Origin of the sequence: Yokenella regensburgei (assembly GCF_003634235.1) — a bacterium.
GTDB classification, from domain to species: domain Bacteria; phylum Pseudomonadota; class Gammaproteobacteria; order Enterobacterales; family Enterobacteriaceae; genus Yokenella; species Yokenella regensburgei.
In genome coordinates, this window is the sequence record NZ_RBIZ01000005.1 from 401,442 (window position 1) to 458,785 (window position 57,344).

The 57,344-nt window shown below is 54.3% G+C and carries 55 protein-coding genes, 3 tRNA genes, 1 pseudogene and 1 other annotated feature (2 of these 60 cut by a window edge); of the genes and pseudogenes, 40 read left to right on the top strand and 19 right to left on the bottom strand.

What is annotated here, in order from left to right; genetic code table 11:
• Positions 1-550 carry the 3' portion of a DNA-binding transcriptional activator BglJ gene (bglJ, locus tag C7387_RS16955; RefSeq protein ID WP_050812332.1) on the top strand. It extends 134 nt beyond the left edge of the window, so only the last 550 of its 684 coding nucleotides appear in the window; the start codon falls outside the window, past its left edge; the stop codon is at positions 548-550.
• Between the two features lie 36 nt (positions 551-586).
• Here the strand turns inward: bglJ and C7387_RS16960 are convergent, their stop codons facing one another.
• Positions 587-1,045, bottom strand: coding sequence for a YbaK/EbsC family protein (locus C7387_RS16960; RefSeq protein ID WP_038252325.1), 459 nt, complete (start codon positions 1,043-1,045; stop codon positions 587-589).
• 224 nt (positions 1,046-1,269) lie between these two features.
• Here C7387_RS16960 and C7387_RS16965 point away from each other — a divergent pair, with 224 nt between their 5' ends.
• Positions 1,270-2,613: a PTS cellobiose transporter subunit IIC gene (locus tag C7387_RS16965; RefSeq protein WP_006817022.1), complete on the top strand. Its 1,344-nt coding sequence runs from the start codon at positions 1,270-1,272 to the stop codon at positions 2,611-2,613.
• A 49-nt stretch (positions 2,614-2,662) separates the two neighbouring features.
• On the opposite strand, the gene fhuF is transcribed toward C7387_RS16965, so the two are convergent.
• Together fhuF and C7387_RS16975 are read right to left on the bottom strand one after the other, a co-directional pair.
• Positions 2,663-3,451 carry a siderophore-iron reductase FhuF gene (gene fhuF / locus C7387_RS16970; protein WP_006817023.1) on the bottom strand — a complete coding sequence of 263 codons (789 nt, stop codon included), beginning with the start codon at positions 3,449-3,451 and terminating at the stop codon, positions 2,663-2,665.
• A gap of 109 nt (positions 3,452-3,560) precedes the next feature.
• A complete protein-coding gene (locus C7387_RS16975) occupies positions 3,561-4,625 on the bottom strand; it encodes a GGDEF domain-containing protein (RefSeq protein ID WP_120817148.1) in 1,065 nt (354 codons plus the stop codon).
• Between the two features lie 212 nt (positions 4,626-4,837).
• Here C7387_RS16975 and C7387_RS16980 point away from each other — a divergent pair, with 212 nt between their 5' ends.
• On the top strand, positions 4,838-5,116 hold the full coding sequence (locus C7387_RS16980) for a DUF1435 domain-containing protein (RefSeq protein ID WP_211326894.1): 279 nt from the start codon (positions 4,838-4,840) through the stop codon (positions 5,114-5,116).
• A gap of 43 nt (positions 5,117-5,159) precedes the next feature.
• On the opposite strand, the gene C7387_RS16985 is transcribed toward C7387_RS16980, so the two are convergent.
• The 4 genes from C7387_RS16985 to rsmC all read right to left on the bottom strand — a co-directional run bounded on the left by C7387_RS16985 (position 5,160) and on the right by rsmC (position 6,668).
• Positions 5,160-5,245, bottom strand: a tRNA-Leu gene (locus C7387_RS16985).
• A gap of 31 nt (positions 5,246-5,276) precedes the next feature.
• Positions 5,277-5,362 (bottom strand) — tRNA-Leu (locus C7387_RS16990).
• A 28-nt stretch (positions 5,363-5,390) separates the two neighbouring features.
• A tRNA-Leu gene (locus C7387_RS16995) sits at positions 5,391-5,477 on the bottom strand.
• 162 nt (positions 5,478-5,639) lie between these two features.
• Complete coding sequence (gene rsmC / locus C7387_RS17000; RefSeq protein ID WP_120817149.1) at positions 5,640-6,668, bottom strand: 16S rRNA (guanine(1207)-N(2))-methyltransferase RsmC; 1,029 nt, start codon at positions 6,666-6,668, stop codon at positions 5,640-5,642.
• A 103-nt stretch (positions 6,669-6,771) separates the two neighbouring features.
• Between rsmC and C7387_RS17005 the strand changes: the two genes are divergently transcribed.
• The 8 genes and pseudogenes from C7387_RS17005 (at position 6,772) to C7387_RS17040 (ending at position 12,868) form a co-directional block, all read left to right on the top strand.
• Positions 6,772-7,185, top strand: coding sequence for a DNA polymerase III subunit psi (locus tag C7387_RS17005; protein WP_038252308.1), 414 nt, complete (start codon positions 6,772-6,774; stop codon positions 7,183-7,185).
• Positions 7,154-7,600, top strand: coding sequence for a ribosomal protein S18-alanine N-acetyltransferase (gene rimI / locus C7387_RS17010; protein WP_038252307.1), 447 nt, complete (start codon positions 7,154-7,156; stop codon positions 7,598-7,600). The genes C7387_RS17005 and rimI overlap by 32 nt, the downstream gene beginning before the upstream one ends.
• A 19-nt stretch (positions 7,601-7,619) precedes the next feature.
• Positions 7,620-8,297, top strand: a complete 678-nt coding sequence (gene yjjG, locus C7387_RS17015) for a pyrimidine 5'-nucleotidase (protein ID WP_120817150.1) — start codon at positions 7,620-7,622, stop codon at positions 8,295-8,297.
• Between the two features lie 90 nt (positions 8,298-8,387).
• Positions 8,388-9,977, top strand: a complete 1,590-nt coding sequence (gene prfC / locus C7387_RS17020; RefSeq protein WP_120817151.1) for a peptide chain release factor 3 — start codon at positions 8,388-8,390, stop codon at positions 9,975-9,977.
• Positions 9,978-10,249: 272 nt separating this feature from the next.
• Positions 10,250-10,624: pseudogene (locus tag C7387_RS17025) on the top strand (BON domain-containing protein); the annotation flags it as partial.
• Between the two features lie 131 nt (positions 10,625-10,755).
• The gene (locus C7387_RS17030; RefSeq protein WP_071777480.1) at positions 10,756-10,917 is read left to right on the top strand and encodes a DUF1328 domain-containing protein; all 162 of its coding nucleotides are present in this window, start codon (positions 10,756-10,758) and stop codon (positions 10,915-10,917) included.
• Between the two features lie 113 nt (positions 10,918-11,030).
• Positions 11,031-12,095, top strand: coding sequence for a patatin-like phospholipase family protein (locus C7387_RS17035; RefSeq protein WP_038252300.1), 1,065 nt, complete (start codon positions 11,031-11,033; stop codon positions 12,093-12,095).
• Positions 12,092-12,868 (top strand): TatD family hydrolase, encoded by a 777-nt coding sequence (locus tag C7387_RS17040; protein WP_120817152.1) that lies wholly within the window; start codon positions 12,092-12,094, stop codon positions 12,866-12,868. Before C7387_RS17035 ends, C7387_RS17040 begins: the two co-directional genes overlap by 4 nt.
• A 5-nt stretch (positions 12,869-12,873) precedes the next feature.
• On the opposite strand, the gene C7387_RS17045 is transcribed toward C7387_RS17040, so the two are convergent.
• Together C7387_RS17045 and C7387_RS17050 are read right to left on the bottom strand one after the other, a co-directional pair.
• A complete protein-coding gene (locus C7387_RS17045) occupies positions 12,874-13,737 on the bottom strand; it encodes a YjjW family glycine radical enzyme activase (protein WP_120817153.1) in 864 nt (287 codons plus the stop codon).
• Positions 13,709-15,259 (bottom strand): YjjI family glycine radical enzyme, encoded by a 1,551-nt coding sequence (locus C7387_RS17050; RefSeq protein WP_120817154.1) that lies wholly within the window; start codon positions 15,257-15,259, stop codon positions 13,709-13,711. The genes C7387_RS17045 and C7387_RS17050 overlap by 29 nt, the downstream gene beginning before the upstream one ends.
• 262 nt (positions 15,260-15,521) lie before the next feature.
• On the opposite strand from C7387_RS17050, the gene deoC reads away from it, so the two are divergent.
• The 4 genes from deoC to deoD are packed head-to-tail and all read left to right on the top strand — an operon-like array spanning position 15,522 to position 19,735.
• Positions 15,522-16,301 carry a deoxyribose-phosphate aldolase gene (deoC, locus tag C7387_RS17055; RefSeq protein WP_209319579.1) on the top strand — a complete coding sequence of 260 codons (780 nt, stop codon included), beginning with the start codon at positions 15,522-15,524 and terminating at the stop codon, positions 16,299-16,301.
• 56 nt (positions 16,302-16,357) lie between these two features.
• Positions 16,358-17,680 carry a thymidine phosphorylase gene (gene deoA / locus C7387_RS17060; protein WP_081874612.1) on the top strand — a complete coding sequence of 441 codons (1,323 nt, stop codon included), beginning with the start codon at positions 16,358-16,360 and terminating at the stop codon, positions 17,678-17,680.
• A gap of 52 nt (positions 17,681-17,732) precedes the next feature.
• A complete protein-coding gene (gene deoB / locus C7387_RS17065; RefSeq protein ID WP_120817155.1) occupies positions 17,733-18,956 on the top strand; it encodes a phosphopentomutase in 1,224 nt (407 codons plus the stop codon).
• Between the two features lie 56 nt (positions 18,957-19,012).
• Entirely contained in the window at positions 19,013-19,735 is a 723-nt protein-coding gene (gene deoD, locus C7387_RS17070; protein WP_006817041.1) for a purine-nucleoside phosphorylase, read from the top strand.
• A gap of 58 nt (positions 19,736-19,793) precedes the next feature.
• On the opposite strand, the gene lplA is transcribed toward deoD, so the two are convergent.
• On the bottom strand, positions 19,794-20,810 hold the full coding sequence (gene lplA / locus C7387_RS17075) for a lipoate--protein ligase (RefSeq protein ID WP_006817042.1): 1,017 nt from the start codon (positions 20,808-20,810) through the stop codon (positions 19,794-19,796).
• Between the two features lie 35 nt (positions 20,811-20,845).
• Entirely contained in the window at positions 20,846-21,493 is a 648-nt protein-coding gene (locus C7387_RS17080) for a YtjB family periplasmic protein (RefSeq protein WP_006817043.1), read from the bottom strand.
• A 104-nt stretch (positions 21,494-21,597) separates the two neighbouring features.
• On the opposite strand from C7387_RS17080, the gene serB reads away from it, so the two are divergent.
• The 3 genes from serB to nadR are packed head-to-tail and all read left to right on the top strand — an operon-like array spanning position 21,598 to position 25,229.
• On the top strand, positions 21,598-22,569 hold the full coding sequence (serB, locus tag C7387_RS17085) for a phosphoserine phosphatase (RefSeq protein ID WP_038252284.1): 972 nt from the start codon (positions 21,598-21,600) through the stop codon (positions 22,567-22,569).
• 9 nt (positions 22,570-22,578) lie between these two features.
• Positions 22,579-23,961: a DNA repair protein RadA gene (radA, locus tag C7387_RS17090; RefSeq protein WP_038252276.1), complete on the top strand. Its 1,383-nt coding sequence runs from the start codon at positions 22,579-22,581 to the stop codon at positions 23,959-23,961.
• Positions 23,962-23,996: 35 nt separating this feature from the next.
• Positions 23,997-25,229 carry a multifunctional transcriptional regulator/nicotinamide-nucleotide adenylyltransferase/ribosylnicotinamide kinase NadR gene (nadR, locus tag C7387_RS17095; protein ID WP_120817156.1) on the top strand — a complete coding sequence of 411 codons (1,233 nt, stop codon included), beginning with the start codon at positions 23,997-23,999 and terminating at the stop codon, positions 25,227-25,229.
• 102 nt (positions 25,230-25,331) lie between these two features.
• Here nadR and ettA read toward each other — a convergent pair whose 3' ends face one another.
• A complete protein-coding gene (gene ettA / locus C7387_RS17100; protein WP_038252272.1) occupies positions 25,332-26,999 on the bottom strand; it encodes an energy-dependent translational throttle protein EttA in 1,668 nt (555 codons plus the stop codon).
• A 192-nt stretch (positions 27,000-27,191) separates the two neighbouring features.
• On the opposite strand from ettA, the gene sltY reads away from it, so the two are divergent.
• Positions 27,192-29,129 (top strand): murein transglycosylase, encoded by a 1,938-nt coding sequence (gene sltY / locus C7387_RS17105; protein WP_006817048.1) that lies wholly within the window; start codon positions 27,192-27,194, stop codon positions 29,127-29,129.
• A gap of 87 nt (positions 29,130-29,216) precedes the next feature.
• Complete coding sequence (trpR, locus tag C7387_RS17110; protein WP_038252262.1) at positions 29,217-29,546, top strand: trp operon repressor; 330 nt, start codon at positions 29,217-29,219, stop codon at positions 29,544-29,546.
• Here the strand turns inward: trpR and yjjX are convergent.
• Entirely contained in the window at positions 29,537-30,052 is a 516-nt protein-coding gene (gene yjjX, locus C7387_RS17115) for an inosine/xanthosine triphosphatase (RefSeq protein WP_006817050.1), read from the bottom strand. The genes trpR and yjjX overlap by 10 nt on opposite strands.
• Positions 30,053-30,105: 53 nt before the next feature.
• Here yjjX and gpmB point away from each other — a divergent pair, with 53 nt between their 5' ends.
• Positions 30,106-30,753: a 2,3-diphosphoglycerate-dependent phosphoglycerate mutase GpmB gene (gene gpmB, locus C7387_RS17120; RefSeq protein WP_006817051.1), complete on the top strand. Its 648-nt coding sequence runs from the start codon at positions 30,106-30,108 to the stop codon at positions 30,751-30,753.
• Here the strand turns inward: gpmB and robA are convergent.
• Positions 30,750-31,619 carry an MDR efflux pump AcrAB transcriptional activator RobA gene (robA, locus tag C7387_RS17125; protein WP_006817052.1) on the bottom strand — a complete coding sequence of 290 codons (870 nt, stop codon included), beginning with the start codon at positions 31,617-31,619 and terminating at the stop codon, positions 30,750-30,752. The genes gpmB and robA overlap by 4 nt on opposite strands.
• A gap of 209 nt (positions 31,620-31,828) precedes the next feature.
• Between robA and creA the strand changes: the two genes are divergently transcribed.
• The 4 genes from creA to creD are packed head-to-tail and all read left to right on the top strand — an operon-like array spanning position 31,829 to position 35,841.
• Positions 31,829-32,302: a protein CreA gene (gene creA, locus C7387_RS17130; RefSeq protein WP_006817053.1), complete on the top strand. Its 474-nt coding sequence runs from the start codon at positions 31,829-31,831 to the stop codon at positions 32,300-32,302.
• Positions 32,303-32,314: 12 nt separating this feature from the next.
• Entirely contained in the window at positions 32,315-33,004 is a 690-nt protein-coding gene (creB, locus tag C7387_RS17135) for a two-component system response regulator CreB (protein WP_038252258.1), read from the top strand.
• The gene (creC, locus tag C7387_RS17140) at positions 33,004-34,428 is read left to right on the top strand and encodes a two-component system sensor histidine kinase CreC (RefSeq protein WP_120817157.1); all 1,425 of its coding nucleotides are present in this window, start codon (positions 33,004-33,006) and stop codon (positions 34,426-34,428) included. Before creB ends, creC begins: the two co-directional genes overlap by 1 nt.
• A 57-nt stretch (positions 34,429-34,485) precedes the next feature.
• Positions 34,486-35,841 (top strand): cell envelope integrity protein CreD, encoded by a 1,356-nt coding sequence (gene creD, locus C7387_RS17145; protein ID WP_120817158.1) that lies wholly within the window; start codon positions 34,486-34,488, stop codon positions 35,839-35,841.
• A 40-nt stretch (positions 35,842-35,881) separates the two neighbouring features.
• Here creD and arcA read toward each other — a convergent pair whose 3' ends face one another.
• Positions 35,882-36,598: a two-component system response regulator ArcA gene (gene arcA / locus C7387_RS17150; protein WP_006817057.1), complete on the bottom strand. Its 717-nt coding sequence runs from the start codon at positions 36,596-36,598 to the stop codon at positions 35,882-35,884.
• Between the two features lie 95 nt (positions 36,599-36,693).
• On the opposite strand from arcA, the gene yjjY reads away from it, so the two are divergent.
• The 7 genes from yjjY (at position 36,694) to C7387_RS17185 (ending at position 43,467) form a co-directional block, all read left to right on the top strand.
• Entirely contained in the window at positions 36,694-36,834 is a 141-nt protein-coding gene (gene yjjY / locus C7387_RS17155) for a YjjY family protein (RefSeq protein ID WP_042998021.1), read from the top strand.
• Positions 36,835-37,235: 401 nt separating this feature from the next.
• Positions 37,236-37,922: a tRNA/rRNA methyltransferase gene (locus C7387_RS17160; RefSeq protein WP_120817159.1), complete on the top strand. Its 687-nt coding sequence runs from the start codon at positions 37,236-37,238 to the stop codon at positions 37,920-37,922.
• 209 nt (positions 37,923-38,131) lie between these two features.
• Positions 38,132-38,200, top strand: coding sequence for a thr operon leader peptide (thrL, locus tag C7387_RS17165; protein WP_071777487.1), 69 nt, complete (start codon positions 38,132-38,134; stop codon positions 38,198-38,200).
• Positions 38,139-38,256 (top strand) — a sequence feature (Thr leader region). (Overlaps the previous gene by 62 nt.)
• A 24-nt stretch (positions 38,257-38,280) precedes the next feature.
• Positions 38,281-40,743, top strand: a complete 2,463-nt coding sequence (gene thrA / locus C7387_RS17170) for a bifunctional aspartate kinase/homoserine dehydrogenase I (RefSeq protein WP_006817059.1) — start codon at positions 38,281-38,283, stop codon at positions 40,741-40,743.
• Position 40,744: 1 nt separating this feature from the next.
• Complete coding sequence (thrB, locus tag C7387_RS17175) at positions 40,745-41,674, top strand: homoserine kinase (RefSeq protein WP_006817060.1); 930 nt, start codon at positions 40,745-40,747, stop codon at positions 41,672-41,674.
• A 3-nt stretch (positions 41,675-41,677) separates the two neighbouring features.
• Positions 41,678-42,964 (top strand): threonine synthase, encoded by a 1,287-nt coding sequence (gene thrC / locus C7387_RS17180; RefSeq protein ID WP_038252245.1) that lies wholly within the window; start codon positions 41,678-41,680, stop codon positions 42,962-42,964.
• A 179-nt stretch (positions 42,965-43,143) separates the two neighbouring features.
• Entirely contained in the window at positions 43,144-43,467 is a 324-nt protein-coding gene (locus C7387_RS17185) for a DUF2502 domain-containing protein (RefSeq protein ID WP_006817062.1), read from the top strand.
• A 40-nt stretch (positions 43,468-43,507) separates the two neighbouring features.
• On the opposite strand, the gene yaaA is transcribed toward C7387_RS17185, so the two are convergent.
• The gene (gene yaaA, locus C7387_RS17190) at positions 43,508-44,284 is read right to left on the bottom strand and encodes a peroxide stress protein YaaA (protein ID WP_006817063.1); all 777 of its coding nucleotides are present in this window, start codon (positions 44,282-44,284) and stop codon (positions 43,508-43,510) included.
• Positions 44,285-44,350: 66 nt separating this feature from the next.
• Positions 44,351-45,781: an alanine/glycine:cation symporter family protein gene (locus tag C7387_RS17195; RefSeq protein WP_038252235.1), complete on the bottom strand. Its 1,431-nt coding sequence runs from the start codon at positions 45,779-45,781 to the stop codon at positions 44,351-44,353.
• 192 nt (positions 45,782-45,973) lie between these two features.
• On the opposite strand from C7387_RS17195, the gene tal reads away from it, so the two are divergent.
• From tal to C7387_RS17210, 3 genes are all read left to right on the top strand, one after another.
• A complete protein-coding gene (gene tal / locus C7387_RS17200; RefSeq protein ID WP_038252234.1) occupies positions 45,974-46,927 on the top strand; it encodes a transaldolase in 954 nt (317 codons plus the stop codon).
• Between the two features lie 112 nt (positions 46,928-47,039).
• Positions 47,040-47,627 (top strand): molybdopterin adenylyltransferase, encoded by a 588-nt coding sequence (gene mog, locus C7387_RS17205; protein ID WP_006817067.1) that lies wholly within the window; start codon positions 47,040-47,042, stop codon positions 47,625-47,627.
• A 112-nt stretch (positions 47,628-47,739) separates the two neighbouring features.
• On the top strand, positions 47,740-49,056 hold the full coding sequence (locus C7387_RS17210) for an MFS transporter (protein WP_120817160.1): 1,317 nt from the start codon (positions 47,740-47,742) through the stop codon (positions 49,054-49,056).
• Here C7387_RS17210 and satP read toward each other — a convergent pair.
• A complete protein-coding gene (gene satP, locus C7387_RS17215; RefSeq protein WP_006817069.1) occupies positions 49,053-49,619 on the bottom strand; it encodes an acetate uptake transporter in 567 nt (188 codons plus the stop codon). The genes C7387_RS17210 and satP overlap by 4 nt on opposite strands.
• 291 nt (positions 49,620-49,910) lie before the next feature.
• Here satP and dnaK point away from each other — a divergent pair, with 291 nt between their 5' ends.
• Positions 49,911-51,827 carry a molecular chaperone DnaK gene (gene dnaK, locus C7387_RS17220; RefSeq protein ID WP_006817070.1) on the top strand — a complete coding sequence of 639 codons (1,917 nt, stop codon included), beginning with the start codon at positions 49,911-49,913 and terminating at the stop codon, positions 51,825-51,827.
• Between the two features lie 84 nt (positions 51,828-51,911).
• Positions 51,912-53,057 carry a molecular chaperone DnaJ gene (dnaJ, locus tag C7387_RS17225; RefSeq protein ID WP_006817071.1) on the top strand — a complete coding sequence of 382 codons (1,146 nt, stop codon included), beginning with the start codon at positions 51,912-51,914 and terminating at the stop codon, positions 53,055-53,057.
• A gap of 91 nt (positions 53,058-53,148) precedes the next feature.
• Here the strand turns inward: dnaJ and C7387_RS17230 are convergent, their stop codons facing one another.
• Positions 53,149-53,571, bottom strand: coding sequence for a winged helix-turn-helix domain-containing protein (locus C7387_RS17230; protein WP_006817072.1), 423 nt, complete (start codon positions 53,569-53,571; stop codon positions 53,149-53,151).
• A gap of 359 nt (positions 53,572-53,930) precedes the next feature.
• Between C7387_RS17230 and C7387_RS17235 the strand changes: the two genes are divergently transcribed.
• The 3 genes from C7387_RS17235 to nhaR form a co-directional block, all read left to right on the top strand.
• The gene (locus tag C7387_RS17235; protein ID WP_120817161.1) at positions 53,931-55,688 is read left to right on the top strand and encodes a glycoside hydrolase family 18 protein; all 1,758 of its coding nucleotides are present in this window, start codon (positions 53,931-53,933) and stop codon (positions 55,686-55,688) included.
• A 150-nt stretch (positions 55,689-55,838) separates the two neighbouring features.
• Positions 55,839-57,017, top strand: coding sequence for a Na+/H+ antiporter NhaA (gene nhaA, locus C7387_RS17240; protein ID WP_006817074.1), 1,179 nt, complete (start codon positions 55,839-55,841; stop codon positions 57,015-57,017).
• A 52-nt stretch (positions 57,018-57,069) separates the two neighbouring features.
• Positions 57,070-57,344: the beginning of a transcriptional activator NhaR gene (nhaR, locus tag C7387_RS17245; RefSeq protein WP_040902759.1), read on the top strand. The gene runs 625 nt beyond the window's last position; only the first 275 of its 900 coding nucleotides appear in the window; its start codon is at positions 57,070-57,072; the stop codon falls past the right edge of the window.

Here is a 57,344-nt window from a genome sequence, read left to right on the forward strand (position 1 = left end):
ACTGGAGGTTGCACTAGCACAGGCGCCTTTTGAGGCCGTGATCTATTCGCTGAGCGGGGAACGCGACCTGCGACAAGAGTGTCTGCTGTGCCTTAATAAGGTCTCTCATGCTTACCCCTCAATTAAAAGAGTGGTGCTAACTAATGACGTCAGAGAAGCTTCATTGATTCAGCATCTTTCACCTTCCCGGTTGCACGGTATTTTGAATAAAGCAGATTCCGTACCCAGTCTCAGTCAGCAACTGATGGCGCTGCTCAATGAGACAGACAACGGCGGGCAAAACCCACTCAGCCAGTGGATGATGAACTCCAACGGCACTCTGAGCCCGACCGAGTTAGCCATCCTGCGCTATATGACCTACGGCTACTCAATGACGGATATTGCGGGCCATCTGGAACGTAATATCAAGACTATCAGGGCGCATAAATTCAATGCGATGACTAAGCTTGGTGTCAGTTCTGATATAGGCTTACTGACTGCTGCGGATATTTTGATGCATCTGGGGGCTGGGGGTGAACGACCAGGCCCCGGCGGGATCAGCTCTTATTAGGAAAGGAAAATGCCAGGACCAGGCCCGGCATTTTTGCTACAGGCACACGTCAATCCACGCGGCGTGGGTTAACTCCGCCATTTTCTCAGGCGAGATACGAACCGCGCTGTGGATCGCGCCAGCAGCGGGCAGTACTTCTTCATACGCTTTAAGCGAGATATCGCAGTAAACCGTCAGCGGGTTCTCCAGGCCAAACGGGCATACGCCGCCGACCGGATGTCCCGTAATCGTGACCACTTCATCACTGCTGAGCATGCGGGCTTTTGCGCCGAATGTTGTCTTGAGTTTTTTGTTGTCCAGCCGGGCATCACCTTTAGCCACGACCAGAATCACCTGGTTTTTTACCTTGAGGGACAATGTCTTGGCAATTTGTCCCGGTGCTACACCATGAGCCTGTGCTGCCAGGGCAACGGTGGCGGTACTTTGGTTTAGCTCTATGATTTCTATTTCGGGAGCGTGTTCGGCGAAGAACTCCCGGACCGATTGCAGACTCATTGTTATCTCCAGATCAACATCCGGCACAATGTGTCATAAGCCGGTAGGGGCTGTAAATATCCCTTTTAATAATTCGATAACATGTCGATTTCTCGATCCTCTTCACATTCACTGCAACCGGTTACAGTAACCGGTTGCAGGCAGAGCAATGACGATGAATACTGCGTTGGTAACTTCCTCTGTATTCATAATAAAAGTGTGTATGGCCTGTCTGGAGGGCTGCTATGTCTACTAACCATGCCGCATTTAATTTGATCTTTCGCTTTGTTGAAAACTATGTCAGTCCCGTGGCCGGGCGTATTTCCTCGCAGCGCCACGTCATGGCGATCCGCGACGGCTTTATCTCCGCGATGCCGTTCATGATTGTCGGATCGTTCTTACTGGTGTTTGCCTATCCCCCGTTTTCTCCGGACACGACGTGGGGCTTCGCGCGCGCATGGCTGGATCTGGCGAAGGAGTATGAAGGACGGATCCTGACGCCGTTTGATATGACGATGGGCATTATGTCTATCTATATCTGTGCGGCGATTGCCTATAACCTTGGCAAGCACTATGAGAAGAACCATCAGCTCGATCCCTTTATGTGCGCGATGCTGTCGATTATGGCCTTCCTGCTGGTCGCGGCACCGAAAACCAGCGGCGCATTGCCGGTAGATAGCCTCGGTGGAACGGGGATCTTCACCGCCATTCTGGTGGCGCTCTACTGTGTGGAGATGATGCGCTTCCTGCGGGTCAGAAATATCGGTATTCGCCTGCCGGATCAGGTGCCGCCGATGATCAAAAACTCTTTCGACCTGCTGATCCCGGTGCTGGTGGTGGTATTAACGCTTTATCCGCTGAGCCTGCTTATCCAGAGCCAGTTTGGCATGCTTATTCCGCAGGCGATCATGGCTATCTTTAAACCGCTGGTGTCGGCGGCGGATTCGCTGCCCGCGATCCTGCTGGCGGTCCTGATTGGTCACCTGCTGTGGTTTGCGGGGATCCACGGGGCTGCTATTGTCTCGGGCATGCTGCAGATGTTCTGGCTGACAAATCTTGGGATGAACCAGACTGCGCTGGCGCAAGGGGCACCTTTACCCCATATCTTTATGGAGGCGTTCTGGACCTTTTTCATCGTCGTAGGCGGCTCCGGGGCGACCATGGGACTGGTGATTTGCTATCTGCGTAGTCGCTCGGTGCATTTACGCGCGATTGGCAAGTTAAGCGTGGTTCCCAGCATTTTCAACATCAACGAGCCGGTGATTTTCGGTACACCGATAGTCATGAATCCGGTGTTCTTTATTCCGTTCCTGCTGGCCCCGATGGTAAACGCCGTGCTTGCCTGGGGAGTGATGAAGCTGGATCTGATTGGTCGGGTGATTTCCGTTGTTCCGTGGACCGCTCCGGCGCCGATTGGTGCCGCCTGGGCATTGGGCTGGGATTTCCGGGCCGCTATCCTGGTGGTGGTACTGGCCTGCGTATCCGCCATTATCTATTACCCGTTCTTTAAAGTGTACGAGAAGCAGCTGCTTGCCCAGGAAGCCGCCGAAGCTGAACGCGCTGCAGAAGAGAGTGAACAGGTGGCATAAACAAAAAACCCGATGCCATGGCATCGGGTTTATTTTAGTCGGCTGCAGATTACTTCAACGTGCAGTCACCACAGTGTTTGACGTCTGGCAGACGGTAGCGCTGGCAGCAGGTGCGTCGTACCAGCAGGCCGTCACGCGAGACAACGGTACGCCATAGCGGGTTGTCCTGGCCGTTGGAGAGCTGTTGTTCAAAGAAGCAGCGCTGGCGCAGTGTCTCTACGAGAGTATCTCCCAACAGCGATTTCATCTCTCCGAGGTACCAGTTAATCAGGTAGCCGGTGTTGTTCCAGATAAGCTTGGCATTGATTTCTCCGGTAGCTTCCAGCGCGCATACCACCGGCATCAGTGCGTTGGTTATCAGGCTTTCCAGACGGTCAGCGGCAGGAAGGTGCGTGGCAAAGCGATCCTGACGGACCTCTATCCAGAAGCAGGACGCACGCCCGGTTTCATGGAACTCGACGTGAAAACGCTCTGGATTAACCTCAATCGCGATGTCTTCCGTCAATAATGCCAACAGCAGCGGTGGCACCAGCAGGCCAATATACCACTGCGCCCAGAGTGAAATGAGCGGCTTGCTCTCACGCACCTGGGTGGGATTATTGCGATAGATATGATCAGAGTAAATCGCTAAAAGTGAACGCAGTGCGTTGGGTTGAGTCCACTGCTCAAGCGTCATGGCCTGATGGGGAGGCGTTTCATTCAGCCGGAGAAAATCCAGCAGATGTGGGCGCAGGTTCTGGATCTTGTTCTGCACGGACGTAGCCAGCGCACTTTCCTTGTTCGGAAGCGGTGTGCGCCAGATGATGTCGTCAGCGATGATTGCAGAACGTAGTGCCATAGCGTATCTGGATACAAATCTAAATGATAATGATTGCTAATCCTAGCTATAGACAAAAACAATCGCAAGCCTTTTGTTGCGAGTTGGTGAGTCGGGGCACATACCCGACTCAGGTGGGAAGAGGGTGGTCGCTGGTGAGAATGTTGTTACGTCCAAGATGCTTGGCTTCATACAGTGCCTTATCGGCTTTTTCGAGCGCGCTTTCCAGGTCGTTTCCTTCGAGCGGCGCCACGCCGATACTGACCGTCACATTGGTGGCGACACTTTCATTAAACATGTGTGGGATCTTGAGATCGTAAACCTGCTGACGAATACGTTCCGCCGCCTGTAGCGCGCTCTGTGCGTTACTGTTAGTGAGCAGAACCATAAACTCTTCACCGCCGTAGCGGGTCACAATATCACGAGAGCGCACTGCATTGCGGATGGCTGCGGAGACCTGGATTAGCGCTTTATCACCCATCATATGACCATAGTGATCGTTATAGGCTTTGAAATGATCGATATCGAGCAGCAGAACCCAAATACCGGTGCTCTCCATGGTCAACAGCGCATCAAGCCGGTTATGCAGCCCACGGCGGTTATACAATCCGGTGAGCGGATCGAGCATACTCAGATCGTTAAGCGTTTCACGCTCTTCCATCAGTTGGTACATCAACCCCTGCGCAAAACCATCGTTTCGCTTCTGGATCAGGTGTTGAATCGCAATCCCTATCATGGGGAGCACGAAACAGTAAGCCATCCGCGGCCACTGTTCGCCTCGGCTAACGACAAGACAAGTAATAACAATAGGTAATGAATGTAGGGTAAACGCAATAATATTATTAGAAAAAGCAATCGCGCCAATAAACAGCAACGTTAACAATGCGATGATCACATAGCTGCTATTGTCCTGATGGAGTTCCAGCGTTTTTACGCCAACATGCCACGCCCATAAACAACCAAATGTGAGAGAAATGAATGAGATATTTATTTTCTTTTGCGGAAATCTCCAGTGCCATAAAAATAACGCCGCCCCGCAAAGGGTGATGAGCACCACGGGTAGCATGCTGGCTGAGACGTTGTACAGCGGGTTCACCAGAGCGAACAGCGCTGAAAATAGATTAAGGAACAGAAATAACTGCAATGAAAGCTGATATTTCTTTGTGCGAAGCGATCGCCAGGATTGTGCCGTCATAATGGTAATTCGTTATTAATCTTAGGATTACAGAATACAAGTCGCCAAAATGAAAAAAACATGTGTCAAAGACAGACACGGAAATATCAGAATCAGGAATGTTATTGTTTTGCGCGGCACAATCTATCACCTTCATGAATGCAAGTCATTACCACCTGAGTAAAGTTAAATCAGCGTTTCCCGGTATACTGACAAATGATAAAATTTATCATATGATATTGGTTATCATTATCAATGAAAGAGATGAGATCATGTTGCAGCGCGCGTTAGGAAGTGGTTGGGGAGTGCTGTTTCCGGCAGTGGCCATTATCGTGCTTGGGTTTGCTGGCCTGTCGGTTGATGCCTGGCGCGGCATGATTGTCGCGGGGTTATTACTGACGGCATTGATGATTTGGCATCGTCAACTGCGTCATTACGTGCTTCTGCCATCCTGCGTCGCGCTGATAAGCGGTATGGTGCTGATGATGATGAATTTGAAACTTATGGGATGAGAAGAGTACATCAGGAGTATTGCCAGGAAGTGAATAAGATAATTGGTGCGAGGGGGGGGACTCGAACCCCCACATCCTAAGGACACTAACACCTGAAGCTAGCGCGTCTACCAATTCCGCCACCTTCGCACAGTCATCTTATTTTTTGATATCGCCTCGTTGGTGCGAGGGGGGGGACTCGAACCCCCACATCCTAAGGACACTAACACCTGAAGCTAGCGCGTCTACCAATTCCGCCACCTTCGCACAGTGCGAGCGATATCTATGTGGATTATGGTGCGAGGGGGGGGACTTGAACCCCCACGTCCGTAAGGACACTAACACCTGAAGCTAGCGCGTCTACCAATTCCGCCACCTTCGCATACCATCGACTCTATGAAAGAATCGTTACCACGGAGGCGCATTCTAGTGGTTTTACGCTGTGCGTCAATAGTTAATTGCTGAGGTTGTTATCGATCGCTGCAAAAATGGGCGTGCAAAAGCGGGGGCCGATGCGTTTAACCGCACCGGCTTTATTTCTGGCTTATTTCTTGGCCTGGCGCGTCATGATCGTGCGATAAACCTTAAAGCGTCCGGTCTGGGCGATGACTTCGTGGAATCCAAAAGTCTCGTCGAGCACTTTCGGGTATGGCAGGAAGGCGTTGGCCACAATACGCAGTTCGCCGCCGCTGTTGAGATGACGCACTGCGCCACGGATCAGCGTCTGCGCTGCATCCAGGCTGGTTTGCAGACCGTCGTGGAACGGCGGGTTGGAAATAATCATGTCAAAACGACCGTTGATTTCCGAGAACACATTGCTGGCGAGAACTTCACCTTCAATGCCGTTGGCGGCAAGCGTGGCTTTACTGGCTTCCACCGCTGCGGCACCGACATCGCAAAGCGTCAGGCGTACTTTAGGCGAGTGGCTGGCAAGGGATACTGCCAACACGCCCGCGCCACAGCCCACGTCCAGTACTTTGCCTTTGGTGTGCGGCGTCAGGGTGGAGAGCAGCAGCTGGCTGCCAACGTCCAGACCGTCGCGGCTGAAGACGCCCGGCAGCGTTTTGATGGTCAGGGCGTCGTGGGTGTACTCGCCCCAGTACGCGTTCGCATCAAAGGTCGGCTGTTTTTCGAGGCGGCCATGATACAGCCCGCAGCGACGGGCACTGTCAATCTTGTTCAGCGGGCAGTACTCTGCCAGCATCTGTTCGGCGCTGCGTACGCCGCTGCGGTTTTCACCCACCACAAATACATCGGTGCCAACGGGCAGCAGCGACAGAATATTCATTAACTGGAACTGCGCTTCTGGCTTGTTCTTCGGCCAGTAATAGATGAACGTATCGCAGTCGGCGACGTCTGCGGCTTCTGCGACCAGGCTATAGCGAACGTTATCGCCCATCTGACGACTCAGATCCTGCCAGTGGTGGAACTGCTGGGTATGTGCACGGCTGGCGGCAGATTCAAAGCTCGCAGGGAGTGTGTCCTGCATATCGCCGGCAAACAGAATACGGCTTTGTTCGAAATCATCACTGTGACGCAGCAAGACTTCACTTGCCGGAGAATAGGCGGACATGGTTGGCTCCTTTATAAATGACGGCGGCGATTATAGTGGTTTGTTGGCGCAAGTTCGACGAATTTGCTATATTTCCGCGCCTGACAGACAGGAGAATTGCGTCATGACATCCCGACGAGACTGGCAATTACAGCAACTGGGCATTACCCAGTGGTCGTTGCGTCGCCCCGGAGCGCTGCAGGGGGAAGTCGCCATTTCCGTTCCGCCGCATGTGCGCCTGGTCATGGTTGCCGAGACGCTGCCTGCGCTGGATGCCCCGCTGGTAGGCGATATCCTGCGAGCGTTAATGCTCCGACCTGACGAAGTACTACAGCTGACGCCGGACCGAGCCGCGATGCTGCCGGCTGGCAGTAAAGCGAACAGCTGGCAGCTTGGCACTCCGACGTCTGTCCCGCTTGAGGGCGCGCAGGTCACCACACCTGCATACGATGAATTACAAGCCAGCGCCGCCGCGCGCGTGGCGTTATGGCAACAAATTTGCGCACATGAACATGATTTCTTCCCTCAGCCCGACTGATCTCCCCCGCGCCTGGCATATTGAGAAGCGGGCCCATGCTTTTCCGTGGAGTGAAAAGACCTTTGCCAGCAATCAGGGTGAGCGTTACTTCAACTGCAAACTTGAAGCAGAGGGTGAGATGGCGGCGTTTGCCATCACCCAGATTGTGCTGGACGAAGCGACCCTGTTTAACATTGCGGTCGACCCGGATTATCAGCGACGCGGTTTCGGACGTGCGTTGCTTGAGTACCTCATTGATGAGCTGGAAAAACGCGGCGTCGTGACGCTTTGGCTGGAGGTTCGTGCCTCTAATGCGCCTGCCATTGCACTGTATGAAAGCTTAGGTTTTAACGAAGCGACAATCCGCAAGAACTACTATCCCAGCGCAGAGGGACGCGAAGACGCCATTATTATGGCGCTGCCAATCAGTATGTAAGACAGAGAAGGTGATACGAATGAAGTGGGACTGGATTTTCTTTGATGCCGATGAAACGCTGTTCACGTTTGACTCTTTTACCGGCCTGCAGCGGATGTTTCTCGACTATAGCGTGACGTTTACCGCCGAAGATTTTCAGGACTATCAGGCTGTTAATAAACCGTTGTGGGTCGATTACCAGAACGGTGCCATCACCTCGCTGCAATTACAGCATCGCCGTTTTGACAGCTGGGCCGAGCGCCTTAGCGTGCCGCCGGGCGAGCTGAACGACGCCTTTATGAATGCCATGGCGGAAATCTGTGCGCCGCTGCCGGGGGCGGTTTCGCTGCTCGATGCGCTGCAGGGCCAGGTTAAAATGGGCATCATTACCAACGGGTTTACTTCGCTGCAGCAAATTCGTCTGGAGCGTACCGGGCTTCGCGATCATTTTGACCAGCTCATCATTTCAGAAGAGGTGGGCGTGGCAAAACCGGACTCCCGCATTTTTGACTATGCGCTGGAGAAAGCCGGGAACCCGGATCGTTCGCGCGTACTGATGGTTGGCGATACCGCCGAGTCTGATATTCTTGGTGGTATCAACGCCGGGCTCGCGACCTGCTGGCTGAACATGCATCAACGCGTGCTGCCGGAACATATTAAGCCGACGTGGACCGTCAACTCATTAAATGAACTGGAGCAGCTCCTGTGTAAACATTGATTGTCTGTCTTCCGCACTTGAGTAAAATAGCCGCATTTTCGATTCTCGTGCACGGCCCGTGGCCGTGCGCTTACACAGAAGATTTTAATTATGACGTTGTCTCCTTATCTGCAAGAGGTGGCCAAACGCCGCACTTTTGCCATTATTTCGCACCCGGATGCCGGTAAAACGACGATTACCGAAAAGGTACTGCTGTTCGGACAGGCGATTCAGACTGCCGGTACGGTAAAAGGCCGTGGCTCCAGCCAGCATGCCAAATCAGACTGGATGGAGATGGAAAAGCAGCGTGGTATCTCCATTACCACTTCCGTGATGCAGTTCCCGTATCACGATTGCCTGGTTAACCTGCTGGATACCCCGGGGCACGAAGACTTCTCCGAAGATACCTACCGTACTCTGACGGCGGTTGACTGCTGTCTGATGGTTATCGACGCCGCGAAAGGCGTTGAGGATCGAACCCGTAAGCTGATGGAAGTAACCCGTCTACGTGATACGCCGATCCTGACTTTCATGAACAAACTTGACCGTGACATCCGCGATCCGATGGAAGTGCTGGATGAGGTTGAACGCGAGCTGAAGATTGGCTGTGCGCCGATCACCTGGCCAATTGGCTGCGGCAAGCTGTTCAAGGGCGTTTATCATCTCTACAAAGATGAAACCTATCTGTATCAGACCGGTAAAGGCCACACCATTCAGGAAGTGCGCATCGTTAAAGGTCTGAACAACCCGGATCTGGATGCGGCGGTGGGTGAAGACCTGGCTCAGCAGCTGCGTGACGAGCTTGAGCTGGTGCAGGGTGCTTCTAACGAATTCGATAAAGAGCTATTCCTGGCGGGCGAAATCACGCCGGTCTTCTTCGGTACTGCATTGGGCAACTTCGGTGTTGACCATATGCTGGACGGTCTCGTTGAATGGGCGCCGGCGCCAATGCCGCGTCAAACCGATACTCGTCTGGTAGAAGCGCAGGATGAGAAATTCACCGGTTTCGTGTTTAAAATTCAGGCCAATATGGACCCGAAACACCGCGACCGCGTGGCGTTCATGCGCGTAGTGTCCGGGAAATATGAAAAGGGCATGAAGCTGCGTCAGGTGCGTATTGGTAAAGACGTGGTCATTTCTGACGCGCTGACCTTTATGGCGGGCGACCGTTCCCATGTGGAAGAAGCCTACCCGGGCGATATCATCGGTCTGCACAACCACGGCACCATCCAGATTGGGGATACCTTCACCCAGGGCGAGATGATGAAGTTCACCGGTATTCCGAACTTTGCCCCGGAACTGTTCCGCCGTATTCGCCTGAAAGATCCGTTGAAGCAAAAACAGCTGCTGAAAGGACTGGTGCAGCTCTCAGAAGAGGGCGCGGTGCAGGTGTTCCGTCCGATTGCCAACAACGATCTTATCGTGGGTGCGGTTGGGGTCCTGCAGTTTGACGTAGTCGTGGCACGACTCAAGAGCGAATATAACGTAGAGGCGATTTACGAATCGGTGAACGTAGCAACCGCGCGCTGGGTTGAGTCGAATGACGTTAAGAAATTTGAAGAGTTCAAGCGTAAGAACGAGATCCAGCTGGCGCTCGATGGCGGTGACAACCTGACGTATATCGCCCCGACGATGGTGAACCTCAACCTGACGCAGGAACGCTATCCGGAAGTGAAATTCCGTAAGACTCGCGAACACTAATCCTCTACCAGAGCACGGCAACTGCCGTGCTCTGTCTTTTTGCTCTCCACCCCACCTCGTGCAGATTGTTCTTAAACCCACACGCGTTACATCATTGTTGTCTATATTTAACATGGTGATGACAGATTTGTTGGTTTAATCCCCTGGGTAATAGGCCTTTAGTAGCGTCTTAAACCATCAAATTTTTTCATCGCCCGCTGAAACTGAACGGAGACGTTAACGCTTTGCTCTGCCACGTATTTTCTGCGTGCGGCGAGCCCAGGAATGGAGTGATGAAAATGAAAAAACAGACGATATCGAAAACCCTGCTTACCGTTATGTTTGGTGCCGTGATGGTCAGCGGTTCGGCCATGGCAGAATCGATGACGGATAAAGTGGAAACCACAGCCGATAGCACCGGAAACAAAATCGATAGCTCGATGAACAAGGTCGGTAATTTCATGGATGACAGTTCCATCACTGCCAAAGTGAAAGCGGCGCTGGTCGATAGCGACACCATTAAAAGTAATGATATTTCCGTGAAAACGGACGACAAGGTCGTGACGCTGAGCGGAATGGTGGATAGTCAGGCGCAGATTGACAGCGCTGTCGCACTCACCAAAAAGGTTGAGGGTGTGAAAAGCGTCAATAATGAGCTCAAGGTTAAATAACGTTGTTCTCAGAATGCGCTCCCCGGGCATTACGCCTGGGGCGCATGTACCACAAGAAGACGATAGTGGGTGACTAGCCTGAGCAATTATCACTGCTGTCGATATTAACTATGGTAAAGGAGAATCGTATGTTTCGTTGGGGCATAATATTTCTGGTTATTGCGTTGATTGCCGCCGCATTGGGCTTTGGTGGTCTGGCCGGTACCGCCGCAGGCGCGGCGAAAATCGTCTTTATCGTTGGTATCATCCTGTTCCTGATCAGTCTGTTTATGGGTCGTCGGCGTCCGTAGCGACCGTCATTTGCTGTAACATAAAGCCAGTCCTTGTGACTGGCTTTATTAGTTTGATGAATGTGTAATCTGCGTTATGGTGAATTGAGCACTGATAAAATAAGGATAAGAGAGTGGGGCAGCGAATTCCTGTGACACTTGGCACCATTGCGCCTTTAACCGTTCAACCTTTTCAGCCCGGGCCGATGGCGCTGGTGTGTGAGGGCGGCGGTCAACGTGGGATTTTCACCGCGGGCGTACTGGACGAATTTATGCGTGCACAGTTCAACCCCTTTAGCCTCTATTACGGTACTTCTGCCGGTGCGCAGAACCTCTCCGCTTATCTGTGTAATCAGCAGGGCTACGCCCGCAAAGTGATTTCGCGCTACACCACCTCGCGGCAGTTTTTCGACCCCATGCGTTTCGTGCGGGGAGGAAACCTTATCGATCTTGACTGGCTGCTTGAGGAAACCTCGCAGAAAATGCCGCTGGCGATGGACTACGCCTTCGATCAGTTCGCATTGGGTAAGGCGTTCTATATGTGTGCCTGCCGTGGCGATGACTACTCGCCCAACTATTTTTCTCCCACCAATGATAACTGGCTGGATGTCATTCGGGCCTCCAGTGCAATCCCTGGGTTCTATCGAACGGGGGCGACGCTGGACGGCGTAAGCTATCTGGATGGCGGCGTTAGTGATGCCATTCCGGTGCAGGAAGCCGCGCGACATGGGGCGCAGACGATTGTGGTTATCCGCACCGTACCGTCGCAGACCTTCTATACGCCGCAGTGGTTTAAGCGTATGGAGCGCTGGCTTGGGGAGGGCAGTCTGAAGCCGTTGGTGAACCTGGTGCATCAGCATGAGACGTCCTATCACGCTATCCAGAAATTTATTGAAAAGCCGCCCGGCAAGCTGCGTATTATCGAAATTTACCCGCCAAAACCGCTGCTGAGTATGGCGCTGGGCAGTCGTCAGCCCGCGTTACTGGCTGACTATAAAACGGGACGCCTGTGCGGACGTTACTTCCTTGCCACGGTGGGCAAACTGCTCACCGACAGGCCGCCGCTGCGCCGACACCGTTCGCGGGTTGTCGTGCCCGTCGTCCCTCCCGCTCCGGTAGCCAATGATGTGCACGATATTCCGCTGGTGGATGCACCACAGGCGAACGATGCCAGTTTCGATAAAGAGGATCTGGCGTGAGTTTTCGTTTTATTGATACCCATTGCCACTTTGATTTCCCCCCTTTTACGGGTAAAGAAGTGCAGAGTCTGCAGTTGGCAGCAGCAGCCGGAGTGGAGAAAATTATCGTCCCGGCGACCGGCTCCTCGCGCTTTTCCCGGGTGCTGCGGCTCGCCGCTGATTTCCCTCCGCTCTATGCGGCGCTGGGCCTGCACCCAATGTTTATCGAAGAGCATAGTGAAGCCTGTCTTGAGGCGCTGGCAACGCAGCTGGCTTCGCGGCCAGAGAAGCTGGTGGCGGTTGGCGAGATTGGTCTCGATCTATACCGGGAAGATCCACAGTTTTCCCGCCAGCAGCAGGTGCTGGATGCCCAGCTCAGACTGGCAAAACAGTTTGATTTGCCGGTGATCCTGCATTCAAGACGAACCCACGATAAGCTCGCGATGCAGCTGAAAAAGCATAATTTACCGCGTACCGGTGTGGTGCACGGTTTCGCCGGCAGTCTGCAACAGGCGGAGCGATTCATTCAGTTGGGTTATATGATTGGCATCGGGGGCACCATAACCTATCCGCGGGCAAGTAAAACGCGTGAAGTGATGGCCGTGCTCCCGCTCGACAGTCTGTTGCTGGAAACCGATGCGCCGGACATGCCGCTCAATGGCTATCAGGGGCAGCCCAACCGTCCTGAACGTGTGGCCGATGTCTTTACGGTGCTTTGTGAGCTTCGCCCGGAGCCACCAGAGGTTATCGCCAACGCCCTGTTCGTTAATACGCAGCAACTTTTCTTTCGTTAAACGCGTTACAGATACAGCGCCGGGTGGATGAGACGAGTAATGCCTCTGGCTTCAAGGGCCCCGGCAAGCGCGTTGATATCGTCAGGGCCGGCGCTGCGCCACTGTGCGGCCTCCCCGTAGACACCGTGGGCGTGGAAGGCGTTAAGGCGAACCGGTATGTCGCCCAGGCCAGCAATAAAGGCGCTCAGCGGCTCGATGGCAGAAAGGTAGTCGCTGTGCTGCGGGATCAGCAGCAGCCGTAGCTCGCTCAGCATCCGGTGTTCGGCCAGCCAGCGGATGCTCTCTTTTATCCGGCCGTTGTCGCGTCCGGTCAGCTCGCGATGCAACTCTCCTCCCCATGCTTTAAGATCAACCATTACCCCATCGCATACCGGGCGGACTCTCTCCCAGCCGCTGATGTTCAGTTCGCCGTTGCTGTCAATCAGGCAGGTCAGGTGCTGCAGGGCTGGCGTCTGCTTCAGTTGACGAAACAGCGCCTCGATGAACGGCAGCTGGGTTGTTGCTTCACCGCCGCTGACGGTTACCCCTTCAATAAAGGGCGCGGCGGCGGCAATCTGGCTGATGACCTCTTCCACGCTCATCGTTTTTGCCATCGGTGTCGCCTGCTGCGGGCAGAGGTGCAGGCAGGTATCACACTGCTGGCACTCCCCTTCGTGCCAGTAAACGCGGCCAGCCTGGTAGCTCAGCGCTTCATGCGGGCAGTGCACGGCGCACTCCCCGCAGTCGTTGCAGCGGCCCATCGTCCACGGGTTGTGGCAATTTTTACAGCGCAGGTTACATCCCTGCAGGAACAGCGCCAGGCGGCTGCCCGGCCCGTCCACACAGGAGAACGGGATAACCTTACTGACTAAAGCGCATCTGCTGCTCATGGCTTATTACTCGTGGTTGGCGCTCGAGGATCCGCGTATTGCGTGCGGCTTCTTCTCCAAGCCAGGTGGTGTTGCTGCGCGATCCTTCTTCACGGTATTTCTCCAGATCCGACAGTCGCACCATATACCCGGTCACACGCACCAGATCGTTGCCACTGACGTTAGCGCTGAACTCGCGCATGCCGCTGGCGAAAGCGCCCAGGCAGAGCTGCATCACCGCCTGCGGGTTGCGTTTCACCGTTTCGTCGAGGGTCAGAATATCGCTGATCCCGGCCGGATAGAACGCGTGGTGTGGGGCGACGGTGCGCAGATGGGTAATAGGATCGGGTTCATCACCGTAAGGAAGACGTGCGCCCGGGGTGGTGCCCACGTCAGAACTGATGCCTGACTGCGCATGCAGCAGCGCGCGATGCTGCCAGCCGTATTTCACCGGAGTGGATTCAACAAAACGTGCCAGCTGTTCGCTGATGCGGTAACCCAGCGCGTTGGCCTCTTCATCCTTGCCATAGCGGGCATGGTTACCGGCTTTTTCGCACAGCAGGTTAACGGCCTCAGCCAGCGCGTACATGCCAAACATTGGCACAAAGCGCTGCGGATCGATGAGCCCTTCGCTGACGAGGAAGCTGTTTTCAAAGAACCTGGATTGCTGATAGAGGAATTCACAGCGGGCATCAATAATTGCGATTTGTTGCTGGCAGTAGTACGGAAGCGTCCGGGTAAAGAAGTCGTCAATTGATTCACTGCGCTCTGCAATCTGCTGCAGATTCAGACGAACCAGGGTACTACCACCGCCCGCCAGCGGCAGCGAGTTGTAACAACTCACCACACCATAGTGATTTTTTGTGAAAATTTTATCATTTACCGGGCCGTTAGCAATGTGCGGTTTGCTACACTCACAGATGTTCTTAGCCACCTGAAGGAGCAAATCGTGCGGTGTGATTTCAGGGTCGTAGATAAAGGTCAGGTTCGGCGCCGTCTGCTTTAGCTCTGCATCAGCCCGCAGGATGGCGCGGGTGACCGGGGTATCCTCCGGCCCGATATTCACGTGCGTAAAGGCATCTGGCAGGGTTCTGTCGAGGTAGCGCCAGAAACGTTTTATTCGAATATCGATCTCTTCTTGTGTTAGAATTCTAACATATGGTTGCAACAGCTTATCGAGATGTCCCAGATACACGGGTAACGAGGTTACGGACGGTACGTGGTGATAAAGGATAGTCAGCAGCGATAGTGCATCGTCGAGATCCTCCGCCCCGGCAAGCTCCAGCCATTGTGAACCCTGAGCCAAAAAACGCGCGTAATCAGGCAGGACGTAGCGGGGTTTGAACGGCGCATGGCCTTCAAACATATCGCAGATAATCCCCTCGTCCAGCGCGGCGCGGGCCTCTGCTGGCAGCATCGGGTAAGGCAGTGCGTTTTCAGCCTCCAGCGCCAGAAAGTGACGCTTTTGTTCAGGCGACAGACGTGCGCTGGTCACAATCTGCTGGCAACGTTGTGAGAACGAAGGATCAACGGTAGTGGACATTCTTTCTTTCCTCAGGCGCTAAGCGATGAGGGCAGTGTAAGAAACGTCGCACGGCGCGATGTTGATCCTGACCCGCGGAGTGGCCGGTTTTTGTCCCGATATAGCGTGAAAATTTGATTAATGTCTCATTATGGTTATGCAAAATTGCATGCAGTTTTCATTAACTGTGATGGGTGTCGAAGTGTGAAGGCGGGTCAGTGTTACAATAGTCACAGACTCGCATGGTGAAATTTAAACCGGCATTATGCCGTCGGAGAATGTTATGACTGATTTAACTGCAAGCAGCCTGCGTGCGTTGAAACTGATGGACCTGACTACCCTGAATGAAGATGACACTGACGCGAAAGTTATCGCCCTGTGCCATCAGGCAAAAACGCCGGTGGGTAACACTGCAGCGGTCTGTATCTATCCGCGCTTTATTCCGATTGCACGTAAGACTCTGAACGAGCAGGGCACTCCGGACATCCGCATCGCGACCGTCACCAACTTCCCGCACGGTAACGACGACATCGACATCGCACTGGCCGAAACCCGCGCGGCCATCGCCTATGGCGCTGACGAAGTCGACGTGGTATTCCCATACCGCGCACTGATCGCCGGCAATGAGCAGGTGGGTTATGACCTGGTGAAAGCCTGCAAAGAAGCCTGCGCGGCGGCAAACGTGCTGCTTAAAGTGATCATCGAAACCGGCGAACTGAAAGAAGAGGCGCTGATTCGTCAGGCTTCCGCTATTTCCATCAAAGCGGGCGCAGACTTCATCAAGACCTCTACCGGTAAAGTTCCGGTTAACGCCACGCCGGAAAGCGCGCGCATCATGATGGAGGTTATCCGTGATATGGGCGTGCAGAAAACCGTTGGCTTCAAACCGGCTGGCGGCGTGCGTACTGCAGAAGACGCGCAGCAATTCCTCGCTATCGCCGACGAACTGTTTGGCGCTGACTGGGCCGATTCCCGCCACTACCGCTTTGGTGCATCCAGCCTGCTGGCAAGCCTGCTGAAGGCGCTGGGTCACGGCGACGGTAAGAGCGCAAGCAGCTACTAATTCTTTTCCTGCGGCGGTTCATCCGCCGCATTTAACCTGTGTCCTCGGGGGTTACCGTGTTTCTCGCACAAGAAATTATTCGTAAAAAACGTGATGGTCACGCCTTAAGTGATGAAGAGATCCGTTTCTTTATCAACGGCATTCGCGACAATACCATTTCGGAAGGGCAGATTGCCGCCCTGGCGATGACCATTTTCTTCCACGATATGTCGATGCCTGAGCGTGTTTCGTTGACCATGGCGATGCGAGATTCAGGAACCGTCCTTGACTGGAAAAGTTTGAATCTGAACGGCCCGATTGTGGATAAACACTCCACCGGCGGCGTAGGGGATGTGACCTCGCTGATGCTTGGCCCGATGGTGGCGGCATGCGGCGGCTATATTCCGATGATCTCCGGGCGTGGCCTGGGTCATACCGGCGGTACGCTCGATAAACTGGAAGCGATTCCGGGATTTGATATCTTCCCGAACGATCAGCGCTTCCGCGAAATTATTAAAGATGTTGGTGTGGCCATTATCGGCCAGACCAGCTCTCTGGCTCCGGCAGACAAGCGTTTCTATGCCACCCGTGATATTACCGCGACGGTCGATTCCATCCCGCTGATTACCGCATCTATCCTCGCCAAAAAGCTGGCGGAAGGGTTGGATGCGCTGGTGATGGATGTCAAAGTGGGCAGCGGCGCGTTTATGCCGACCTATGAACTCTCTGAAGCATTGGCCGAAGCTATCGTTGGCGTGGCCAACGGCGCCGGCGTGCGGACTACCGCGCTCCTGACTGATATGAATCAGGTGCTGGCTTCCAGCGCCGGTAACGCGGTGGAAGTCCGTGAAGCGGTGCAGTTCCTCACCGGCGACTATCGCAACCCACGTCTGTTCGACGTGACCATGGCGCTGTGCGTGGAGATGCTGATTTCAGGCAAGCTTGCTAAAGACGATGCTGAAGCCCGTGCGAAACTGCAGGCGGTACTCGACAACGGCAAAGCCGCTGAGGTCTTTGGCCGTATGGTAGCCGCGCAAAAAGGCCCGACCGATTTCATTGAGAACTACGACCTTTATCTGCCGACGGCGACGCTCAGCAAAGCCGTCTACGCTGATACTGAAGGCTTCGTTTCCACGATGGATACGCGTGCGCTGGGCATGGCGGTAGTGTCGATGGGTGGCGGTCGTCGTCAGGCTTCTGACACCATCGACTACAGCGTTGGCTTTACCGAAATGGCTCGCCTGGGCGAGCACGTAGATGGACAACGACCACTCGCGGTCATTCATGCTAAAGATGAAACCAGCTGGCAGGAAGCCGCGAAAGCGGTGAAAGCGGCGGTAAGCATTGACGAAAAAGCACCGAAAGAAACACCAACGGTCTATCGTCGCATCACCGAATAGCGGTATACTGATCTGATCGCTTTTTTACAAAAGCACAAGGTACGGAGAACATATGAAACGTGCATTTATAATGGTGCTGGACTCCTTCGGCATCGGTGCAACAGAAGATGCGGATCGCTTTGGTGACGTGGGTTCCGATACCATGGGCCACATTGCAGAAGCTTGTGCAAAAGGTGAGGCTGACCACGGTCGCAAAGGCCCGCTGAACCTGCCAAATTTAACCCGTCTGGGCCTGGTGAAGGCACACGAAGGGTCTACCGGTAAAATTGCCGCCGGTATGGACGGTAACGCTGAAGTGGTCGGGGCTTACGCCTGGGCGCATGAACTCTCTTCCGGTAAAGATACCCCGTCAGGTCACTGGGAAATCGCGGGTGTTCCGGTTCTGTTCGACTGGGGCTATTTTTCCGATCATGACAACAGCTTCCCGCAGGAGCTGCTCGACAAGTTGGTTAAACGCGCCAACCTGCCGGGTTACCTCGGTAACTGCCACTCTTCCGGTACGGTGATTCTGGATGAGCTCGGCGAAGAGCATATGAAAACCGGCAAGCCGATTTTCTACACCTCTGCTGACTCCGTGTTCCAGATTGCCTGCCACGAAGAGACCTTTGGCCTCGACAAACTCTACGAGCTGTGTGAAATCGCCCGTGAAGAGCTGACCGAAGGCGGCTACAACATTGGCCGTGTCATCGCGCGTCCGTTTATTGGTGATAAAGCGGGTAACTTCCAGCGTACCGGTAACCGTCACGATCTGGCCGTTGAACCGCCAGCGCCAACCGTGCTGCAGAAGCTGGTTGAAGAAAAAGACGGTCACGTGGTTTCGGTCGGTAAGATTGCTGACATTTATGCGAACTGCGGTATCACGAAAAAGGTGAAAGCCACCGGTCTGGATGCGCTGTTCGATGCCACTATCAAAGAGATGAAAGAAGCCGGTGACAAGACTATCGTCTTCACTAACTTCGTCGACTTCGACTCCTCCTGGGGCCATCGCCGTGACGTTGCAGGCTATGCTGCCGGTCTCGAGCTGTTTGACCGCCGTCTGCCGGAGCTGATGAAGCTGGTGGGTGAAGATGACATTCTGATCCTCACCGCTGACCACGGCTGCGACCCGACCTGGACCGGTACCGACCACACTCGTGAGCACATTCCGGTGCTGGTGTACGGTCCGAAAGTGAAAGCGGGCTCGCTTGGCCACCGTGAAACCTTCGCGGATATCGGTCAGACGCTGGCGACTTACTTCGGTACGTCGCCAATGGCGTACGGTAAAAACATGCTGTGATTATTTGGGCGGGAGGAACCCCGCCCTTCATCTAATTAAAAATAAAGGAAATTACGATGGCAACCCCACACATTAATGCTGAAATGGGCGATTTCGCTGACGTTGTTTTGATGCCGGGCGACCCGCTGCGTGCGAAGCACATTGCAGAAACTTTCCTCGAAGACGTGCGTGAAGTGAACAACGTTCGCGGCATGCTGGGCTTCACCGGTACCTATAAAGGCCGCAAGATTTCCGTGATGGGCCACGGCATGGGTATCCCGTCCTGCTCCATCTACACTAAAGAGCTGATCACCGATTTCGGCGTGAAGAAAATCATTCGCGTGGGTTCCTGCGGCGCGGTTCGCATGGACGTTAAACTGCGTGACGTCGTGATCGGCATGGGCGCCTGCACCGATTCCAAAGTAAACCGTCTGCGTTTCAAAGACCACGATTTCGCAGCGATTGCTGACTTCGATATGGTGCGTAATGCGGTTGACGCGGCCAAAGCGCTGGGCGTTGACGCTCGCGTCGGTAACCTCTTCTCTGCCGATCTGTTCTATGCACCGGACGGCGGTGAGATGTTTGACGTGATGGAAAAATACGGCATCCTGGGCGTGGAAATGGAAGCGGCCGGTATCTACGGTGTTGCGGCTGAGTTCGGTGCGAAAGCGCTGACCATCTGCACCGTGTCTGACCACATCCGTACTCACGAGCAGACTTCTGCCGCTGAGCGTCAGACCACCTTCAATGACATGATCAAAATCGCGCTGGAATCCGTTCTGCTGGGCGATAAAGAGTAATATGTTTTCCAACCCTCTCCCTGCGGGAGAGGGTTGGGGTAAGGGCATCAGACCGCACTTACCGCACCGCGCTCGCCATCCACGCTGAAACTTCCCGCAGCTCGTTCTCCTGGTCCGGAAAATCCACTAACAGCGCTTCACACGCCTGCTGCAGCATATCGGCCCGATACAGGCTGCCCTGCAACCGGTCGGCCAGCGCTTCCAGCGGGGCCGGATTCAGACTATCGGTAAATACCTGAATACGGGTGATGTGGCCTTTCTCTACGTCAAAATGCAGCTCCACGCCACCCCAGGTGAAGCGTTCATCCAGCAGGTGTGAGAAGGCAGGGGCCTGGCCAAAGTTCCACTCCCAGCTGCTCTGGCGGGCAAAGGTTTCGGCAAAATTCGGTAAGTCGGGAGCTTTATCCGGTGAGATAACTTCCGCTTCAACGCGCTCGCCGTAGTGGGTGAAGAACGCCTCCCGAATGGCGTCACAAATTTGCTCATGCGTGATGCCGGGCAGCAGCTCCGTCAGGTTCGCCACCCTTCCACGGACCGAAGTAATTCCTTTGGCCTGCAGCTTTTTCTTATCCGGATTGAGGTAGTTTGCCAGCCGGCTGAGATCGGCGTTCAGCAATAAGGTGCCGTGATGAAAACCGCGATCTTTGGTTTCGCGATAGGCCGAACCGGAAACTTTACGATCCCCCTCGGCGGTTTTCACAATCAGATCGTTGCGCCCGGAGGCCTCTGCCGTGACGCCAAGCGCCTGCAGCGCATTCAGTACAATCGCGGTGGAGATGGTTTTGTCATACTCCGGTTTGCCCGCCATGAAGGTAAAGCAGGTATTGCCCAAATCGTGAAACACCGCGCCGCCGCCGCTGCTGCGTCGCGCCAGGCGTACGTTGTCATCTTCCATACGGCGGGTATTGCACTCTTTCCACGGGTTTTGCGCCCGGCCAATGACGACCGTATCGGCGTTACGCCAAAGGAACAGCACGCGCTGCGTGGCGGGCATCTGGCGGAAGATGCACTCTTCCACCGCCAGGTTGAACCAGGGATCGTGTGAATCGGAGATAAGCAAACGAAGTGTCGACATGATAGATTTCCTTTCTGCAACATGCCGCTAGTCTATCACTCCTGCTTCTTGTCGTTCTCATCCTCTTCGGGTACTGACTTGTTTGCGGTCAGTAAGAACGGTGACTGCTGCCAGCGCGTACGCTTGCCCTGCAGCAGGGTGCGGGTCAGAACCACCCCGATGGCGAGGGATAAAAGCAGCATCAGGCGTAAAATATTGGTGGTGTTATCCACCTGTCCGGCTTCGGTTGCCAGCGTATGGGTATCGAGCGTCAGGCGCAGATAACCCAGCGGTTCATTCTTGCCCTGTACGGGCTCAACCACCTGCTGGTTGAAGTAACCACCGGCTTTTTTACCGTCCAGCGCCAGCCGGTCACGCACCGCCACGCTCTCACCGGCGCGGGCAATCAGGGAGCCCTGCTCATCGTAAACGCTGGCATCGAGGATCCGGCTGCCTTTAGTCAGCCTGGTGAGCATTTGGGTAATGCGTTTTTCATCCGGCGTTTCGGTGCGCATCAGCGGCACGAGATTGACCGTGACCTGCTGGGCGAGGGTGCGCGCGAGCTCTTCAAGCTGCGGATTACGTTGCCGCTGGTGATTCTGACTGAACCAGGAGGCACCCTGCATCAGCGCCACCAGAAGGGCGAGGCAGATCAAAACTATCCCTGCGCGATGTAATCGAAACTTAAGTTTTGCGCGAACCATATTTCACCTTTGAAAATTTATCGCTTAATGTTGCCATAGGCGCTGGTTACAAGGTAGCCTCGTGCGTTATTTTCCTTACCTGTTTGATGATACGTGGAGCTGTGATGCCGAACAGTTTGACCTGGTGCGATCTCTCTGAAGATGTTTCCTTGTGGCCGGGCTTACCGCTCTCACTTAGCGGTGACGAAGTGATGCCGCTGGATTACCACGCTGGCCGTAGCGGGTGGCTGCTGTATGGCCGCGGCCTTGATAAAACGCGTCTGACCGCCTGGCAGCGCGAGCTAGGCGCAGCGCTGGTGATTGTCGCCGCCTGGAGCGTGGAGGATTATCAGGTGATCCGCCTTGCGGGGTCGCTGACGCCGCGCGCAACCCGTCTGGCGCATGATGCCGGAATGGACGTTGCGCCGCTGGGTAAAATTCCGCATCTCAAGAGCCCTGGTCTGCTGGTCATGGATATGGACTCCACAGCGATTCAGATCGAATGTATTGATGAAATAGCCAAACTCGCCGGTACGGGTGAAATGGTCGCTGAAGTGACCGAACGCGCGATGCGCGGCGAACTGGATTTCACCGCCAGCCTGCGCTCCCGAGTGGCAACCCTGAAAGGGGCCGATGCGGGAATTTTGCGTCAGGTTCGCGATGAGCTACCGCTGATGCCAGGGCTGACGCAGCTGGTGCTGAAGCTGGACGCGCTGGGCTGGAAGGTGGCAATTGCCTCCGGTGGCTTTACTTTCTTTGCTGAGTATCTGCGCGACAAGCTGCGTCTGACCACGGTGGTGGCCAACGAGCTTGAGATCCGCGACGGCAAGCTGACCGGGAACGTCATCGGCGATATCGTCGATGCACAATACAAAGCTAACACCCTTAAGCGTCTGGCGGAGAAGTATGAAATTCCAGCCGCACAAACCGTGGCGATTGGCGATGGTGCTAACGACCTGCCGATGATCAAAGTGGCCGGTCTCGGCATCGCTTATCATGCCAAACCCAAAGTGAATGAACAGACTGAAGTCACAATCCGTCATGCCGACCTGATGGGGGTGTTCTGCATCCTGAGCGGCAGCATGAATCAAAAGTAAGAGGTTAATGTGGCAAAAGCACCTAAACGCGCCTTTGTATGTAATGAATGCGGCGCGGATTATCCGCGCTGGCAGGGGCAGTGTAGTGCCTGTCACGCCTGGAACACCATCACCGAAATGCGCATTGCCGCATCGCCAACGGTGGCGCGCAACGAAAGGCTGAGCGGCTATGCGGGGAACGCAGGCGGCTCAAAAGTGCAGAAGCTCTCTGACATCAGCCTCGAAGATCTGCCGCGTTTTTCCACCGGGTTTAAAGAGTTCGACCGTGTGCTGGGCGGCGGCGTTGTGCCCGGCAGCGCCATTCTTATCGGCGGTAACCCGGGAGCCGGGAAATCGACACTGCTTCTGCAGACGCTGTGCCGACTGGCCGAGCAGATGAAAACGCTGTACGTCACCGGTGAAGAGTCGCTGCAACAGGTTGCGATGCGTGCGCACCGCCTCGGGCTGCCGACGGCAAACCTTAATATGCTGTCGGAAACCAGCATCGAACAAATCTGCCAGATTGCCGAAGAAGAGCAACCTAAGCTGATGGTTATCGACTCCATCCAGGTGATGCATATGGCGGATATTCAGTCTTCACCGGGCAGCGTTGCCCAGGTGCGTGAAACTGCGGCCTATCTGACGCGCTTTGCGAAGACCCGTGGGGTTGCCATCGTGATGGTGGGACACGTAACCAAAGACGGTTCTCTGGCGGGGCCGAAGGTGCTTGAGCACTGTATCGACTGTTCGGTGCTGCTCGATGGCGATGCCGATTCCCGCTTCCGTACGCTGCGTAGCCATAAAAACCGTTTTGGAGCGGTGAATGAACTTGGCGTATTTGCCATGACGGAACAGGGGCTGCGCGAAGTCAGCAACCCGTCGGCGATTTTCCTTAGCCGCGGCGATGAGGTCACCTCCGGTAGCTCAGTGATGGTGGTCTGGGAAGGTACGCGACCGCTGCTGGTAGAGATTCAGGCGCTGGTCGACCAATCAATGATGGCAAATCCTCGCCGCGTCGCGGTGGGGCTTGAGCAAAACCGACTGGCCATCCTGCTTGCCGTGTTGCACCGCCACGGCGGGTTGCAGATGGCGGATCAGGACGTGTTCGTCAACGTGGTCGGTGGGGTGAAGGTGACAGAAACCAGCGCTGACCTGGCGCTGCTGCTGGCGATGGTTTCGAGCCTGCGTGACCGCCCGCTGCCGCAGGATCTGGTGGTCTTTGGCGAAGTGGGGCTGGCAGGGGAGATCCGCCCGGTGCCCAGCGGTCAGGAGCGTATCTCTGAGGCGGCGAAACATGGTTTCCGCCGGGCGATTGTTCCCGCAGCAAACGTACCGAAAAAAGTCCCGGAAGGCATGCAGGTGTTTCCGGTGAAGAAACTGACGGATGCGCTAAGTGTCTTTGACGACTTATAATTACGTATTCGATTTTGCAGGAGGCACTAAGCGCTATGTCATCATTTGATTATCTGAAAACCGCGATTCGTCAGAAAGGCTGCACTTTGCAGCAGGTGGCTGACGCCAGCGGGATGACGAAAGGCTATCTGAGCCAGCTGCTGAATGCCAAAATCAAAAGCCCCAGCGCGCAGAAGCTGGAGGCGTTGCATCGCTTCCTCGGACTCGAGTTTCCCCGTCAGCAGAAGAACGTTGGCGTGGTGTTCGGCAAGTTTTATCCGCTGCACACCGGGCATATCTACCTGATCCAGCGCGCCTGTAGCCAGGTGGACGAGCTGCACATCATCATGGGTTATGATGAAACCCGCGACCGGGCGCTGTTTGAAGAGAGCGCCATGTCGCAGCAGCCGACCGTGTCAGACCGCCTGCGCTGGCTGCTACAGACGTTTAAATACCAGAAGAACATTCGCATTCATGCCTTCAATGAAGAGGGAATGGAGCCTTATCCTCACGGCTGGGATGTCTGGAGTCGCGGCACCAAAGCGTTTCTGGAGGAGAAAGGGATCGAGCCAAACTGGATCTACACCTCTGAAGAGGCCGACGCACCGCAATATCTCGAGCATCTGGGGATTGAAACGGTACTCATCGATCCGAAGCGCACCTTTATGAGCATCAGCGGCGGGCAGATCCGTGAGAATCCGTTCCGTTTCTGGGAGTATATCCCAACCGAGGTGAAACCGTTTTTCGTGAGAACTGTTGCCGTGCTGGGCGGCGAGTCGAGCGGTAAATCAACGCTGGTGAACAAGCTTGCCAATATCTTCAACACCACCAGTGCCTGGGAATATGGCCGTGACTACGTCTTTTCGCATCTCGGCGGGGATGAAATGGCGCTGCAGTATTCTGATTACGACAAAATCGCCCTCGGCCAGGCGCAGTACATTGATTTTGCGGTGAAGTACGCCAACAAAGTTGCGTTTATCGATACCGATTTCGTTACCACTCAGGCGTTTTGTAAAAAGTACGAGGGCCGTGAGCACCCGTTTGTGCAGGCGCTTATCGATGAATATCGCTTCGATCTGGTTATCCTTCTGGAAAACAACACCCCGTGGGTGGCGGATGGACTACGCAGTCTCGGAAGTTCTGTCGATCGCAAAGAGTTTCAGACGCTGCTGGTGGAGATGCTCCAGGAGAACAACATTAGTTTTGCGCACGTTGAAGAGCCCGATTATGACGGACGATTCCTGCGCTGCGTGGAGCTGGTGAAAGAGATGATGGGCGAGCAGGGCTAAAACTAACATGCCGGATGGCGCTGCGCTTATCCGGCCTACGATTCTGCACTACCCCGTAGGCCGGATAAGGCGGTTACGCCGCCATCCGGCATTAAGTGTTATTTACTTAGCGATACGCTTGTACTTGATGCGCTTCGGCTCCAGCGCATCGGCGCCGAGGGTGCGTTTCTTGTACTCTTCGTATTCGGTGAAGTTACCTTCGAAGAACTCGACTTTACCTTCATCCTGGTAGTCCAGAATGTGGGTTGCGATACGGTCGAGGAACCAACGGTCGTGCGAGATAACCATCGCGCAGCCCGGGAACTCCAGCAGGGCGTTTTCCAGCGCGCGCAGGGTTTCGATATCCAGGTCGTTGGTCGGTTCATCGAGCAGCAGAACGTTACCGCCCACCTGCAGCAGTTTCGCCAGATGCAGACGACCACGCTCACCGCCGGACAGTTCGCCAACGCGTTTACCCTGATCAACCCCTTTAAAGTTAAAGCGGCCGACGTAGGCACGGCTTGGCATTTCGGTGTTGCCGATCTTCATGATATCCAGCCCGCCGGAGACTTCTTCCCAGACGGTTTTGCTGTTATCCATGCTGTCACGGAACTGGTCAACGGAAGCCAGCTTCACGGTCTCGCCCAGGGTGATGCTACCGCTGTCAGGCTGTTCCTGACCGGACATCATACGGAACAGGGTAGATTTACCCGCGCCGTTCGCACCGATGATCCCAACGATCGCCCCCTTCGGAACCGAGAAGCTGAGATCGTCGATCAGGACGCGATCGCCGTAGGACTTACGCAGATTGCTGACTTCAACGACTTTATCGCCCAGACGTGCTCCAGGTGGAATAAACAGTTCGTTGGTTTCGTTACGTTTCTGGTATTCGGTGTTGTTAAGCTCTTCAAAGCGAGCCAGACGCGCCTTACCTTTGGACTGGCGGCCTTTCGCACCCTGACGAACCCACTCCAGTTCTTTCTCAATGGATTTACGGCGAGCCGCTTCCTGAGAGGCTTCCTGCGCCAGACGCTGATCTTTCTGCTCAAGCCAGGAGGAGTAGTTACCTTCCCACGGAATACCTTCACCGCGGTCAAGTTCAAGGATCCAGCCAGCAACGTTATCGAGGAAGTAACGGTCGTGGGTAATCGCCACAACGGTGCCTTCGAAGTCGTGCAGGAAGCGTTCCAGCCACGCTACGGATTCAGCATCCAGGTGGTTAGTCGGTTCGTCGAGCAGCAGCATGTCTGGTTTTTCCAGCAGCAGACGGCACAGCGCGACGCGGCGGCGCTCACCACCGGACAGGGTTGCGATCTTTGCATCCCACTCTGGCAGACGCAGGGCATCGGCCGCGCGCTCCAGCTGTACGTTCAGGTTGTGACCGTCGTGCGCCTGGATAATCTCTTCGAACTTACCTTGCTGTGCAGCGAGCTTGTCGAAATCAGCATCCGGCTCAGCGTACTTCGCGTAAACCTCGTCCAGACCTTTCAGCGCGCTTACCACTTCCGCAACCGCTTCTTCTACGGATTCACGAACGGTATGCTCTGGGTTTAGCTGAGGTTCCTGCGGCAGGTAGCCGATTTTGATGCCTGGCTGCGGGCGGGCTTCGCCTTCGATGTCGGTATCAATACCGGCCATGATGCGCAGCAGGGTGGATTTACCCGCACCGTTCAGGCCGAGTACACCGATTTTTGCGCCAGGGAAGAAGCTCAGCGAAATATTTTTCAGAATATGACGTTTCGGCGGAACCACTTTGCCGACACGATGCATGGTATAAACGAATTGAGCCACGTTGGACTTCGCCTCTTTTATCGTGATGAATAGTTTTCAAGGGCGAAGTGTAGCCTTTTTCGCGCGCTAATCCCAGCCGACAAAAAGGTAAATAAATGTCCGGAACGTGGCGCATTTGGCAATGTCTGATTAGCATAAAGTGATTGAGTGGCATGATGCCGCGAACCAGAAATAAATAATGAGGAAGAGCTTGTGGAAAGAGCCAAAAATACGGCGTGGCGCCTGCTGGCTGCCGGCGTCTGCCTGCTGACCGTCAATCACCTTGCTTACGCCGACTCCCTGGACGAACAGCGTAGCCGCTACTCGCAGATTAAGCAGGCCTGGGACAACCGCCAGATGGACGTGGTTGATCAACTGATGCCGACCCTGAAAGACTATCCCCTGTACCCTTACCTGGAATATCGCCAGCTTACCGATGACCTGATGAATGAGCCGACGCTCACCGTCACCAATTTTGTGCGCGCTAACCCCACGTTACCTCCGGCAAGAACGTTGCAAAACCGCTTCGTCAATGAGCTGGCTCGCCGTGAAGACTGGCGCGGGCTGCTGGCTTTCAGCCCGGAGAAACCTACCGCCACCGAAGCGCAGTGTAATTACTACTATGCCAAATACAGCGTCGGACAAACTGCAGAAGCCTGGGCCGGAGCCAAAGATCTGTGGCTGACCGGCAAAAGCCAGCCGAACGCCTGCGATCCGCTATTTAGCGCCTGGCGATCGTCGGGGGCCCAGGATCCGCTGGCTTATCTTGAACGCATTCGCCTTGCCATGCAGGCCGGGAATACCGGACTTGTGAAAACGCTGGCCGCGCAGATGCCGGGCAACTACCAGACTATCGCCTCAGCGGTGAGCGCGCTTGCGGATAATCCGCAGAACGTGATGACCTTTGCCCGTACCACCGGCGCCACCGATTTCACGCGTCAGATGGCGGCGGTCGCTTTCGCCAGCATCGCCCGTCAGGACGCTGAGAATGCCCGCCTGATGATCCCATCACTGGTGCAGGCGCAGCAGTTAACGGAAGAGCAGACCCAGGAGCTGCGTGATATCGTCGCCTGGCGTCTGATGGGCACCGACGTGACCGATGAACAGGCTCGCTGGCGCGATGATGCCGTTATGCGTTCCCAGTCGACATCACTCGTTGAGCGCCGTGTCCGTATGGCGCTCGGAGCCGGCGATCGCCGTGGCCTGAACACCTGGCTTGCGCGTCTGCCGATGGAGGCGAAAGAGAAAGACGAATGGCGTTACTGGCAGGCAGACCTGCTGATGGAGCGCGGACGTGAGGATGAAGCGAAGAGTATTTTGCGATCGCTTATGCAGCAGCGCGGCTTTTACCCGATGGTAGCCGCCCAGCGCCTGGGAGAAGAGTATCCGCTGCAGGTTCAGAAAGCAGAAGGCAGCCTCCCTGCAGCGCTTGCTGATGGTCCGGAAATGGCGCGTGTGCGTGAGCTGATGTACTGGAATCTGGATAACACCGCGCGCAGTGAATGGGCGAACCTGGTCACCAGTCGGAGTAAAAACGAACAGGCGCAGCTGGCGCGCTACGCTTACGATCGTGACTGGTGGGATCTCAGCGTGCAGGCCACCATCGCCGGTAAGCTTTGGGATAATCTTCAGGAGCGCTTCCCACTGGCCTATAAAAATCTCTTTGCCCGCTACACCAGCGGAAAAGACATTTCGCAGAGCTATGCCATGGCGATTGCGCGCCAGGAAAGTGCCTGGAACCCGAAGGTACGATCGCCGGTGGGCGCTTCGGGCCTGATGCAAATCATGCCGGGCACCGCGACGCATACGGTAAAAATGTTCAATATTCCGGGCTACAGCAACCAGGGCCAGTTGCTCGATCCTGAAACCAACATCAACATTGGTACCAGCTACCTGCAGTATGTTTATCAGCAGTTTGGTGATAACCGCATCTATGCTTCAGCGGCCTATAACGCGGGCCCTGGCCGGGTACGCACCTGGCAGGGGAACAGCGCCGGGCGTATCGATGCCGTCGCGTTTGTTGAAAGTATTCCATTCTCCGAAACCCGCAGCTACGTGAAGAACGTGCTGGCCTACGATGCTTATTACCGTTATTTCATGGGCGAAAAGGCGCAGGTGATGAGCGACGGCGAATGGCGTCAGCGTTACTGATTGGCGTGGTTTATGTTATGCTTGTACTCGTTGAAGAGTACGAAAAGCGGGCAGCTCAGGCTGCCTGCCATAACAGGGCGGCGTAATATGAACCAGCAATCCCCTTATTCAGCCGCAGTGGCTGAACAGCGTCACCAGGAGTGGCTTCGCTTTGTTGAGCTGCTGCGTCAGGCCTATGAGGCCGATCTGCATCTTCCGCTGTTAAGCCTGATGATGACGCCGGACGAGCGCGAAGCGCTTGGCACCCGGGTGCGAATCATCGAAGAATTGCTGCGCGGCGAAATGAGCCAGCGCGAGCTCAAGAATGAACTGGGCGCGGGCATTGCGACCATAACCCGTGGTTCAAACAGTTTGAAATCGGCGCCTGCGGAGCTGCGTCTTTGGCTCGAACAGGCGCTGCCGCAAACTCAGCGATAAATGGCGTTGTGGAACGGGCTCAGGGCCAGCACGACCGCCTGATGGTAAACGCTGCTGCGGGTGAGTGCGCCCGCGGTAAATACGCCAATAGCCCCTTCTTTACGACCAATCTCATCAATGCCGGTGTATTGTGACATCACCGGCCCCAGCGCCTCTCCGGCACTGACTTTTTCGAGGATGATTTTCGGCAGTGGCAGGGTAGCGGAACGCGCTTCGCCGCGCCGATCGCGGCTTTCAATCACCACCCAACTGAAGGTGCTTCCTTCGTCGATTCCGGCCTCAATTGCCACCCAAAAATCCGCATCCGGGCGAGCTTCACGGGCATTTGCCACGCGATTCCGTGCGCCAGCGCGCGTTTCCTCACTTCCAAAGGGCTGTTCGGGTACGCCACTCTCGACGGAGATAGCGTCAATATGGCAGGATCTTTCACCGAAAATCTCGGTAAATGCCGCAAGAATTGCCTGAATTTTGGCAGGATTGGTGGTAGCTGAGACAACCTGGTGCATAATCAGAACATCATTACTAAGAAATTGTCATCGCAGTATAACGGATAAAACGCATGTTACAGGTATACCTTGTTCGCCACGGCGAAACGCAGTGGAACGCCGAGCGACGCATTCAGGGCCAGTCCGATAGTCCGCTAACCGACAACGGTGAGCAGCAGGCCTGGCAGGTGGGCGCGCGTGCCAAAACGCTGGGCATCACCCATATTATCTCCAGTGATTTAGGTCGTACCCGCCGTACGGCAGAGATCATTGCCGAAGTGTGCGGTTGCGACATCATGTTCGATTCTCGCCTGCGCGAACTCAACATGGGCGTGCTTGAGAAACGCCGTATTGAGTCGCTGTCGGCAGAAGAGGAGGGCTGGCGTCGCCAACTGGTGAACGGCACCGAAGATGGCCGTATTCCGGATGGCGAATCGATGCAGGAACTGGGCAACCGCATGCACGCGGCGCTGGTTTCCTGCCTTGAGCTGCCTGCGGGGAGCCGACCGCTCTTAGTCAGCCACGGCATGGCGCTGGGTTGCCTGTTGAGTACGATTCTGGGGCTGCCGGCCTACGCCGAGCGTCGCCTGCGTCTGCGCAACTGCTCTATCTCACGTGTGGATTATCAGCAGAGCCCATGGCTGGCATCGGGATGGGTGGTTGAAACCGCAGGGGACGTCTCACATCTCGACGTCCCTGCGTTAGATGAGCTACAGCGTTAACGACGGATCGGGACCAGGTATTCGCAGCGCAGCTGAATAGGCGGCTCCTGGTCTCGTGCTTCATCCTGCGGGAAGAAGCGCTCGATGTCCTGACCCTTGCGACGGGTCAGATTCAGCATCGGCATACAGGTGCCGTACACGGTCAGGATAAACTCCTGCAGACCGGTTCCCAGACCTTCATACGTGAACATCACATATTCGCCGCCTTCCAGTGACACCGGGTGGGCATTCTGCACGTGTCCGCTGGCCATTTCTGGCGTCAGTGCGGTCGTGTAGAACACCTCCTGCTCGTCGTCTTTCTCAAGGCTTGGACGCGGTTCATGTAGCCCGTAAAGCGTTGAGGGAAGCGTTGGCGAATGGCTCAGGAAATCGCGCCAGAACTGGATACGCATCTGGTGGCGGAAATCAGAAATTTCCTCCAGTTTGCAGGTATAGCTTTGAGTTACACCCGCAAGTTCCATGCCCGGCAGGGTAACAAACTCGTATTTCGGCATTTTGAACTCACCCAGGCGCAGCGGCGGACGCATGCCAAAGGAGCTCCAGTCCGGAGAGCGGCGGTATAGCGCCGGCGTCAACGAGAACTGTTTCTTGAACGCTCGAGTAAAAGTTTGCTGTGAATCAAAACGATACTGCAGCGCAATGTCGAGGATTGGGCGTGCAGTCAAACGCAGCGCGACCGCGGATTTGGACAAACGTCGTGCGCGAATATAGGCACCAATCGCATGGCCTGTGACGTCTTTAAACATCCGCTGCAAATGCCACTTGGAATAACCTGCTTTGGCAGCCACATTATCCAGTGACAGAGGCTGATCCAGATGGCCTTCCAGCCAGGAAAGGAGATCGCGAATAATTCCAGCCTGATCCATATAATGTCCTCATCCTTAAACGCAGGTGCCTGATAATAAGGTAGCGGATAATAGCATTTTTTGGTGTTTTAGCATTCAGTGTTTTTTTTGTTCATAAGTGCGATTTCTTACTGCTTTCAAGTAGGAAAATGGTAACACTGTGATCTGTATACATTTTCCTCCTGGATCTTGAATAGTCACTACGCTTAATTTTCAGATATGGTAACAATATGAAATATAAAGGTTTGATTGCCGCATTGCTGCTGACTTCGGTTGCTCCGATCGCGTCTGCAGAACAGATCGGTTCCGTGGATACCGTCTTTAAGATGATCGGTCCCGATCACAAAATCGTCGTGGAAGCCTTTGACGATCCAGATGTCCAGAATGTGACCTGCTATTTAAGCCGGGCGAAGACCGGTGGCATCAAGGGCGGTTTAGGGCTGGCGGAAGATACGTCTGATGCTGCGATTTCCTGCCAGCAGGTCGGGCCGATTGAGGTTAGCGATAAGATTAAGAATGGTAAGGCGCAGGGCGATGTGGTGTTCCAGAAACGGACGTCTCTGGTGTTTAAAAAGCTGCAGGTCGTGCGTTTTTATGATGCTAAACGTAACGCGCTAATTTATCTCACCTACTCCGACAAGGTGGTTGACGGCTCGCCGAAAAACGCGCTGAGCGCTGTCCCCATCATGCCGTGGTCAAAATAACGGAACATCGTCATGGAACAACCGCTTATCTGGCTGGTTGAAGATGAACCCGGTATCGCTGATACGCTGATTTACATGCTGCAGCAGGAAGGTTTCCGGGTGAAGGCGTTTGAACGCGGTCTGCCGGTGATGGAGGCCGCCCGCGTTGCTGTGCCCGATCTGGCGATCCTTGACGTTGGTTTGCCGGATATCAGCGGTTTTGAGCTGTGCCGTCGGTTGCTCGCGCAGGCACCGGGGCTACCGGTGCTGTTTCTCACCGCCCGAAGCGATGAGGTGGATAAACTGCTGGGCCTGGAGATCGGCGCTGACGACTATGTCGCAAAGCCTTTTTCGCCGCGTGAAGTGTGTGCCCGGGTGCGTACTATTTTGCGACGGTTACAGAAGTTTGCCGCCCCGCCGGCGGTGGTGCGGATTGGTCAGTTTGAACTCAATGAAGGCGCCGCCTGGGTGGCATGGTGCGGGCAGCGTTTAGCGCTGACGCGCTATGAGTTCCTGCTGCTGAAAACGCTTTTGCAATCGCCAGGTCGTGTTTTCTCTCGCCAGCAGCTGATGGACAAAGTCTGGGGGGATGACCAGGAGAGCTTTGATCGTACTGTAGATACCCACATCAAAACGCTGCGGGCGAAACTGCGCGCGGTGGATCCTCTGCTTTCGCCCATCAGTACCCATCGTGGTCTGGGCTACAGCCTGGCGGGTGGCTGATGCGTATCGGGATGCGTCTGCTACTCGGTTACTTTCTGATTGTGGCGATCGCGGCATGGTTCGTGCTTTCTATCTTTGTGCAGGAGATCAAACCCGGCGTCCGTCGGGCAACGGAAGGCACGCTAATCGACACCGCCACGCTACTGGCCGCGGTTGGGCGTGATGACCTGCTGAGCGGCGATCCTTCACACGGCAGGCTGGCACAGGCGTTCGGCGCTCTCCAGCAACAGCCCATTCGTGCCGATATTGGCGGCATCATGAAGGTGCGCAACGAGTATCGCGTCTACATGACTGATGCCCGCGGTACGGTAGTCTTCGACTCCGCCGGAAAATCCGTAGGCGCGGATTACTCCCGCTGGAACGATGTCTGGCTGACGCTGCGCGGAGAGTATGGCGCGCGCAGTACCGCACTGGATCCTGCCGATCCTGGCAGTACGGTGATGTACGTGGCGGCGCCGATTGTCTCTGAAGGTCAGATTATTGGTGTGTTGTCCGTGGGGAAACCCAATAGCGCCATCGCGCCGGTTATTAAGCGCAGTGAGCGGCGAATGCTGTGGGCGGGTGGTGCGCTCCTCGGTATTGCGCTGCTTATCGGCGGCGGTATGGTGTGGTGGATCAATCGCTCCATCGGTAAACTGTCGCGCTACGCCGACTCGGTCACCCAGGATAACGCCCAGCCGCTGCCCAACGTAGGCAGTAGCGAACTGCGCAAGCTGGCGCAGGCGCTGGAAAGTATGCGCCTGCGGCTGGAGGGTAAAAATTACATTGAGCAGTATGTTTATGCGCTGACTCATGAACTAAAAAGCCCGCTGGCGGCGATCCGGGGGGCTGCGGAAATTCTTCGTGAACTTCCGCCACCGGAAGTGGCTATCCGCTTTAGTGACAACATCCTGGCGCAGAACGTCCGTATGCAGGCGCTGGTGGAGAAGCTGCTCACCCAGGCAAGGCTTGAGAATCGTGCTGAGGTGGTGCTGAAGCCCGTCGCGGTGGCGCCGCTGTTCTCTCGTCTGGCGCAGTCGCGCAGCGTTGTGCTGGAAAGCAAACGGCTCCGGCTGCAAAGCGAAACGGAATGCGCTGAGGTTACCGCTGATGAAGAGCTGCTGGAACAAGCGTTAGGTAACCTGCTCGATAACGCGATTGATTTTACGCCGGATGGCGGTGAAATTACGCTTCATGCCGGAATACAGTCGGGTGAAGTGGTATTCCGTGTGAGCGATACCGGGTGCGGGATCCCCGACTATGCGCTCGAACGCGTCTTTGAACGCTTCTATTCTCTGCCGCGAGTCAACGGGCAGAAGAGTAGCGGTCTGGGGCTGGCTTTCGTGCAGGAGGTGGCTCGTCTGCACCATGGGCACATCAGTCTGCAAAACCGGGCCGATGGCGGCGCGCAGGCCACGCTGAGACTTCACCGTCCCTTCACATAACTTCAAATTCCCCCCACATAGCCTCGCTACGCTGTGCACAACACAAAGGAGAAGGCTATGTTGAAATCACCCCTGTTCTGGAAAGTCAGTACGCTTATTGGATGTATGGTGTTGTTGCTGGTGCCGTTGATGCTGGTCAGCTCGTTGGTGGCGGATCGGGCGAGCTACCGGGACGATGTTGAGGATAGTCTGCGGCAGAGCACCAGCGGGCCACAAAAATTGATTGGCCCGCTGATCGCTGTCCCTGCCTCTGAGGTGTATACCCGTATCGAGGATAATAAAGAGGTGAAGCGGCAGCGCAATTTTATCCTCTACTGGCTTCCTGAGTCGTTACTGATTAACGGCAAACAGCAGGTTGAAAGCCGTCAGATTGGTATATACGACGGACAAATCTGGCATAACGCGTTGCAGCTTGATGCGCAGTTTGATCGCAGTAAATTTGAGGCAATGAAAAGCGATAACGTGACGCTCGGCGAACCCTACATGGTCATTGCCGTTGGCGATGCCCGGGGAATTGGTGCGGTGGGTTCACCGACGCTGAACGGTGTTGCGGTAACCGTTGAACCCGGTAGCGGTGTGGGTGGCGATTTACCCGGGCTGCATATTCCGCTTGCGGAATCGGCCCTGAAAGCGCGCGCGTTGACGCTTAGCATGACCCTGAATTTGAACGGGACCGGGGGGTTTTCCGTTGTGCCTGTCGGGCGTAACAGTACGCTCTCCTTGACCAGCAACTGGCCGCATCCTGGATTTTTAGGCGATTTTTTACCTGAGTCGCGCGATATTAGCGATAAAGGCTTTAGCGCCCGCTGGCAGAGCAGCTGGTTTGCCAATGATATGGCAGGGCGGTTTAACGATGGTCTGGAACGAGTGGAGTGGCGGGCGCTTCCTGCTTTCAGCGTCTCGGTGGCGACGCCCGCCGATCAGTACCAGCTCACCGACCGGGCCATCAAGTATGCCATTCTCCTGATTACGCTCACCTTTATGGCGTTCTTTGTTTTTGAAACCTTAACGGGGCTTCGACTTCACCCTATGCAGTATCTGCTGGTGGGGTTGTCGTTGGTCATGTTTTACCTGGTGCTGCTGGCGCTTTCTGAGCATATTGGCTTTACTTGCGCTTGGGCGGTGGCGAGCCTGACGGGGGCGCTGATTAATGGCGTCTATTTCCACGCCGTGCTGCAAGGCTGGCGCAATAGCCTGCTGTTTACCGGCGCGCTTCTGGGGCTGGATGGTGTGATGTGGGTGCTTTTGCGCTCAGAGGACAGCGCGTTGCTGCTGGGCACCGGCGTTCTGCTGCTGGCGTTGTGTACCGTGATGTTCCTGACCCGCCACTTCGACTGGTATTCGCTGTCACAGCCGAAAGAGAAGGTAAAAGCCCGCTGTGAAACAGAAGATGAGCTCAGAGTCTGGAAATAAAAAAAGGCGCCGCAGGGCGCCTTTTTCGTCTCTGACAGGATTACTCCTGCAGATCGCCGCAGAAACGGTAACCTTCACCGTGAATAGTGGCGATGATTTCCGGAGTGTCCGGCGTAGACTCGAAGTGCTTACGAATCCGACGGATGGTCACGTCAACGGTACGGTCATGTGGCTTAAGCTCACGACCCGTCATTTTCTTCAGCAGTTCAGCACGAGACTGAATCTTGCCCGGATTTTCGCAGAAGTGCAGCATCGCGCGGAATTCACTGCGCGGCAGCTTGTACTGTTCGCCGTTCGGGCTCACCAGAGAGCGACTGTTGATATCCAGTTCCCAGCCGTTGAACTTGTAGCTTTCAACGCTGCGGCGTTCTTCGCTTACGGTACCCAGGTTCATGGTACGGGAAAGCAGGTTACGCGCACGGATAGTCAGTTCACGTGGGTTGAACGGTTTAGTGATGTAGTCGTCGGCGCCGATTTCAAGACCAAGGATCTTATCGACTTCGTTATCACGACCGGTAAGGAACATCAGTGCGACGTTCGCCTGTTCACGGAGTTCACGAGCCAACAGCAGGCCGTTTTTACCCGGCAGGTTGATATCCATGATGACCAGATTTACATCATTTTCAGACAGGATCTGATGCATTTCCGCGCCATCGGTCGCTTCGAAAACATCGTAGCCTTCTGCTTCGAAAATACTTTTTAACGTGTTGCGTGTTACCAACTCGTCTTCAACGATAAGAATGTGCGGGGTCTGCATGTTTGCTACCTAAATTGCCAACTAAATCGAAACAGGAAGTACAAAAGTCCCTGACCTGCCTGATACATGTCGCAAATTAACATGAACGGCGTAACATGACTAAAGTACGTAATTGCGTTCTTGATGCACTTTCCATCAACGTCAACAACATCATTAGCTTGGTCGTGGGTAGTTTCCCTCTGGACCCGACAGTGTCAAAAACGGCTGTCATCCTAACCATTTTAACAGCAACATAACAGGCTAAGAGGCACGGGACACCCAATAAAACTACGCTTCGTTGACATATATCAAGTTCAATTGTAGCACGTTAACAGTCTTGTGAAATTCTTGCATCTAAATGCTAGCGTTTATCACAATTTTTCTACAACTCAAGTAGTTGCAAGGATTAACTAATTAAAGAGCCGTAATCAATCGAGCCGTTTAAGCTTTGTTGATAATCCCATTTATAAACATGGGGATATAAGCGTTCTGTTAACATTATACCCAGGATTTTTCCCGGATAATAGTTTAGCTTTTTTTATATGTTAAGAAACGCCATTTCAGTGATTGTTGTTGCAAATTTGTAAATTCGCGCCGCGCAGAATGCTGAGTCACATCACACTTTGCTGGTGTAAGCGCTTAATGATGAGATTGTAAAATGCATGTATCAATTGTGCTGGTTTCCCCGGCAAGAGCAGAAAATATTGGCGCCGCAGCCAGAGCGATGAAAACCATGGGGTTCACCGATCTGCGGATCGTCGACAGTGTCGCTCACCTGGAGCCCGCGGCCAGGCGTGTGGCACATGGCTCTACAGATATTCTCGATAATATAAAGAGTTACACAACGCTTTCTGAGGCATTGCAGGACGTCGATTTTACCATCGCGACCACGGCTCGCAGCCGCGCGCGTTTCCATTACTACGCTTCTCCGCAGGAACTGGTTCCCATGCTTGAGGAGAAATCACAGTGGATGAACCATGCTGCGCTGGTCTTTGGCAGAGAGGATTCCGGTCTGACCAACGACGAACTGGCTTTGGCAGATGTCCTCACCGGTGCGCCGATGGTGGCGGATTATCCGTCAATGAACCTCGGCCAGGCGGTGATGGTTTATTGTTATCAACTGACTACTATAGTGAACAATTCATCAGCAGCGGTAACGTCTGGCGATGAGAATCAGCTCCAGGCGTTACGTTCACGTAGCATGATGTTGCTTCAACGCCTGGGAGTTGCTGACGATGTAAAAATGTCTGACTGGTTGCAACAGCGACTGGGAGTCCTTGGGCAGCGTGATACGGTTATGTTGCATCGATTGCTCCATGATATTGAAAAAAATCTTACAAAATAATATTTCTGGAAATTTCTGAAACTAAGTGGAATGTTCTGCCTTCAAGCGTTCATTTCGCCTGAGGTGGTCAAAGTCAGGGCCCGGCGCAGCGAAACGTGAAGTGGTTGCGAAACGTGACGAATGTGGAATTTCTTGACATAGAAAGGCAGATACTTTAACCAATATAGACATACAGCACAGACAGATAAAAAACAGAGTACACAACATCCATGATTCGCATCAGCAGCATTACCACCATTACCACAACCACAATTACCACAGGTAATGGTGCGGGCTGACGCGTACAGGAAACACAGAAAAAAGCCCGCACCTGAACAGTGCGGGCTTTTTTTTCGTCCAGGAATCACGAGGTAAGACCATGAGAGTGTTGAAGTTCGGCGGTACATCAGTGGCAAATGCAGAGCGCTTTCTGCGGGTTGCCGATATTCTGGAAAGCAACGCCAGGCAGGGGCAGGTGGCAACCGTGCTGTCTGCTCCTGCGAAAATTACGAACCATCTGGTGGCGATGATTGAAAAAACCATCGGGGGTCAGGATGCGCTTCCCAACATCAGCGATGCCGAACGTATTTTTGCCGAACTGCTTCAGGGGCTGGCGGACACGCAACCCGCTTTCCCTCTGGAAAAGTTACAGGCCACCGTTGAGCAAGAGTTTGCGCAGATCAAACATGTTCTGCATGGTATTAGCTTGCTCGGGCAGTGCCCGGACGCGGTGAACGCGGCGCTTATCTGCCGTGGCGAAAAACTCTCAATAGCCATTATGGCGGGTCTGCTCGAAGCGCGCGGTCACAACGTTTCGGTCATCGATCCGGTCGAAAAACTGCTGGCCGTGGGGCATTACCTCGAATCTACCGTCGATATCGCCGAATCTACTCGTCGTATCGTGGCAAGCCAGATCCCGGCTGACCACATGGTGTTGATGGCAGGTTTTACCGCAGGGAACGAGAAGGGCGAGCTGGTGGTGCTGGGGCGTAATGGCTCTGACTATTCTGCCGCGGTGCTGGCGGCTTGTCTGCGCGCAGACTGCTGTGAAATCTGGACTGACGTTGACGGCGTGTACACCTGCGACCCGCGTCAGGTTCCGGATGCGCGTCTGCTGAAATCAATGTCTTATCAGGAAGCGATGGAGCTGTCCTACTTTGGCGCCAAGGTCCTGCACCCCCGCACCATCGCGCCCATCGCCCAGTTCCAGATCCCTTGCCTGATTAAAAATACTGGTAATCCTCAGGCACCGGGTACGCTGATTGGTGCCAGTAGCAACGAAGATGGTCTGCCGGTGAAAGGGATCTCTAACCTGAATAATATGGCCATGTTCAACGTCTCTGGTCCTGGCATGAAGGGGATGGTCGGGATGGCGGCGCGCGTCTTTGCCACCATGTCGCGGGCAGGGATTTCCGTAGTGCTGATCACCCAGTCATCTTCTGAGTACAGCATCAGCTTCTGTATTGCCCAGGCCGATTGTGCCCGCGCGAAGAAGGCGATGGAAGATGAGTTCTATCTGGAGCTGAAAGAGGGGCTGCTGGAGCCGCTCGCCATCATGGAGCGGCTGGCGATTATCTCCGTCGTGGGTGATGGCATGCGCACGCTGCGTGGCATTTCGGCCAAGTTCTTCGCCGCCCTGGCACGTGCCAATATCAATATCGTGGCGATTGCCCAGGGTTCCTCCGAGCGCTCAATTTCAGTGGTGGTGAGTAACGACGATGCGACAACCGGCGTGCGCGTGACTCATCAAATGCTGTTCAATACCGATCAGGTTATCGAAGTATTCGTGATTGGGGTCGGTGGCGTCGGCGGAGCGCTGCTGGAGCAGCTTAAACGTCAGCAGTCCTGGCTGAAAAACAAACATATCGATCTGCGGGTGTGCGGCGTTGCTAACTCGAAAGCGATGCTGACCCACGTGCATGGCCTGAACCTCGACAACTGGCAGGCAGAGCTTGCGGAGGCGAAAGAGCCGTTCAACCTGGGGCGTCTGATTCGCCTGGTGAAAGAATACCATTTGCTGAACCCGGTGATCGTTGACTGTACCTCAAGCCAGGCGGTGGCGGACCAGTATGCCGATTTCCTGCGCGAAGGCTTCCACGTGGTAACGCCGAACAAAAAGGCCAATACCTCATCAATGGACTACTATCATGAACTGCGCCAGGCGGCGGCAGGTTCACGACGCAAGTTCCTCTACGACACCAACGTTGGCGCGGGGTTGCCGGTTATCGAAAACCTGCAAAATCTGCTGAACGCCGGGGATGAGTTGCAGCGCTTCTCGGGCATTCTTTCCGGTTCACTCTCTTTTATTTTCGGGAAGCTGGATGAGGGAATGAGCCTGTCAGAAGCAACGATCCTGGCGCGGGGAATGGGTTATACCGAACCGGACCCGCGTGACGATCTCTCTGGAATGGACGTAGCGCGTAAGTTGCTGATTCTGGTACGTGAAACCGGGCGTGAGCTCGAGCTTAACGATATTGTTGTGGAGTCGGTACTGCCTGAGAGCTTCGATGCTACCGGTGACACCGAGAGCTTTATGGCGCGTCTGCCGGAGCTGGATGCCGTGTTTGCCGATCGGGTGGCGAAAGCCCGTGATGAAGGTAGGGTTCTGCGCTATGTTGGCAATATCGAAGACGATGGCGTATGCCGGGTGAAGATTGCCGAAGTGGACGGTAACGATCCGCTGTACAAAGTGAAAAATGGTGAGAACGCCCTGGCCTTCTACAGCCACTATTATCAACCGCTGCCGCTGGTCCTGCGCGGTTACGGTGCAGGGAACGATGTGACGGCCGCGGGCGTGTTTGCCGACCTGCTGCGCACCCTGTCATGGAAGTTAGGAGTCTAAGATGGTGAAAGTCTATGCCCCGGCCTCCAGCGCCAATATGAGCGTTGGATTTGATGTCCTCGGCGCGGCGGTCATGCCGGTTGACGGTACGTTGCTTGGCGACAACGTCTCCGTTGAGGCAGCCAGCAGCTTTAGCCTGCAAAACCTGGGACGTTTTGCCAGTAAACTGCCGGCAGAACCCCGTGAGAACATTGTTTATCAATGCTGGGAGCGTTTTTGCCAGGAGATTGGCAAAACTGTTCCGGTTGCTATGACGCTGGAAAAAAATATGCCCATCGGCTCCGGCCTTGGCTCCAGCGCCTGTTCGGTGGTTGCGGCCCTGGTGGCGATGAATGAGTACTGCGGAAAGCCGCTCAACCAGCACCGGATGCTGGCGCTGATGGGCGAGCTGGAAGGGCGGATCTCTGGCAGCATTCACTATGACAACGTCGCGCCGTGCTATCTCGGTGGGATGCAGTTGATGATTGAGGAATGCGGCATTATCAGCCAGCAGGTGCCAGGCTTTGATGAGTGGCTGTGGGTACTGGCGTATCCGGGGATTAAAGTCTCAACGGCCGAAGCGCGGGCGATTTTACCCGCGCAGTATCGCCGCCAGGACTGTATTGCCCACGGGCGACACCTGGCCGGATTCATTCACGCCTGTTATTCCCGTCAGCCACTGCTGGCGGCGAAACTGATGAAGGACGTGATTGCTGAACCTTATCGCACCAAACTGTTGCCAGGCTTCGGCGAAGCGCGCCAGGCGGTGGCGGAAATTGGTGCTCTTGCCAGCGGTATTTCTGGCTCCGGCCCGACGATGTTTGCGTTGTGTGATAAACCGGAAACCGCGCAGCGCGTGGCAGACTGGCTGAGTAAACACTATCTGCAAAATCAGGAAGGTTTCGTTCATATTTGCCGGCTGGATACGGCGGGCGCTCGAGTAGTGGGATAACCGATGAAACTCTACAATTTAAAAGATCACAATGAGCAGGTCAGCTTTGCGCAGGCCGTTACACAAGGGCTTGGTAAGCAACAAGGGCTGTTCTTCCCGCATGACCTGCCGGAGTTCAATCTGACGGAAATTGACGAGATGCTGAAACAGGATTTCGTCTCCCGCAGTGCCAAAATTCTCTCCGCCTTCATTGGTGATGAAATTCCTCAGGAGCTGATGGAAGAGCGCGTCCGCGCGGCGTTTGCCTTCCCGGCACCGGTGAGCAAAGTTGAAGACGACGTGGGCTGCCTGGAGCTGTTCCATGGTCCGACGCTGGCGTTCAAAGACTTCGGCGGCCGTTTTATGGCTCAGATGCTTACCCACATCAGCGGTGACACGCCGGTGACGATTCTGACCGCCACCTCCGGTGATACTGGTGCTGCCGTGGCGCATGCGTTTTATGGTCTGAAAAACGTTCGCGTGGTGATCCTTTATCCGCGTGGCAAAATCAGCCCGCTGCAGGAGAAGCTGTTCTGTACTCTCGGCGGCAATATTGAAACCGTGGCAATTGATGGTGATTTTGATGCCTGCCAGGCGCTGGTCAAACAGGCCTTCGACGATGAAGAACTCAAAAAGGCGCTGGGGCTGAATTCGGCAAACTCAATCAATATCAGCCGTCTGCTGGCGCAAATTTGCTACTACTTTGAGGCGGTGGCGCAGCTGCCGCAGGAAGCTCGCAACCAATTGGTTATCTCGGTACCAAGCGGTAACTTCGGCGACCTGACCGCTGGCCTGCTGGCGAAATCATTAGGTTTACCAGTGAAGCGCTTTATTGCGGCGACCAACGTAAATGACACCGTGCCGCGCTTCCTGAAAGCAGGGGAGTGGAAGCCAAATAAAACTCAGGCCACGCTTTCCAACGCGATGGATGTCAGCCAGCCGAACAACTGGCCGCGCGTAGAGGAGCTGTTCCGCCGTAAAATCTGGCGCCTGAGCGATCTCGGCTATGCGGCGGTGGATGACGAAACCACCAAAGCCACGATGCTTGAACTTCAGCAGATTGGCTACACCTCTGAACCGCATGCGGCGGTGGCGTATCGCGCGCTGCGCGACCAGCTTCATCCTGGCGAATATGGCCTGTTCCTCGGTACAGCGCATCCGGCGAAGTTTAAAGAGAGCGTGGAAGCGATTCTTGGTGAAACGCTGCCGTTACCGCAGGCGCTGGCGGAACGTGCGGATTTACCGCTGCTTTCAGAGAATCTGCCTGCTGATTTCGCCGCGCTGCGTCAGCTGCTGATGAGTAAAGCGTAATTTCTCTGTTTCCTCTTCTTCGGAGGGGGAAACGGGGAGAAATTATGTAGAAATCGTGCAGGAATGCTCATTAAATGCGGGTTCGCAAAGATTAGGATTGCGGACAATAACGAAATAGGTAGTGCTCGGATACGCTTAATCTATCAGCCCACATTGGGCAGTGATGGAGGGCGTTACCTATGTCTGTTATGAAACCTGTTTTCCTTGCGCTATCCATGTTGCTGGTTGCTCCGACCATAGTTGCTCCGGTCATCGTACACGCAGAAGAAATCACCCTGGTGCCTGCAGTGAAACTGCAGATTGGCGATCGCGACGATCGCGGTTACTACTGGGATGGTGGCAACTGGCGCGATCATGACTGGTGGGGCAGACACTACGAATGGCGCGACAATCGCTGGCATCCGCATGATGAATACCGTCATCATGGTCATGGCGATGACAACGATCAGGGCGATCATCACGATCATGGCCACGGTCATGCTTACGGTCACGATCGCGACTAACTTCTTACTCAGGCCTCATCCTGCGGGATGGGGCCTGAACTCAACGCTGTTCGTGGCGTTTAAACACCAGCTCACCTTTCGCTGAGGCTTCTTCATCAAAGAAATAGCCTTCAGCGTCAAATCCTGTCAGCTGCTCCGGCTTCGTCAGGCGATTTTCTATGATATAGCGGCTCATCAGGCCTCGCGCTTTTTTGGCATAGAAGCTGATGACTTTGAACGTGCCGTTTTTCTCATCCAGGAACACCGGCTTAATCAGCTGGCCCTGCAGCTTCTTCGGTTTAACGGATTTGAAATACTCATCTGAGGCGAGGTTAATGATGACGTCGTCACCCTGTGCCTTCAACGCATCGTTGAGCTTGTCGGTGATGGTATCGCCCCAGAAATGGTACAGATCTTTTCCCCGACTGTTTTCCAGACGAATGCCCATCTCCAGGCGGTATGGCTGCATCAGATCCAGCGGGCGCAGTACGCCGTACAGGCCGGAGAGCATGCGCAGATGCTGCTGGGCAAAATCGAAATCTGCCTCACTGAAGGTTTCAGCCTGCAGGCCGGTATAGACATCGCCTTTAAACGCAAGGATCGCCTGGCGCGCATTATCCGGCGTAAAGTCCGGATGCCAGTCGTGAAAACGGGTGGCGTTGAGATCGGCGAGCTTATCGCTGATGTGCATCAGTTTACCGATTTGCGGCGCTGACAGCTTACGCGCTTCACGGATAAGCTTTTGCGAGTGATCCAGCAGTTCAGGTTGGGTATAGCGCTGTGTTGCCAGCGGGCTTTGGTAATCGAGCGTTTTTGCAGGTGAAATCAGTATCAGCATATCCAGTCCTTGCAGGAATTTTCCCCAGACTTTAACAAAAAATGGATGTGAAGTGTTCGATGGTTGCTATTGGCGTGACGCATCGTCCCAGCTTTCAGGTGCCAGTTGCTGTTCAATTTCCGGGTAGCGGGCGGGGTCGAAGACCGGTTTTAAACCGAGTCTGCGCTGGCGAAGGTAGTCGCTGGCGATGATTTTGACCACCGGTGAAAGCAGCAGAATAGCCGTCAGGTTGGTTATCGCCATTAACGCCATAATGATATCCGCCATTTGCCAGACGAGCGGTATCGTCAGCATGGTCCCTGCTATCACCATTAGCAGTGTGACGCTGCGTAAGATCCAGACGTTGCGCGGCGTGTGCAGTCGTAAAAAGAACAGATTGTTTTCCGCATAAACGTAGTTGGCAACGATCGAAGTAAAGGCGAACAATAATACGATAAAAGTGACATAACCCGCCCCCCACCCGCCGGTCAGTGCCGCCATAGCCTGCTGGATGAGGGTGATCCCGCTGCTGCCGCTAAAGGCGGTTTCGTGCCCTGCCAGCAAAACAATCATCGCGCTGGCGCTGCAGATAATAATGGTGTCGGTAAAAACGCCTATCATCTGTACGATGCCCTGGGCCGCCGGATGCGGGGGAGAGGACGCCGCCGCTGCTGCTGCGTTTGGGGTAGAACCCATCCCGGCTTCGTTTGAAAACATGCCGCGCTGGATCCCACTGGTCAGGGCCTGGCTGATGGTGTAGCCCACCGCACCGGCTGCGGCTTCCTGCCAGCCAAAGGCGCTACGGATAATTCCGCTCAGAATGCCCGGGAGTTCGCTCAGGTGGCTAAGACTGATTATCACGCTGGTCGCCACCCACAGGATGGCCATAAATGGCACGATCCACTGCATCAGCCTCGCCACACCGCGCAGTCCGCGCACGATGAACAGCAGCGTCAGGAGCGCCAGAAGCACACCGGTGGCAAGCTTAGGAATTTGAAATGCGTAATGGGCGGCGTTGGCGACCGAGTTTGCCTGTACGGTGTTGAAGATAAGGCCATAAGCGATGAGCAGGAAGACAGAAAACAGCACGCCCATCCAGCGCATGCCAAGACCCCGCGCCATATACCATGCAGGACCACCGCGAAATTGCCCGCTAGCATCACGCTCTTTATAGAGCTGTGCCAGGGAACACTCTGCAAAACTGCTGGCCATGCCGATGATAGCGGAAACCCACATCCAAAAAACCGCACCCGGGCCGCCTGCGGTGATGGCAATCGCGACCCCCGCCAGGTTACCGCTGCCCACGCGCGCGGCAAGGCTGGTACAGAGCGCCTGAAAAGAAGTTAAGCCTCCTTCCTGAGGGCGCAGGCTGCTTTTCAGACTTTTACCAAAGTGACGAATATAACGGAACTGAATATAGCCAGTCCGCCAGGTAAACCAGACTCCGGCACCCAGCAGCAGATAAATCATCACTGAGCCCCAGAGGATTTCATTTATGAAAGATAAAAAATCAGGCATTTAGCATCCTCGAGCCTTTTCTGGCACACCCGTGTAAGCGCTACCATTTTTAAGGATAATCCATTATCGGTGACGATGAGTTTATCATACTCTGCGCTCTTGCACGGTCCCAGGTTGCGCTGACCCAACGTCGTGTTATCATCAGTGAACATTGGTTATATCCCCTTAACAGCTGTTTAAAGAGACACTATCATGACGGATAAATTGACCTCCCTGCGTCAGTACACCACTGTGGTGGCAGACACCGGAGACATCGCGGCAATGAAGCTGTATCAGCCGCAGGATGCTACAACCAACCCTTCACTGATTCTGAACGCCGCGCAGATCCCTGAATACCGTAAACTGATTGACGAAGCGGTTGCATGGGCAAAAGCGCAGAGCAGCGATCGCGCTCAGCAGGTCGTTGATGCGACCGACAAACTGGCGGTGAACATCGGTCTGGAAATCCTGAAACTTATCCCGGGCCGTATCTCTACCGAAGTCGATGCTCGTCTGTCTTATGACACCGACGCCTCTATCGCGAAAGCCAAACGCCTGATCAAACTGTATAACGATGCCGGTATCAGCAACGATCGCATCCTTATCAAACTGGCTTCCACCTGGCAGGGCATCCGTGCCGCTGAGCAGCTGGAAAAAGAAGGCATCAACTGTAACCTGACCCTGCTGTTCTCCTTCGCCCAGGCGCGTGCTTGTGCGGAAGCGGGCGTGTTCCTGATTTCTCCGTTTGTTGGTCGTATCCTCGACTGGTACAAATCCAACACCGATAAGAAAGAGTACGCACCTGCAGAAGATCCGGGCGTGGTGTCAGTGACTGAAATTTATCAGTACTACAAACAGCACGGTTACGAAACTGTGGTGATGGGCGCAAGCTTCCGTAACGTCGGCGAGATCCTTGAGCTGGCCGGTTGTGACCGTCTGACCATCGCTCCGGCGCTGCTGAAAGAGCTGGCAGAAAGCGAAGGCGCTATCGAGCGTAAACTGAGCTACACCGGCGAAGTGAAAGCACGTCCGCAGCGTATTACCGAATCTCAGTTCCTGTGGCAGCACAACCAGGATCCGATGGCAGTAGACAAACTGGCGGACGGTATCCGTAAGTTTGCTATCGACCAGGAAAAACTGGAAAAAATGATCGGCGACCTGCTGTAATCATTACTTGCGTGACCGGGCTCCCGGTCACGCTACCTCTTCTGAAACCTGTCTGTTCCCTTCCTTGCAGTGTATCATTCTGTGTATTCGTCTTTATTTGCACAGGAAAATCATGAATACCTTACGTATTGGCTTAGTTTCTGTTTCCGATCGCGCCTCTGGCGGTGTTTACCAGGACAAAGGCATCCCCGCGCTTGAAGCATGGCTGGAAAGTGCGCTGACCACCCCGTTTGAGGTGCAGACACGGCTTATTCCTGATGAACAGGCAATCATTGAGCAGACGCTGTGTGAACTGGTAGATGAGATGAGCTGCCATCTCGTGCTGACCACCGGCGGTACCGGACCGGCGCGTCGTGACGTTACACCGGATGCAACACTGGCTATCGCCGATCGTGAGATGCCGGGCTTCGGTGAGCAGATGCGTCAGATTAGCCTAAACTTTGTCCCAACGGCGATCCTCTCTCGTCAGGTGGGGGTCATTCGTAAGCAGGCGCTAATTCTCAATCTGCCGGGCCAACCGAAATCGATTCAGGAAACCCTTGAAGGGGTGAAGGATGCTGATGGTAAGGTGCTGGTGGCGGGGATTTTTGCCAGTGTACCGTATTGTATACAGCTTCTTGAAGGCCCGTATGTAGAAACCAACCCGCAGGTGGTAGCAGCTTTTCGCCCGAAAAGCGCACGCCGTGAGACATTATCCTGAATAAGCGGTGTTTGTAACATAACCTGTGCCAGCAGTAGCGTGTTGTGGGTTTTACGGTATAGTCACTTTTTATTTACACTTACTGTAAACCAAAATAGACGAATGGTCCGCTATGTCACAACACGCACGCCCTCTGAATCGCCAGGATTATAAAACGCTGACGCTCGCTGCCCTCGGCGGCGCGCTGGAATTTTACGACTTCATCATTTTCGTCTTCTTCGCGGCCGTCGTCGGCGAACTCTTCTTTCCGGCTGACATTCCTGAATGGCTACGTCAGGTACAGACTTTCGGCATCTTCGCCGCAGGCTATCTGGCGCGACCGCTTGGCGGCATCATCATGGCGCACTTCGGCGATCTCGTTGGTCGCAAAAAGATGTTCACGCTGAGCATTTTGCTGATGGCGGTCCCGACGCTGGTGATTGGCTTGCTGCCAACCTACGCCTCGGCGGGCCTGGTTGCGCCATTGCTGCTACTTCTGATGCGTATTCTGCAGGGCGCGGCAATTGGCGGAGAAGTGCCGGGAGCGTGGGTGTTTGTTGCTGAACATGTGCCTTTCAGACGCATCGGTATTGCCTGCGGTACGCTGACCGCCGGGCTGACGGTAGGGATCCTGCTGGGTTCTGTTGTGGCAACTCTCATCAATACCAGCATGACGCCGCAGGCTATTCACGATGGCGGATGGCGAATCCCGTTCCTGCTCGGCGGTGCGTTTGGCCTGCTGGCGATGTATCTGCGCCGTTGGCTGCAGGAGACGCCGGTATTCCTCGAGATGCAAAAGCGTAAAGCGTTGGCAGAGGAGCTACCGGTCAAAGCGGTAGTGACAAAACACCGTCAGGCGGTAGTGCTTTCGATGTTGCTGACATGGCTCCTTTCGGCAGGCATTGTGGTGGTGATCCTGATGTCGCCGGTGTGGCTGCAAAAACAGCATGGTATGGCACCCGCGCTGACGCTGCAGGCGAATAGCGTGGCGACTATCATGCTTTGTATCGGTTGTTTGCTGGCGGGAATGTCGGCGGACCGGTTTGGCTCCGGCCCTACGCTGATTGTCGGTTCATTATTGCTGGCAGGTACCAGTTGGGCGTTCTACCATCTGGTGGGTATGCATCCGGAACAGTTAGTGTTGCTCTACGGTCTGGTTGGGTTGTGCGTCGGCGTAGTCGGGGCCGTTCCGTATGTTATGGTTCGGGCCTTTCCGGCGGAAGTTCGTTTTAGCGGAATCTCTTTTTCTTACAATCTCTCCTACGCCATTTTTGGCGGCCTGACACCGATTGTCGTGACGGTAATGATGGGCGTGTCGCCGCTGGCACCATCCTGGTATGTACTGGCGCTTTCGCTAATGGGGCTGGGGATTGGGGTCTGGCTGCAGTGGGAAGGGAAAGGTGAAATTGGCCCGGTGCGTGAGACGCCACCGGGCACAACGGCAGATTAGTGCGCTTCGCCGATCGGCAGTACGGTACGACCGTACTGCTCGTTCAGCACTTCGCCCATTGCCAGGTAGATTGCGCTGGCGCCACAGATAACGCCAATCCAGCCTGCAACCACGATAATGCCCGGGTTGTCAGCCAGGTGACCAATGGCCAGCAGAGCAAACAGAACGGTCAGGCTCAGGAACACGAACTGCAGCATACGCGCGCCTTTCAGTGTGCCGAAGAACATGAACAGCGTGAAGACGCCCCACAGACCCAGATAAACGCCCAGGAAGTGCGCGTTTGCCGCTTCGGTCAGACCCATTTTCGGCATCAGCAGAATAGCGACCAGAGTCAGCCAGAAAGAGCCGTAAGAGGTAAAGGCGGTTAAACCAAAGGTATTGCCTTTTTTATATTCCAGCAGTCCCGCGAAGATTTGCGCGATACCGCCGTAAAAAATGCCCATTGCCAGGATAATGCCATCCATCGGGAAAAGCCCAATGTTGTGCAGGTTCAGCAGGATGGTAGTCATCCCGAAACCCATCAGACCCAGCGGAGCCGGATTAGCCAACTTAGTGTTGCCCATAATTCCTCAAAATCATCATTTAAATGGTGAAGTGTAAATACCCTGTGCCAATCCTCTGGTAGCAGGGCGCGGCATCATAATAAGGTGCTGGTGGCGTGTCTATGATCTGAGAGGGTTGAATTAAAAATTTTTTACTTTGCCCCTTGATGCGCAGCGATGCGACCCCATTTAGTACTCAACCGCAGTGGTGAGCCTGAAAAAAAACGATTCAGGGAGCTTGAAACGACACGTTTCGCCCCTATTACAGGTTCACAACCACATGTTGATCGAATTTATAGTGGAGACGTTTAGATGGGTAAAATTATTGGTATCGACCTGGGTACTACCAACTCTTGTGTAGCGATTATGGATGGCACTACCGCGCGCGTGCTTGAGAACGCCGAGGGCGATCGCACCACGCCTTCTATCATTGCTTATACCCAGGATGGTGAAACTCTGGTTGGTCAGCCGGCTAAACGTCAGGCAGTGACGAACCCGCAAAATACGCTGTTCGCAATCAAACGCCTGATTGGCCGTCGCTTCCAGGACGAAGAAGTTCAGCGTGATGTTTCCATCATGCCGTACAAAATCGTTGCTGCTGATAACGGTGACGCATGGCTTGATGTGAAAGGCACCAAAACTGCACCGCCGCAGATCTCTGCTGAAGTGCTGAAGAAAATGAAGAAAACCGCGGAAGATTACCTGGGTGAGCCGGTAACTGAAGCTGTTATCACCGTACCTGCATACTTCAACGATGCTCAGCGTCAGGCAACGAAAGATGCTGGCCGTATCGCAGGTCTGGAAGTTAAGCGTATCATCAACGAACCGACCGCAGCAGCACTGGCTTACGGTCTGGATAAAGAAGTCGGTAACCGTACTATCGCGGTTTACGACCTGGGTGGTGGTACCTTCGATATCTCTATTATCGAAATCGACGAAGTCGACGGCGAAAAAACCTTCGAAGTACTGGCAACCAACGGTGATACCCACCTGGGTGGTGAAGACTTCGATACTCGCCTGATCAACTACCTCGTTGACGAGTTCAAGAAAGATCAGGGCATTGACCTGCGTAATGACCCGCTGGCGATGCAGCGTCTGAAAGAAGCCGCTGAGAAAGCGAAGATTGAACTGTCTTCTGCTCAGCAGACCGACGTTAACCTGCCGTACATCACTGCAGATGCGACCGGTCCGAAACACATGAACATCAAAGTGACTCGTGCGAAACTGGAAAGCCTGGTTGAAGACCTGGTGAACCGTTCCATCGAGCCGCTGAAAGTTGCGCTGCAGGATGCTGGCCTGTCCGTGTCCGATATCCAGGACGTTATCCTGGTCGGTGGTCAGACTCGTATGCCGATGGTGCAGAAGAAAGTTGCTGAGTTCTTCGGTAAAGAACCGCGTAAAGACGTTAACCCGGACGAAGCCGTGGCTATCGGTGCTGCCGTTCAGGGTGGTGTACTGACAGGTGAAGTTAAAGACGTTCTGTTGCTGGACGTTACTCCGCTGTCTCTGGGTATTGAAACCATGGGCGGTGTGATGACGGCGCTCATCAACAAAAACACCACCATCCCGACCAAGCACAGCCAGGTGTTCTCAACCGCTGAGGACAACCAGTCTGCGGTAACTATCCACGTGATTCAGGGTGAGCGTAAACGTGCATCCGATAACAAATCACTGGGTCAGTTCAACCTGGATGGTATTAACCCGGCACCGCGCGGCATGCCGCAGATCGAAGTCACCTTCGATATCGATGCTGACGGTATTCTGCACGTTTCCGCGAAAGACAAAAACAGCGGTAAAGAGCAGAAAATCACCATCAAGGCCTCTTCTGGTCTGAACGAAGAAGAGATCCAGAAAATGGTTCGCGAAGCGGAAGCTAACGCCGAGTCTGACCGTAAGTTCGAAGAACTGGTTCAGACCCGCAACCAGGGTGATCATCTGCTGCACAGCACTCGTAAGCAGGTTGAAGAAGCCGGTGACAAACTGCCAGCTGAAGACAAAACGGCTATCGAGTCTGCGCTGACTGCACTGGAAGCGTCCCTGAAAGGCGAAGACAAAGCAGACATCGAAGCGAAAATGCAGGCGCTGGCGCAAGCTTCCCAGAAACTGCTGGAAATCGCTCAGCAGCAGCACGCTCAGCAGCAGGCAGGCGGGGCTGACGCTTCCGCGAGCAATGCGAAAGACGACGATGTTGTTGACGCAGAGTTCGAAGAAGTGAAAGACAAAAAATAATCGCCCTTTGAACGGGTAATTACTGGCACGGGCGAAGAGGTTTCCTCTCCGCCCGTGCTCGCATGTTAAGGGCATTGAAAAAAGATGGCTAAGAGAGACTATTACGAGATTTTAGGCGTTTCCAAAACAGCGGAAGAGCGTGAAATCAAAAAGGCCTACAAGCGCCTGGCCATGAAATATCACCCGGACCGTAACCAGGGTGATAAAGAAGCCGAAGCCAAATTTAAAGAAATTAAAGAAGCCTACGAGATCCTGACCGACTCTCAGAAACGTGCGGCGTACGATCAGTATGGCCACGCTGCCTTTGAACAGGGCGGCATGGGCGGCGGTGGATTCGGTGGCGGCTTTGGCGGTGGCGGTGCTGATTTCAGCGACATCTTCGGCGATGTGTTTGGTGATATCTTTGGTGGCGGTCGTGGTCGTCAGCGTGCAGCGCGAGGCGCTGATCTGCGCTACAACATGGACCTGACGCTGGAAGAAGCCGTTCGCGGCGTGACCAAAGAAATTCGTATTCCGACCCTCGAAGAGTGCGACGTGTGCCATGGCAACGGCGCAAAACCGGGTACCCAACCGCAAACCTGCCCAACCTGTCACGGTTCCGGCCAGGTACAGATGCGTCAGGGCTTCTTCGCGGTGCAGCAGACCTGTCCGCACTGTCAGGGTCGCGGTACGCTGATTAAAGATCCGTGCAACAAGTGCCACGGACACGGTCGCGTGGAAAAATCTAAAACGCTGTCAGTTAAAATTCCGGCGGGTGTGGATACCGGCGATCGCATTCGTCTGTCTGGTGAAGGCGAAGCGGGCGAGCATGGTGCACCGGCAGGCGATCTGTACGTTCAGGTTCAGGTGAAGCAGCATGCTATCTTTGAGCGTGAAGGCAACAACCTGTACTGTGAAGTCCCAATCAACTTCGCTATGGCTGCGCTGGGCGGTGAGATTGAAGTGCCGACGCTGGATGGCCGCGTTAACCTGAAGGTGCCGGGCGAAACCCAGACGGGTAAACTGTTCCGCATGCGCGGTAAAGGCGTGAAATCCGTTCGTGGCGGTGCGCAGGGCGATCTGCTGTGCCGTGTCGTCGTCGAGACGCCTGTCGGACTGAACGACAAGCAAAAACAGTTGCTGAAGGAATTGCAGGAAAGCTTTGGTGGCCCGACGGGTGAGAAAAACAGCCCGCGCTCCAAGAGCTTCTTTGACGGCGTGAAGAAGTTTTTTGACGATCTGACGCGTTAATCATTTCAGCAGGCTTCAAACAAAACCCGGAGGGTGATACCTCCGGGTTTTTTTATGCTGCTTTTCTCTCCGGGCCCTTACAGTATCCGCGTTACCAGCGGAATAGTTTGCACATCAGGGCTGAGAGGAACGAACTTTTAGGTCCCCCGATTTTCTGTTCTGATGTTGATGGGTTGGCGTTTGCTGGAAGAATGTCGATGTCATCGTTAATCCGAACACCCTGGCGAGGGATGGTTATCATAAAGTTCTCAATACCCACCTCACGAAGGTCTTTACGTAAAAGATAAAGGAGCTGCGTTAAGTTAGCATCGCTGACAAATTGCCCGCGCTCTCCCCATAACGCGGTAGTAATATCTGTTTTGTCGATAATGCTTTTACTTCTCGTGGTAATAAAAAAACTCAGGCACCGGGCACGCATTGGTGTCATCTTTATCCTTCTCGCACTATCCTTGTTTTCTATTTCTAAATTGTTCTCGTCGAAAATACAGTTAGTGTTTATTACGTAGCAGCTCATGTTAGTTTTTCCTGATTGACTCTGATGTCACTCATTATGCTGATAGCAACTTTGCACATTGACTCTTTTGTAGTCGACTTTGTTTATTTTGAGGTGAAGTGATTTTATTGGTTTCGACGATTTCTTTATTAATCTGATTTTTATGGGTTTTGTTTTTGTGATGAGAAAGATCTCATTCTGTGTTTTTAGCTTGTTTTAAGGTGGATTTAAGCGTGATTAAATTTATGAAATGTTGGATCGCTCTTTGGTAAGTATAAGGATGAATTATGATGGATAATGATTACCTTATTTTTACTCGTTATGGAAATATTTCCCCACAGCAAAACGCTGTCAAAAATTAACCTGTGAGGAAATATATTATGTCTACCAGTAAACTGATTAAAGCCGATAGCCTGACGGAAAAAAGCAATGCTGCCGATGGGTTTAAACCTGCTACCGAAACAGAAAAATACAGCTATACCTCTGCTCGTGTAGCCGCTCCGGTGTATAACAAATATCGTAAAGCCAACAAGCCTAAAGTATTCGGGTACTACACCGACTGGTCTCAATATGACGGTCGCCTGCAGGGCCAGGACTCACCTGAGAGCCGCGGCCGTGGTTATGATCTTGCTCATGTCGACCCTACTGCATACGACAAAATCATTTTTGGCTTTATTGGCATCGTTGGCGATCAAGGTGAAAAACTGTTCACCATCAATAATGCCGCGACTCAGACCGGTAAAGTGACTGGCGAACCGACCTTCCTCGACCCATGGGGTGATTTCCAGTCTTACGTTAACTGCAACCAGGAAACCAGCGGTTGGGATGTAGACCCGAAAACAGTAACGGAATCTACGACTCATGGTCTGCTGGGCGGCCTGCGTGACCTGCAGGCAAAAGCAAAATCTATGGATCATGAGCTGGCGCTTTCAATGAGCATTGGCGGCTGGACCATGAGTAATGGCTTCCACGAGATGGCGAAAACCGAAGCCACTCGTAAAGTATTTGCAGCAGGTGTCGTAAAACTGTTTAAACAATTCCCTATGTTTAGCGAAGTCGATATCGACTGGGAATACCCGAACAACGCGGGGAACGGGAATCCGCACGGCGTGGAAGATGGTGAAAACTATGCTCTGCTGATCAAAGAGCTGAAAACTCAGCTCAATGCAGCAGGTCGTGGTGATGTAAAAGTCTCTATCGCGAGCTCTGCTGTTGTGGAAGTACTCGGGTATTCCAACGTCAAAGCACTGCTGGATGCAGGTTTGTATGCCATCAACGTGATGACTTACGACTTCTTCGGTACTCCGTGGGCGGCGGAACTGACTCACCACACTAACCTTACACCGCTGGCGGAAGGTAGCTGGAGCGTTGAAGCCGTTGTTGATTATCTGATTGCGGAAGGTTTCCCATCCGATCGTATTAACATTGGTTATGCTGGTTATACCCGTAATGCGCGTAACGCTGAAGTTGAAAGTGTTTCACCGCTGAAAGGTAGCTACAACCCAGGTCAGGGGACCACCACCGGTTCCTTCGAGTCCGGCTGTACTGAATGGTATGACACCATTTATAACTATCTGGATCTGGAGAACCAGTCTGGTCGTAACGGTTTTAATGTTTATACCGACACCGTGGCCGATGCTGATTTCCTTTATAACCCGCAATCTAAACTGTTCATGTCTCTTGATACCCCACGTTCAGTGAAGGCTAAAGGCGAGTACGCGGCTAAGCATAATCTGGGCGGCCTGTTTACCTGGACCATCGACCAGGATAACGGTGTTCTGCTGAACGCCGCACGTGAAGGTCTGGGCTACGAAGTTCAGACCCAGGTTGTCGATATGGCACCGTTCTATTTCTCTGGGATGACTGCTATTGATGGCGTGGTTCCTGATGATGAAACTCCTGTCGACCCACAGCCGGAACCGACTCCTGATGATACTGATGTCGAGCCGCAGCCAGAGCCGACTCCGGACGAAGGTGAAACTTCAGGCGATACCTGGGATGCTACAGCAACCTATATGGAAAATGACCTGGTTATCTGGAAAGGTCATCAATATAAAGCAGGATGGTGGACCGTTGGCGATCAGCCAGACCTGAACTGCGGTGTAGGCCAGCCGTGGAACGATCTGGGTGCAATCTGATCGTTATCTGTAAAAAAATCAAAGACGCTCAATAGAGCGTCTTTTCGTTTTTATCGAATCAAAATGCAGATATAAGCTACTTTTCCCGAGTTAATATCATCGATAATATGGCTATCATTCTGTTTTATCGAAGTGAATCGGGATTTGATAATGAAAAATCTACATCGTTTTTTCAGCAGTGATGCCGCAGGGGGCATCATCCTCATTATTGCTGCGGCGCTGGCGATGCTGCTTGCCAATACCGGAGCGACCAGCGGCATTTACCACGCATTTCTGGAAACCCCCGTGCAGCTACGGGTGGGCGCTCTGGAAATCAACAAAAACATGCTGTTGTGGATAAACGACGCGCTGATGGCAATCTTCTTCCTGCTCATCGGGCTCGAAGTGAAGCGCGAGCTAATTCAGGGATCGCTTGCCAGCCGCCGTCAGGCGGTATTCCCGGTGATTGCAGCACTGGGGGGAATGGTGGTTCCGGCGCTGGTCTACCTGGCGTTTAACGCCCAGGATCCAGTGGCACGCGAAGGATGGGCAATTCCAGCGGCGACCGACATTGCCTTTGCGCTCGGTGTGCTGGCACTGCTCGGTAGCCGTATTCCCGCAGCGTTAAAAATCTTCCTGATGGCGTTGGCGATCATCGACGATCTGGGAGCCATCGTGATTATCGCGCTGTTCTACACCAACGATCTGTCGCTGCTCTCACTGGGGGTAGCCGCTGCTGCGATTGTGGTGCTGATCGGCCTGAATCTGTGCGGTGTCCGCCGGACGGGTATCTATATTCTGGTGGGAGCCATCCTGTGGACGGCGGTGCTAAAATCAGGAGTCCACGCGACGCTTGCGGGTGTTATCGTCGGGTTCCTGATCCCACTCAAGGAGAAGGAGGGGAAATCACCGGCGAAGCAGCTTGAGCACGTTCTGCATCCGTGGGTGGCGTTCCTTATTCTGCCGCTGTTTGCGTTTGCCAATGCCGGCGTTTCTTTGGGAGGCGTCACGCTTGAAGGGCTGACTTCGCTGCTACCGCTTGGCATCATTGCCGGTCTGTTCATTGGTAAGCCGCTCGGGATTAGCTTGTTCTGCTGGCTGGCGTTGAAGCTGAAGTGGGCGCATCTGCCGGAAGGGACAACCTGCAAGCAGATTATGGCCGTGGGTGTACTGTGTGGAATCGGCTTCACCATGTCGATATTCATTGCCAGCCTGGCATTCGGCAACGTTGATCCCGCGCTCATTAACTGGGCAAAGCTTGGGATCCTGATTGGCTCTGTCCTGTCAGCCGTTGTCGGTTACACCCTGCTGCGCATGCAGATGCGTGGTTCGCAGGATTCAACAGAGTGAACAGCGAAGCGCCCTACGGGGCGCTTTTAAGACATATCAGGGAGTGAAAAACATGTCTCATATGAACTACAACCATCTGTACTACTTCTGGCACGTCTATAAAGAGGGATCGGTTGTTGGCGCGGCAGAAGCACTTTACTTAACGCCACAAACGATTACCGGGCAGATCAAGGCGCTGGAGGAGAGGCTACAGGGCAAGCTGTTCAAACGTAAGGGCAGGGGGCTTGAGCCGAGCGAGCTCGGTGAGCTGGTGTTTCGCTATGCCGATAAGATGTTCACCCTGAGCCAGGAGATGCTCGATATCGTCAACTACCGCAAAGAAGCGAA

Coding starts and splice junctions, on each gene's coding strand:
- nhaA (WP_006817074.1), top strand. CDS start 55,839: ATGAAAAATCTACATCGTTTTTTCAGCAGTGATGCCGCAGGGGGCATC.
- C7387_RS16980 (WP_211326894.1), top strand. CDS start 4,838: ATGATATTGGTTATCATTATCAATGAAAGAGATGAGATCATGTTGCAG.
- C7387_RS17005 (WP_038252308.1), top strand. CDS start 6,772: ATGACATCCCGACGAGACTGGCAATTACAGCAACTGGGCATTACCCAG.
- C7387_RS16965 (WP_006817022.1), top strand. CDS start 1,270: ATGTCTACTAACCATGCCGCATTTAATTTGATCTTTCGCTTTGTTGAA.
- dnaJ (WP_006817071.1), top strand. CDS start 51,912: ATGGCTAAGAGAGACTATTACGAGATTTTAGGCGTTTCCAAAACAGCG.
- creA (WP_006817053.1), top strand. CDS start 31,829: ATGAAATATAAAGGTTTGATTGCCGCATTGCTGCTGACTTCGGTTGCT.
- rsmC (WP_120817149.1), bottom strand. CDS start 6,668: ATGTCCGCCTATTCTCCGGCAAGTGAAGTCTTGCTGCGTCACAGTGAT.
- robA (WP_006817052.1), bottom strand. CDS start 31,619: ATGGATCAGGCTGGAATTATTCGCGATCTCCTTTCCTGGCTGGAAGGC.
- C7387_RS17195 (WP_038252235.1), bottom strand. CDS start 45,781: ATGCCTGATTTTTTATCTTTCATAAATGAAATCCTCTGGGGCTCAGTG.
- C7387_RS17235 (WP_120817161.1), top strand. CDS start 53,931: ATGTCTACCAGTAAACTGATTAAAGCCGATAGCCTGACGGAAAAAAGC.
- lplA (WP_006817042.1), bottom strand. CDS start 20,810: ATGTCGACACTTCGTTTGCTTATCTCCGATTCACACGATCCCTGGTTC.
- deoD (WP_006817041.1), top strand. CDS start 19,013: ATGGCAACCCCACACATTAATGCTGAAATGGGCGATTTCGCTGACGTT.
- C7387_RS17160 (WP_120817159.1), top strand. CDS start 37,236: ATGCATGTATCAATTGTGCTGGTTTCCCCGGCAAGAGCAGAAAATATT.
- mog (WP_006817067.1), top strand. CDS start 47,040: ATGAATACCTTACGTATTGGCTTAGTTTCTGTTTCCGATCGCGCCTCT.
- C7387_RS16960 (WP_038252325.1), bottom strand. CDS start 1,045: ATGAGTCTGCAATCGGTCCGGGAGTTCTTCGCCGAACACGCTCCCGAA.
- thrB (WP_006817060.1), top strand. CDS start 40,745: ATGGTGAAAGTCTATGCCCCGGCCTCCAGCGCCAATATGAGCGTTGGA.
- yaaA (WP_006817063.1), bottom strand. CDS start 44,284: ATGCTGATACTGATTTCACCTGCAAAAACGCTCGATTACCAAAGCCCG.
- serB (WP_038252284.1), top strand. CDS start 21,598: ATGCCGAACAGTTTGACCTGGTGCGATCTCTCTGAAGATGTTTCCTTG.
- dnaK (WP_006817070.1), top strand. CDS start 49,911: ATGGGTAAAATTATTGGTATCGACCTGGGTACTACCAACTCTTGTGTA.
- fhuF (WP_006817023.1), bottom strand. CDS start 3,451: ATGGCACTACGTTCTGCAATCATCGCTGACGACATCATCTGGCGCACA.
- thrC (WP_038252245.1), top strand. CDS start 41,678: ATGAAACTCTACAATTTAAAAGATCACAATGAGCAGGTCAGCTTTGCG.
- satP (WP_006817069.1), bottom strand. CDS start 49,619: ATGGGCAACACTAAGTTGGCTAATCCGGCTCCGCTGGGTCTGATGGGT.
- creC (WP_120817157.1), top strand. CDS start 33,004: ATGCGTATCGGGATGCGTCTGCTACTCGGTTACTTTCTGATTGTGGCG.
- nadR (WP_120817156.1), top strand. CDS start 23,997: ATGTCATCATTTGATTATCTGAAAACCGCGATTCGTCAGAAAGGCTGC.
- trpR (WP_038252262.1), top strand. CDS start 29,217: ATGAACCAGCAATCCCCTTATTCAGCCGCAGTGGCTGAACAGCGTCAC.
- yjjY (WP_042998021.1), top strand. CDS start 36,694: ATGACTAAAGTACGTAATTGCGTTCTTGATGCACTTTCCATCAACGTC.
- C7387_RS17050 (WP_120817154.1), bottom strand. CDS start 15,259: ATGTCCACTACCGTTGATCCTTCGTTCTCACAACGTTGCCAGCAGATT.
- C7387_RS16975 (WP_120817148.1), bottom strand. CDS start 4,625: ATGACGGCACAATCCTGGCGATCGCTTCGCACAAAGAAATATCAGCTT.
- rimI (WP_038252307.1), top strand. CDS start 7,154: ATGAACATGATTTCTTCCCTCAGCCCGACTGATCTCCCCCGCGCCTGG.
- C7387_RS17230 (WP_006817072.1), bottom strand. CDS start 53,571: ATGAGCTGCTACGTAATAAACACTAACTGTATTTTCGACGAGAACAAT.
- deoB (WP_120817155.1), top strand. CDS start 17,733: ATGAAACGTGCATTTATAATGGTGCTGGACTCCTTCGGCATCGGTGCA.
- C7387_RS17210 (WP_120817160.1), top strand. CDS start 47,740: ATGTCACAACACGCACGCCCTCTGAATCGCCAGGATTATAAAACGCTG.
- thrA (WP_006817059.1), top strand. CDS start 38,281: ATGAGAGTGTTGAAGTTCGGCGGTACATCAGTGGCAAATGCAGAGCGC.
- arcA (WP_006817057.1), bottom strand. CDS start 36,598: ATGCAGACCCCGCACATTCTTATCGTTGAAGACGAGTTGGTAACACGC.
- C7387_RS17030 (WP_071777480.1), top strand. CDS start 10,756: ATGTTTCGTTGGGGCATAATATTTCTGGTTATTGCGTTGATTGCCGCC.
- C7387_RS17185 (WP_006817062.1), top strand. CDS start 43,144: ATGTCTGTTATGAAACCTGTTTTCCTTGCGCTATCCATGTTGCTGGTT.
- deoC (WP_209319579.1), top strand. CDS start 15,522: ATGACTGATTTAACTGCAAGCAGCCTGCGTGCGTTGAAACTGATGGAC.
- creB (WP_038252258.1), top strand. CDS start 32,315: ATGGAACAACCGCTTATCTGGCTGGTTGAAGATGAACCCGGTATCGCT.
- tal (WP_038252234.1), top strand. CDS start 45,974: ATGACGGATAAATTGACCTCCCTGCGTCAGTACACCACTGTGGTGGCA.
- gpmB (WP_006817051.1), top strand. CDS start 30,106: ATGTTACAGGTATACCTTGTTCGCCACGGCGAAACGCAGTGGAACGCC.
- prfC (WP_120817151.1), top strand. CDS start 8,388: ATGACGTTGTCTCCTTATCTGCAAGAGGTGGCCAAACGCCGCACTTTT.
- C7387_RS17045 (WP_120817153.1), bottom strand. CDS start 13,737: ATGAGCAGCAGATGCGCTTTAGTCAGTAAGGTTATCCCGTTCTCCTGT.
- yjjX (WP_006817050.1), bottom strand. CDS start 30,052: ATGCACCAGGTTGTCTCAGCTACCACCAATCCTGCCAAAATTCAGGCA.
- C7387_RS17080 (WP_006817043.1), bottom strand. CDS start 21,493: ATGGTTCGCGCAAAACTTAAGTTTCGATTACATCGCGCAGGGATAGTT.
- creD (WP_120817158.1), top strand. CDS start 34,486: ATGTTGAAATCACCCCTGTTCTGGAAAGTCAGTACGCTTATTGGATGT.
- yjjG (WP_120817150.1), top strand. CDS start 7,620: ATGAAGTGGGACTGGATTTTCTTTGATGCCGATGAAACGCTGTTCACG.